This is a genomic window from Halorubrum laminariae, assembly GCF_024494655.1.
GTDB lineage: Archaea > Halobacteriota > Halobacteria > Halobacteriales > Haloferacaceae > Halorubrum > Halorubrum laminariae.
The window spans coordinates 50,315-101,868 of sequence record NZ_JANHDL010000004.1; the positions used below are offsets into that span (position 1 = coordinate 50,315).

Consider the following 51,554-nt stretch of genomic DNA (forward strand, 5'->3'; position numbering starts at 1 on the left):
GTTTCCTGAACCCACCGCCCGTGTACGGACGGCCGTTCTGGTCGTTGATCCGCGCCTCGCCGTATTCGCTTCGGAGGTACGCTTCGATCCGGGGGGTCGCGTATGAGTCACCGTCTGCGATGAGCCAGCCGCCGTCTTCGAGACAGTCCATGGCGACATCGATTAGTTCGCTCACGAAGCGCGTCGTGTCGATCTCGTCGCGCTCGAGCTCGCTTTCGGGGAAGTCGGAGAGCGCATCTTCGGTGATGGGCCAGGTGCGATAATCCACCCCACGTCCACCATATCGAGCTGGGGCCGCCCACGGTGAGTCTAGGTGGACGAGACTGGCTTGGCCAGCAAACTCGTCGGCTATCTCGGTAAAATCGGCGATTCGGTAGTCGATTCTGGTTGTCATTGGGTCGTGGCAGATTCGGTGATTGGTTTGAGGCAGATCCGGATTTGCTTCGTAGCAAAACCGACTCTACAGAGACTGAAGCTCCGCTTTATCGGTGGTGAACACACGAATTGTACTCTCTGAGGGCGGGCTGGAAAAGGAACGCCCTTACGCTGTTTCACTCGGCTCAGGAGAAGAGTCCATCATCTCGCCTCCCGGACTTCGTGGTTCCGTGCTGGTCGATGGCTTCGATGATGTCGTCGACGGCCGGCGTGTCGCCAGCGACACCCACGTAGCCTGCGCCGCCTTGCTCGTTGTTGATGTTCGGGCTGTTCGCCTCGCCAGTGATTGGGTTGTTCGAACAGACGACCATCGCTTCCCCGTTGGCCCACACGAACACGAAGCGATCGCGATAGTCGATATCGACACCCCGGCCCATGTCTCTGAAGACTCGGTAGTAGTCGTCGACGGGATCGAGGTTGCCTGCGTCGAGGACCGCAACGAAGTTCCGAACGCCTTGGCGACCGCTCCCGAACGATGTGAGGTCGTACCCGTACTCGTTCGATTGGTTCTGGTGATGGACCCCGCCGTTCGCGTTCGTGTCTTCGGTGACGAAGTGATCGGTGTCTGGCTGTGGGTAGCGTTCCCCGTACCCCACAGTGTGGCGCTTGATGTTTCGAAGCGCCGTCGTTACTTCTGCGGGATCATCCGCGTGAGTCTCTGAATTCATCCTCTACCAACTTTTCGGGGGCTAAAAACCCACTCGGGGAGGAAGGGCGACTGCTCGATAGGCGTCTGAATCCCTGCGTGTGGCCATTTTGTGTGCTCAGACCATGTGTTATTTTACCCAAGTCCCTTTGAATGGGGGTATGGTTGAAATCTCAGATTCGCTTCGTACTCTTTTCACGGGGGTTGTTGAGGAGCGAGATGGTGACTATGTGGTCTCGATCCCGTCGTCAGAAGTTGAACAGGGCGATCTGGCTGTGAGTGAAGCGTACCGTGTCGGCCTGATCGGGGTTGAAGAGACCACAGATGTGGAGTCTACGCAGACCCAGACCCGAGAGCGAGACAGTCAAGCTAAACAGTCCGCTGGCCCGGATCAGCAGCCTGTCGTTGAGGGTGAGACGTATGAAGTCGAAATTGAGTCGCTTGGTGAGAAAGGCGACGGGATCGCCTACGTGGATGGGTTTGTGCTGATGGTTTCTGATGTAGATATCGGCGAGCGAGTTGTCGTGAGAGTCGAGACGGTGCTGGAATCAGTAGGGTTCGCTGATGTTGTAAAGCGTGTTAACCCAGGCGTCTGAGTAGCGATTCGAGGGTTCAGCTTCAGTAGTGCTTCTAATGCGGCGTGTTGACCGGTATCTCTATCTACCCGACTCAGGAAAGGTAGTGTATATGGCAGACGGATCGAGCCGGTTCACCAGCGATCGGCGTACTCGCGAAGAGGCGTCTTGGGCTGACCAAACTGACTGGGAGGCTGGAGCCCCTGAGAACGTTGATGTAACTGCCGATGGGTTGGTGGGCCGTCCTACTCTACAAGCCGGTGTGGCACCCGACAGCGGGGTCTATAGTTTCGAGGACGATTCTGTTGGCTCATCGCCTGACGGGTGGGAAGTTCGGGATGCGGAGGTCATAGATAGTACCGCAAGCAACGGTTCACATTCTCTACGTAACCACTACTCCCCAAACAATGACGAGTATGTTGCCCGGCGAACCGGATTGTCTGCAACACCTACTGAAGTATCGTGGGCATATAAAGAAACAGCCGATTCGCGTGGGATTTTATACGAGTTATTCAACGAGAATGGAGATTCTATCTTTGAACTCTATACGCTAAACCCACAAGTGGGATATGAGTCTGGATTCGGTCATCGTGAACTGACTCCAGATCCGTCTCCCAATTACGACGAGTGGCGTCGATTCACTGTGACGATCGATTGGGGTCGCAACGAATTTGATGTTCTCTGGGAAGATCTGACAGGGTCTACGCCAGACCTCACCGCGAATGGCGAATCGTTCAAAACTACATCCTCAGAAGTAAGTGAAGTTTTCATCGGTGGTGGACGGCGAGACAAAACGGGTGGGAATGCTAACCCAACCGGATACGAGTGGGTAGACGAGGTATGGGGATGAAGATCCACTCCCGTGTCTAGTTTTCTCGTGTGACTGACCGGAATGGCTAATATCCCGTGTCTTGAGCGTTTGCGTATGACTGATGGATCGAGCCGGTTCACCAGCGATCGCCGCGGCCGCGGGGGAGCATCTTGGACCGGTCAGGCGGATTGGGAAGCTGGTACCGCGGAAAACGTTGATGTGACGGAAGATGGGTTGGTTGGTCGTCTATCCACTCAAAATAATGAGACATCCAACAGCGTAGTCTACCGATGGACCGCTGATGACTTTGCCATCCCATGGACAGATGGTGTTTCATCGGTTGGGATGTCTGCCAATGGCCTCTCTTCCTCAACATTTAGCAATGGGGTCAAGTCCGTAGCCGGGAATGGTTCGGATGATTACGGGCTGGCGAATGGGCCAGAAACTATCCCCGAAAATGAAACGTTCGGGGTGGCCTTCACGGTTGAAACTGCTGATAAAACGGACCTATCTACTTGGTTCGCGTCGACTGATGGCAGTGGGTGTTTTGCGTTGTATCAAGATGATGCTGTAGGCAGGTTGGGTGAACCGAACGTCCTTGTCAGAGATGGTAACGGCAATGAACTCAAAGTGGCGTGTAAGACTGGTATTGTAGACGGAGACGTCCATTTGGTGGTGATAAATAAGAGAGGGAATTCTGCATCGGAAATTGACTTCTATGTTGATGATATGACGAACGAGACTTCGCAAAATAATAGAAGGGATCAAGGATTTGACCACACGAAATATTCAGTCACAGCTGGTATGTCATTTTACGCCGAAAACTCCTTTGGGAGTATTCGTAGGCACATGAACTACCATGCTGGCTTTTTCGAATTCCGAGATGAACCATATGGTGAGTCTGAGAGAAAAGCACTGAGAGCTGTTCGTCCCGAGGTCTGATGCCTGATGCTGGGATCTCCTACATACGTGACCAGAATGGCTAATACTGCGTGCTTGGAGGTTGGTGTATGGTAGATGAATCGAGTCGGTTCACGAGCGATCGGCGTACTCGAGAGGAGGCGTCTTGGGCTGCCCAAGCAGACTGGGATGCTGGCACTGTCGAGAACGTTGATGTTACGGTTAGTGGGTTAGTGGCTGATCCTCCTGTTCAAGCTGGTGAGGTGCCCGACAGCGGGGTCGGGAGGTGGAACTTCGACAGTGAGGGTGATGTCTCTGTCTCGATCGACAGCTGGAATGATAATGACGCAACGAATCACGGGGCAACGTGGTCCTCGGATTCCGCCGTGGGGGATTTCAGCACCTACTACGATGGATCGTCCTACCAGAACCACGGAATCGAGATTCCCTCTGAGATTGAGTTCACACTCACCTCGTGGTTTAAAGCAGACAATCTGGAGGGACAGCAGTTCATAAACAACCTGAAAGGATACGGACAGCCCGCCCTCAGAAAGGCCTCTGAAGAGTTCGGTGTCCAGTATCACGATTCCGTTGACGGGTGGAAAAATAACGTAATGACTGGTACAGCTGGTCAGTGGCTGTTTGTAGCAGGGGCGTGGAACGAAGCGGAGGGGTATTGCCGTGTTTGGTTCTACGATGAGAACGGGAACAGGAGAACACAGGATACGATTTTTAACGGGTTTTCAAACGACAAACACGCAGAGGGCGACATCGGCGCGAGTTATTCGCGCGCTGGGATTCAGTTCTGGGAGGGTCACATAGACGACCCGCGGGTCTACTTTAAAGAACTCTCCAGCACGGAAGTTGATAACCTCTACAACACGGGGAGAATCGACGGATGACTCTGTGCTACTCGATGGGTGGGTTTTCGGTAGTGAGTTGGTCGGAGCATCTAACGCCGCTCTCTGGGGTGTGGGCTGTATGGTAGATGAATCGAGTCGGTTCACGAGCGATCGGCGTGGTCGCGGGGACGCAACTTGGTCGGATGAAGGGGATTGGGACGCTGGTGTCTGTGAAAATGTTGCTGTAGCTGGTGGGGGCCTTTCTCCACACTTTGCGGAGGGTGATGTACAGTACACTGTCTTCGACGATTTTGATGATGGTGTTTTTGACACCTCTATCTGGCGTAAAGTGATAGTCTCTGGTGGATCCGTCTCGGAACGGAACAACCAAATTGAGCTCAGAGGTGGCGGGCGAGGTGACAATAGGCCATATCTCCGAACAGCGGATGAAGTTCAAGACGGCCAAAATGGGAATCCGTGTTCACTCGACGCTATGATTGAGTTCGCGGGGGACAGACAGCAGATTGTGATTGCGCTGTTTTGGGATGGGACAGCCGTTGGAAAGTATGCCACTGCTGAAAACTCGATTGAGGTCCATTACAGCCAGGATGCCCAGGAGTGGCGCATCCAAATGAGGGAAGGGACCGAGTTCAGACGTGAAGTGCAGGTGCCGTTCAACTTTGGAAGCGGGGCGCGGCAAGTCGAGATAGATTTCAACGGTGACTTTAGCTCGTTTACTATCGACCTCGTCGTCGATGGGAGCTCTGTGCTTTCCCATTCGGATTCGTTTTCTCCAACAGCCCCATGTCCGTTTGTGGGGTTTGCACCTCGCGAATTCAGTGGAGGCATAAATATAGATTCGATAGGATTTGACCGGTGACCTGTCGTGGCTTACTATCGGATCTGGTCGGGATGGGTACTGTCGCGCCTGGTTGGAGCTTACCCGGTGTTGGCCGGAATGTATAACTCACAGTGGAAGGTACCTCGAGTATGACTGGGGAGAGCCGATTTATTAGCGATCGGCGCGGTCGCGAGGAAGCATCTTGGGCGGATGAGGAGGACTGGAATGCGGGGACTCCCGAGAACGTTGGCGTGACTGCTGATGGGTTGGTGGGCCGTGCTCCTACACAGGACGGTGAAGCACCCGATAGCGGTGTCTCGCGATGGACGTTTGACAACGAAGACACGAGCGGTTCGGTCGCGATTGATAGTTGGGGAGGTAATGATGGTTCTATCTCTACAGGGGTTTCGACTGGTACCAGCGGCGCGAATCAGACATACGGTACAAACGAGGCGTATTATTTCAACGGTGACGGGGAAGTGAACTGTGGAACTATTACCGAAGTTCAAGGTTTGAACAGCATGACTCTCGCTGCGTGGGTAAAATACGATTCAATACGGTCGTTTAATTCATCCATCGCCATGCACACGCAGAATGATGATGGATGGGGGTTCACGCACAGTGACAATTCTAGCATCCGCTTCCGGTGTGAAACTAATGGTTCACATGCTAGCTCAAGGACTGTATCAATAAATCTTGGTCAATGGTATCACGCGGTTGGTGTATTCGATGACAACGAAGGTAGGATGTATCTCAATGGCACTCTCGCGGCTGGACCGGATGTGTCAAATGATATCACAGTGACGAGCGTCAACGACCCGTTCTGTATCGGGAATCAGAAGTACAACTCGTCTCGTGACATACCGATGGATGCTGATGACGTTCGTATCTACAGCAAGGCTCTCAGCGACACGGAAATTTTCAACCTTTACAACACAGGGAGAATCGATTGATACCGTTACACGTCAAGGCGTCTGGGTCGTTCATGCTGCGGGCTGTCGTCGACCCAAGGGATTATGGTCGGTTGTTGTGTACCCGTATTTACTGATATTCGCCTCCACTACCTACAATGGCAACTAAATTCACTGGCCCACGCGATTACTGGGCAGACATCTTTCCGTTCGATAGTCCGTATCAGAAGCAGACGGTGGGGATCAACGAGGCCGTTGATACCCTACAAGATAATGGCGTCTACCTTCTTGAGGGAGAGTGTGGAACGGGAAAGACGTTGATTGCGCTCACCGCCGGCCTCTCGCTCGTCCGCGATCGCAACACACGGTTCAAGCGGGTGTTCGTGGTGACCTCGAAGAAACAGCAATTGCGGGCGTTCGAGGATGACTTAGCGGCCATCAACAGCGGGAACTCGTATTTTCGGGGGCTGACCCTCGTTGGGAAGGCCGACGTCTGTCCGTATGTCGATGCTGGCGAGATCGACCGGTCGGATCTGTACCATCGGTGTGACGAGCTGCGGGATAACACCGACCGGATGATGTCTGAGGTGGTGAACGACGGTGGGGCTGAGCGAAAAGCCGACGTCGGTGCGGGCTTGGCGTCTCGGGCCGAGGCAGATGATCCGCGGACTGACTCGCTTGAGGCCGCTGGCGTCGAATCACCATATCAGCGTGAGGTTCCCGAGTTCCTCGGTGAGGCGTACTGTCCGTTCTTCGCGAGGCACTTCGTCAACGACTTCACGGATCAGAAAGCGTTCGACGCTGGTGATGGGGTCACGCCGGAAGAGACGCTACGAAATGGCGTTCAAGCGGGGACCTGCCCCCATGCGGCTATGAAACACGTCGTCGAGGAGTGTGAGGTCCTCATCGGCAACTACCAGCATATCTTAGACACGCTAACCGTCCAGGGGTTCACGGGCAAGCTGTTCACCAAGGACACGCTTGTCGTGATCGACGAGGCACACGAACTGGTCAGTCAGGCCCGCGATCAACTGTCGTACTCGGTGTCGATGGAGACGCTTGATTACGCTATACAGGACGTCGATATGGTTCTCAACTGGCTCGATGGAAAGGGCCACGGTGGGAAGGCTGCTCTCGTTCGGAGTACGGTCGAGAACGCAGAGTATACTCAGGAGGACATCAAGAGGCTGCGCTGGTTCCTCGAAAAAACGCGGAAGCTCTTCACGAGACGGACGGTCTCGTATCTGAAAGACGAGTTCGGAGAGGGGTGGCAGCGGTCCCTCTCTAATCGTACCCTGTCTGAAGTGTCCATCTCGGCTCATGAGGAGGTCCGCCCTGGAGAAGAGAGCGACATCCTCCGCGAGTGGATGGGTGAACACGGCGCGGAGGATGACTGGCACCGGATACTGTACCTCGGATTCTCTGTCGCGTATCTCCGCGAGAAGGTCCAGAAAAAGATCGACAAGGAGACGCCGAAGGGTGACTTCGCCATCGAGCAGGTCCGTGAGATGCTCCACCGCTGGCTGCTCGGGAACCACACCGAATACTACCGCGAAGTGAACCTCCACCCGAAGGACACTCGCGACACCTCACACTCGGGCGACCGGCCGTGGGAAGCGGAGTATGAGACGGAAATTCGCGTGAATAACTGCATCCCACAGGACGAGATTGCGGCGACTCTCGACGCCTTCGGTGGCGCGATCGTGATGTCGGCCACACTGGAACCGATTGATGTCTACCAGCAGGTGACTGGCATCTCGAAAATCGAACACGGCATCCAGCCCTTTGACTCACTCGTCACTAAAGCGGCGTCCCGGTTCAAGAACGTTCAGCGTAATCAGGGAAGCGCACGCGACGTCGACGCCGGTCTCGACGAGGACGATGACGAAGAGGAGGGTGATGACGGAGACAGCGAGGACGATGAGAAAGATGAGTCGTCAGATTGGGATCCGGAACGACGGAAACGTCGGGTGACGACCGCGGTGTTCGACATGAACTTCCCAGCTGAGAACCGAGCGAGCTACGCGGTTGAACTCCCGAAATTCACGTATTCGAACCGGTGGCCGCCTGAGCAGAACGAACAACTTCGGGCGCAGTATCGAGACACGATCTCGGCGGTGGTGAACACGACGCCGGGGAACGTTCTCGTGTTCATGCCCTCGTACGCTGAGGGTGAGTGGGCGGCCGAGGTACTCCGCGACATGGACTCGGTCACGAAACCGATCCTCGTCGACGAGAGCAGTTCGGACGCGGAAACGGAAGCCCTCAAGCGGGAGTTCGTTGCTGGCGAGCCGAAGGTGCTGACCACCAGCCTCCGGGGGACGCTCACGGAGGGCGTCGACTTCTCGGGCGATCAGCTCCACGGAGCGGTCATCTGTGGAGTACCGATTACGAATACGGGGAGCGAGGTGGCGACGGCGATCCAAGACGCATACGCCGAACGCTTCGGAAACTGGAACGGCTTCAACTATGCGTTCACCGTGCCTGCGGTCCGGAAGACGCGGCAGGCGTTGGGGCGAGTGATCCGAGGGACGGAAGACGTCGGAGTTCGCGTCCTCGCAGATGGCCGCTATACTGAGTCGGCTGGCCGATCGAGTGTACTGCGGCACTTCCCGGAACACGCCCGCGATGAGTTCGAGTCGGTCTCTGGTGGAGAGTTGGGTGATCGTCTGGCCGAGTTCTGGAGGAGCCGACGCGAGTAGATCGGCATACTACCACTGAGGGATGATGGGTAGAATCTCTGGATTGGGGCCACCTTGGCGATAGATATATGATATACTGCCGTGTTCGTTGATCCATGTCAAAAAATCCATCCCATTTCATTAGCGATCGGCGTGGGGCTAGGGAAGCTTCGTGGGGGGGTGAAGCTGATTGGGCCACTGGCACTGCTGAGAATGTTGCTGTTGTTGATGGTGTACTGGTCGGTCAAGCTCCAACTCAATCTCGACAAATATCTGGGGATGTGGAATTGTACAACGAAGGTGCGAATGAGGATAATTGGAGGTATGGCGGTACAGAGGGAGATCCAAATACGCCTCTTGGCGGGACACTGACGAAAGAAACAGACCACCTGTTCGCGGATGCGGATCCGAACCCAGATGGTTTTAATGCTGTCTCGTGGGTCTATGACGACATAATCGACTTCGGAGGCTACCGCGAAATTGTCGTCGAGTCAGCCTCTCAAGAAAACGAGGGATTTGTGGCGGTTGTTCTCTCCACAAAAAAGTACGTTGACATTGAGGAATTCTATAGAACTGGTGGCTCAGATGATCACTCCGGGCCGTACCCCCGTAAAACAGAAACCCTCGATGTCTCAGGTGTTTCTAATGAATACTACGTCCATTTGATGGCTAGAGATAACGTGATTAGTAGTGATGGGTACGATGATTCACGTCGGTCTGAGGGTGAGTTCTATTACGTCGGGTTGAATATTTGAATCGGTTGTCCTGCCCTGAGAAACCTCTTAGAAAGAACTATTTGTAGAGGAAGTCGGCACCTGCTCCGACCCTTTCCTCAGCAGCATCAAGCCACATCTGGTATTGGTGGGAGCCCATCGATCCACGTGTCTCATCCCACGCAGCGATGAACTTCTGGGCGACGTCGTCTGGATCATCTGGATCGGCATTCAGCCGCTCAGGATTTTCAAGCGCCGAAACGGTGTATTCCATGTTACGCCGCGCCATCAACTCGCGGAGGACGTGGGTCCGTTCTCCATGCTCGACGATCGCTTTAATGATCGGGTCGCTTGGTGAGGCTGGGGTGAGGTCACCGAACTCGTGCCAGTATTCTGCCAACGGGTTGTCCTCCCAGTGGGCATCGGTAAAGCGAGATAACAAGCTCTTGTAGCTGGCTGCCACAGCGTCACTGTCTTGCGTTCCGAGTTCGACTTCACCATCCTGAATGCCCTGAAGACATAACAGAGTGCCAAAGAGAATCTCATCCATTTCTCGGGGCGTGTTGATCGACAAGGTCCCCCCACCCACTTCCGTAAGCCGGAGCTCTGTAACACGACTGATGAGGTCGTTTAAAACGGACACCGTGTCGTGAATGTCGTTCTCTCTGTAATCTTGGTTCGGGTCGCCTCGGGCATTCTGCCAACTGTCTCTGTTGCTTTTGAGTACCCATTCTAACATTCCGAGTTCGCTGTTGCTCAGATTGACTTCTGGGTACTCGAATTCCACCGGTGATGGTGTAGTGTGTATCATTGTTGGTTGCGGGTGATTGAGGTTTTCACTGAGGTCCAGTGATCATTTCGATTTCAGTGTAATGCTCTGAAGCGGCCTTTCCAGTTTCTTTGTGGATGTGGCCCGCTACTTCAGGCAGACTGTCTAGTCCGATGGTGTCTACGACTCGCCAGGTTCCAATCTCGGGGTTAAAATTGGTGAAGATGACGGAATGTTCTCCATCAGGCGATAGCTCCATGACAGCAACCGCTACAATTCCCGCCTCCGGGTTTCCCCAGATCGCCGTCGCGTCCCCAAGTTGCGGCCAAGCCTTGAGAGAGTCGTAATCCTCAGGTGAGAGTGCTCGGTGCCGGATGCAGAGTTTCGTTTGGAACCCTGGAGGCGCTTGGAACTGGACTTGGTGACCGAACATGGAGTGGGGATTCGGAACTTGCCTTTCCGCCTCGGCTGCCATGTCGTCGGTGAACTGTTCCATCACCTGATCGTTGTGGAAGTATTGATCGATGTCTTCACAGTGGGGGGTGAGGGGGGCCCAAGATGCTCCATCAAATGCCGCTGCGCTCATCTGCCCTTCATGCTCAAAGTAGATGCTGGTGCAGCGGCCTGCCTCATCCTGATGTAATGGAGCAACGAATCCACATTGGCGAGGTGGGCGCATCAGGTCAAATGTTTCTTCAACGGTGATCGCCCTGTCTGGCAGGGCGTTTGTTACTTTTTCCACAATTGTGATTTTCGGAGAGGTGTATTAGTTCTTCCTGCCATTTCGTAGGGGGAGCACCGGCGTGAACGCCGGGGAGGATGTCACTAGATTGTCGACGATAGCGTCTCGAGGAGGCTTTTGCGAGTTGCTTCACACCTCTTGTCGATCTGATCACCGTATCGCTCGCCGAACAGTTGGATCTCCTCGTCGTCGGTGATACGGATATCGACGAAATGCGCCGCAGAGCCGTTCGTAAGGCGGAGGTAGCTGTCGTACAGGTACGTGGACATGTACTGATTGTATTCGTCGTCGAGCCATGCTTTGACGTCGGTGATGTCGGGTGTTGAATCGCTCATGGGTTATTTTACTCAGTCGCGCCGCATCCACTTCGGCGGCTAAAAACCACCATCAGATCGCCCCCTGTGAATACAGCCTCGCTGCTTCTTCGCTGGTGATCTCCTTCGCGTAGATCTGGATGTTCTTCATGAAGCCGTGTAGTGGGGCTCGGTGGTCGGTGCGTGTCTCTCCCCAGGAACTGCCAATAGTCACGTTAGGGCGTGACGAGTCGCTGAACCCGGTCTGCGAAGTCGTGATACTCCCTTCGTATTCGCCGTCCAGATAGAGTGTGTAGGTGGATCCGGATCTGGATAGCGTCACGAGATACCACCGCTGGGTCTCGATCGGATTGGAGAGCGTGAAGAACTCGATTCCATCATACCACCGTATCCGCCCGCTGCCCTCGCGATCGTATGTGATCCCAGCTCCTCGGTCTTCAGTGTCGTAATTGCCGAAGAACCAGGTCTCCTGTTGGCTCTCGAAGCGGATCAACTGCGAGACGGTGTACGCCGAATCGAGCTGGAGAGACTCGACTGACCCGAGTACCACATGACCGGTTGACCCATCGAATTGGTACGCCGGTCCCACATCCGTCTCGACGTCTGGTTGAACGCCGCCGTAGATCGCACCGTCGTTGTCTCCCCATGTGTCGAGGGCGGTCGTTCCATCGGTGTCCTCTGGTGAGAGTGTCCACCGCGCTACGCCGGCTTTCGGCTTCATCGACGGATCAACGACGATCCCCCCATCTCGGATCACGACCCCCGACTTGGAGTGGGCCTCGTCACTCCAGTTGCTGTTATCCCACTGAGGGGGTGGCGTCCCGGATCCGACCCGCTTCCGTTTGGTCCGGAAGAAGGGCGTCTTCGAGCTCATCAATTGCTGTATGAGACTCTCTTCGTAGTGATAATACTTCTGCCTACAGCGTAACCGGGAGGAGCGCCGCGACGTGAATCGTGTTTATCACGGTGACAAGCGACCACGTCGCTGCGAGGCCGAGCGGGACGGCGGGCCGCTTTTCAGCTGATAGCTTGGCGGCAAACAGGAGCGCCCCGGCGAGGATAGCGATCTTGAACAGGGTGAATCCCGCCCAGCCCGCGGCCTCGAGGAGCAACACGATCAGGTGGTTGCCTTCTTCGAGCCCTAACTGGAGGCCGATACGGGTGGTCACAAGGTCGCCGAGGCCCGTTAGGACGGCGAGCCCCCACCAGAGATCCATCTTCGGCTTGTCCATCTCTCCCGCCCGGCTGACTTCTACGACAGTGCTCATTTCTATCTCACTCACCTCACTCGTGAGCTACAAACCCACCTCTCCAGACAGACTCTCTCTTCTCCCTTGACTCTACTGGCCGTCTTGTCAATCGTTACAACGCAATCCTTGGAATGGTTGACAAGACGACTACTCGAATGTCTGCTGTCTGTGGGTTCGGTCCGCTGACTCGTTGCTGGCGATCGCGGGCGATGAGGCGTAATCGTCGGTGGTTCCGGGTAGCGTTTGCTGAGTAGGGGTGGCTCGGGCGGCTCGTTCTTTGGCTTCCTCGACGTTGGCTTGGACTGCTGGCGAAAGCGTGTAGCACGGGTCGCCACACGATTCACAGAGGGTCTGCTGGGATGCGTCAGCACTCGCAGTCAGATCGCGGAGTTCTTTCGACGAGAGCCCACCGTGGCCGATGTACGATGTGGGCTCCGTCTGCCCTTTGAGGATCGCCGTCTCGGCGTCGACGTCGACGATTTCCCGAAAGACGGTCGGGAAGTGTTCTTTGAGTACCGACAAGCGCATGGGGTACGGGCGGGTCTCCTCCCGGAGTGACTCGACTTGCTTGGCTATCTCCGGGTGCGTCTCTTCGAGAATCATCACACGGCCGCGATACTCCTGAACGCGCTTCTCGACCGACAGTAGCCATGCCGCGAAATCGGGGTACTCCGATTCGATCATGATCAGCTCTTCCTGGCGGTTCCCGTAGGCGAGACACTGACAATCCCCACTCCGGTGGATCTTCGCCGATACCGGGTTCTGGGGAAGGCTGTGTTCTTCGCGATACCGGGTTATCCAGTCGTCTGACTTCTCGATCAGCGGCGAGACCCACCATCCGGTGAAGTTCCCAGAATGGGATGTCGACTCGTATTGGACCTCTGCTTCGATGTTTTCCATCCGCCGATCCGATTCGAGCTTCCGTACACCGGATAGGTACTTCACGTTGCCGTGCTTCTTGCGGTAGAAATGCCCGAGCTGCCTTCCTTTGAAATAATTATACGCCATCGTGTGAGAGGGAGCGCCAGCAAAGCCATAGCGATACGCGAACGTATCTAACGGCATCGGAGACGAGATTATGAGAAGCGGCCAACAGAAGGTCTCACAGACCTCACGAACGTAATCGAGATTCTCCGGGATAGAGGAGTTCGTTTCGAGGTGGATAACGAAGTCAGCCCACCCCTCCTCCATCGCGAGGTGGGTAAGCGCAAGCGAATCGTCGCCGCCGCTGAAGAGGACCGCATCTGTCTTTTCACCCCGTCCGTTCGGGACTTCGAGGATCCGGTCCGATTCGAGGATGTCGAGCGGCTCTGACTGTGGCTGTGGCTTCGCGATCGTTTCTGAGTGGATTGCTTCGGGAGGTGGTGCAATCCCGTATTCTTCCATTTCAATCATCAGTCTTCTACTCCAAGCGAGCCGTACAAACCTACTTTTGGCGGGGGTGGTTTATATACTAAAATTGCTAATTTGGCGTTTCTTTATATAGGGGTATATATGTGAAGACGGGGAAGGTATTTAACCCTATGATGATACGATCAGAGTATGTCTGATGACGACATGCTAAACGAGGTGACGGTCTGCTTCACAAATGGTGATGAACTCAACGTTGACGCTGTAGTTCGGCTGGTTGGTGCGGAGTGGCTTACAGCAGAAATCGTCCAGCCGTCGGATGATGGAGAAGACGGTTCGATGGATTTTGAGTACGTCGCTCTTCGAGCGGACGATGTGCGATACATCAGAAGCGATCGGGTCACCCCTGCTGGCCAAAACGGAACGAACTTCCGAGTTCATCACACTCACGGGTATGAGGGTGAAGAGCCGGACATCATGTTTGAGGCTTGGATCGGGCAGCACCAACTTCACCCCGACGACGATCCAAGCGCCTACCAAGGCTCTGAGCAAAAATGGCCCCCGGATGGTGCCGATCCACGGCACCCAGGTGAGGCACAACCCTAATAATAGGGTCTGCCTGGATAACTTGAACTGCGGTAAGGGCGTTTCACGCCGCCGCTTGAGCGAGCTCTTCTTCGAAGTCGTCGAAGCCAGTATCCGAGAGTGCTTCCTTGTTATCGGTGATCGTCAGCAGTTCGGTATGGGAGAAGTAGTGGTGACTCAGTCCGCAGCTGTTGCTGAGAAGCTTCACGCCGAACTCGTCGTGGTTGTGGAGTTTTTCGAAGAGGTCGACCCAGAGCCCCTTTATTCGGTCTGACCGGTGGTAGCCGAGGCCGCTGGCTTTCAGTTGCGCTTCGCCGATGTCGTGGAAGTCAGGGACTCCGCGTTCCTCTTTGGCGAGTTCGTGCTGTCGATCTGCCTCGCACCAGAAGTGGATCTGTCCCCGTCCGATCTCGATGAGTTCCTGCTGCTCTGGTTGCTCTTTGAGCCACTCGTTGGCTTCTTCGGCTTGCGATTCGTCGATCAGTTTGAAGTTGATGTATGCTCCCATGGTTGTGGTGGGGTGGTGGTTGTGTGGGTGTCTCTGCTGGTGGTTGCTAGTCGTCGAGGTCGTACGATTCGATGATCTCTCCTTGTGAGTTCACGGCGTAATCAAGGTAGACGTCCCCCTCCGAGTTCTCGGCGGGTGTGTGAGTGAGGGTGACGTAACAGAGGATGGCGTCGACGCAGCGGGCGTTGCCGGAGAAGACGTAGTCGCGGATCTTCCAATCGACGGTGTAGCCGAGGACGGTCTTCGTCGTCTGAATCATTGGAGCGATGGTGTCTCCGATGCCGTGATCGATGTCTTCTGGCTCAACCGTTGCTGAGTAGGTGGTTCCACGGTAGTCGTAAGTGTGCTCACCGACGACCGATGAGGCGGGTCCTGCTTCGAGTATTGGGCCACCTCGGGGGTAGAACTCGCGTCCACATGTGGTGTGGAATATGTGCTTTCCCCGGTCACGGTTGAACTGGTACTCGCTGACTTCGTAGTCGGTGTAGGTTTCGAGAGCGTCGAGAACCGCCTCAGTCTTCTCGAGAGCGGTTTCGTTCTCTTCGGGCATGGAGAACCCTCGGACGTTCTGATACACGTCTGCTGGCGGTTCCTCGTCCGTCCTGTCGCCTTTGATTCCCCAGAGGTCCTTGATGAACGCACCGCGGGGGCCGGTGACGAGGACGGTATCGTTCTCACAGAGGATGACGTGGGTCTTGTCGTGGTCAATTCGCCCGGAACCGTTGGCAAGTCGGACGAGTCCCCGGAGCATGTTCTGCTCGATTCCGTACCCAATCCCGGTCGCCGTCGTTGTCCAGGTGTTGATGACGGGCTCGAAGTCCGAGAACCGGCTGTAGTAGTCGGGGATCTCGATCTCTTCGATGCCGTAAGACTCGATGTAGGCACCGACGCCTTCCACTACTGCGTTCGCGGGGAGCTCTCCGTGTGGTGGTTGTTCCGTATCGACGCCGGCTGGCGAGGTTAGCGTATCGCCTTTGACGTATCGCGTCTCGCCGTCAGTGTCGAACAGTCCCCAGACGATGCCGGGAATGTCGGGGAGATCCGCCTTCTTCGGAAGTGCGTACTGTTCGGAGTTCTCGATCGTTGGCGGCCTCGGCTGGTCTGGTTGCTCCACGTCGTCAGTTCCCGGTAGTTTTGCTTGCATGATTACGCGCTGGCGGTGTCGGTGTTGTTGACGGGTTCGATGACGGTTTCGCCGTAGGAGATGCTTCCACGAGTACGCATCCCGTTGAGGTGAAGCTGGACATCGTGGGTGGTCCTGCCCGGCCCCCGCATGTGGTTCGTCCGTTCTGTGTCCTTCTTCACGGAGATGGAGAGCTCGTACGTCCCGGCGATTTGATCGTGGGTGGGCCTTCCTGCGACGGTCACCGACGGGCCGAAGAATCGGTAGATGGCCGTGTCGTAGTCTTTCGTCACATGGAACGCGAGGCCGCCGCACTTGTCTTCGACCGGGAAGTCCTCGGGGATGCCCGGCCCCCGAGACGACTCATACAGCGGGTGGCCGTGATAGCACGCTATCGAGTGATCGAAGTGGGAAACAACTGCGGGGTCGTCGTTCGGCTCCATGTCAGATTTGTAGACGGGCCACCCGTTGAACGCGAGCTTGTTGACCTCGGCAGGGAGTTTCTCGAGGACCTGCTTGGCCCTCGCCTCGCTACCTGCTTCGATCTCCACGATCGTCGAGATGGTAGTCGTGTTCGGGGTGAACGATTCAACATCTGGCCTCGGCTGATCGATGAGGCGTCTCTGCGTACCTTCTGAATCCATACTCTACCCCAGATGGTAGCTACAAACTCCACTCGATGGGCCTGGTTGCTGTGCCCGTCACTACAGAGGATCCGGGCCGGGGTTACGGAGAATCGAGGAGAAAGCCTCGCCCTTTCAGCGCGAGGAGGATGTCAAGGGTGTTCGATCGACTTGTCCAACTTGTTGAGTTCCTCCTCGAGGAGGGTTTCAACGTTTATGACGGTCTCTACGCTGCTTGGGTTGATGTAGCCTTCACTCGGGCCATCGAAGTAAAACACATATTCATCAGGCTCGAACCCGCTGATGTTGGCGATTCGCTCTGGGATGTCTGTTAGCTCCCGGAGAATCGTGGCTCCGATCGTGCCTTCGGTAGGATATGCGCGACCCCCAACCACGTAACTTCCGTCTTCTTTGGGGACGATGATGTAGTTTGGTGTGGCCATGACGCTCAGTTGGTGTCGCCTCGGCAAAAATTAATGGGGTGTTAAACTCGTCACCGTATTGGTGGTTCTATGGGGAATTCTCTGTGGTTGGGCTGGCTCACTTGGTGATCCGTGTCCCGTTTTTCGTATCGATGAGGTACGTGTGGCGGTGCGTGTCGATATCCGGGTTGTCGTGACATGACTTGCAGTACCAAAATTCTTCCTGGGGCCGGTGAGTGAACGAAGAGTGCCCGTTCGGACAGCGCGTTCGCCACAGTTCTGTGAGACTCTTCATCCGCTGGGCGGTGTCCTGTGACGGGGTGGGTTCGCGTTTGCTCACGCTGGTTGTTTGAGGGAGTCCACGCCGGTTTCGTAATCGGCCTGTTCAAGCAGTAGCTCAGGCGTTTGGATTTGGAACTCCCAGTGGCTCACCTGCTCGACGTGCCAAGCGAGCGCGTCGTGTTCGTAGCCATCTGGGATCCGAGCGAACTGGTCGTCTTCGCCGAGCTTGCTTTCGATGATGTGTTCCGGGGGGTTGAGGTGGTATTTGACTCGGGATTCGATGGAGTTCCGCCAGCTGGGGGCGTTCGAGGGGATGTCGTCATCGCGAGGGACGAGATTCGTGTAGACCGGCTTGTCCTGGTGGGTGTCGACGATCGCGCAGATCATCGGGTGATCGACTTCTCGGGCGTTCTGCGAATGCGTCCCGCTAGTCAGGCTGTGGGTCCTCCGGATCTGATTCCCGATTGCGTTTCTGTTTCCAATTCCGCCGTATCGGCCGAAGATGTAGAGTTTCGCCTCTCTGAGCGTCTGGAAGGCTTTTCGCCCTTCTTGGTGGCCGCCCGCTGAGTGGTAGGTGTCGATGACGGGGAGGCTGATCTCTGCTTGGAGGGCGTCGAGTCGTTCATCGAGGTCGAACGAGAGGGCGACGTCATGGTCGACTTGGTACTCTGTTAGCACACGGAACCGGCAGTCGTCCCGTGGGCAGTGATCAGCGACGTAATAATCGAGGACGGGGTGGTCGGTATGCTCTCGGGTCTCGAGAGTAACGCTGTCTCCGTGCCTCTTGTGGGTGAACTTATCTCTCGACATCTATCATCACTCTATCCACAGTCGGTGTCTAAAAACACACCTCTCGGCGCGTGAGTTGGACATCGGGCTACTCGTCAGGTCGTGAAACGCTGATACCGGATTCCTCTGGTGACCATGTCTTCCCCCAGTAGTTACTCGAACTCACGTAGAACGTGAACTCGCCGTCTTCGTTTTCAGTAACCCGGTAGCGCCCGTAGCGGTTCTCAGCGATCACCTTGTAGACGCGACCATCCCAGTCGGGGGTGGGTTCTGCCTTCTGGACCTCCATGCTGGTCTTCCGGCAGGAGACCTCGATCATATCTCCCGTCGAAAACTGCGAGAGATATGGATCAGACATTAGTTCTCGTCCGGGAGTGCGCGTTTTGCGTTCTGTAACTCGCTGATGGCGTGTTCAATAGCGCCATGCTGAACCTCGAGTGATTCGTCTTCGAAGTCCGAGAGGAACGCTCGTGCGTTCCCCACGGCGGCTTCTGCTTCCGCGGTGTCGTTGGTGTCGGACATGGTTAGATCTGGGATGTGATGTCTTCGGAGAGCGTTGTTAGGTCCGCGTTGGCTATTTGTTCGGTAGCGACGAGCCGGAGTCGTGGGCGGCCGACGTCGATGGGGACCTTCTCTGTCGTGATCAAGCCGGCCTCTTCAAGCGCCGACTTCGTCCGTGAGAAGGTGGCCTTCGAGGCGACGCCGATGTCTTCGCCCCACCGGGAGATGTCGTACAAGAGGACTTCGTTCCGGGCAGCGAGCAGAAGTGCGACCTCGACGATATCGAGGTACTCGTTCGTGTTGGAGATTTCTTCGGCGTGGGCGAGCACTTCTTCGAACTCGTCGGCAGTGTCGTCACCGATCTCTTCGCGAAGGGTAGCCTTCACCTCCGAAAGTGCTGGTGTCCGGAGGTGGTAGGATTCGGCGGCTTCGAAGGTGGTCTCGAATTCTGTATACAGCGAGGTTGCGGTGTCTTCGTCTGATCCCGTGACGGTGTGGCCGCTCATGAGCGGTACAACGACCTCGGATTCGGTTGTGAGGATGGCATTTTGGACGGGTTCGTCAAGTATCCGAATGTCGAGCCGCCCCTGATCGACCAGTTCGGCGATTTTCGAGGCCGTGATGAAGTCAAAGAGCGCATCCTTGATTTGACTCTCATCAGCCAGAAGGTGAACCACCTGCTCATCCCCATCGGCGATCATGTCTTCGGCGAGCGTGGCGATCTGCTCTGAATGGAGGTTGACACACAACACTGGGGTATCGCCTTTCGGGAGTGCCTGTGAGATGATCTGATGTTGGCTCATATTTCTGTATTCTTGCTGAGGGGGCACTTAATGGATTTGGTGCCTGCCTTGTATTGAGAAAATGGGCTGTTATCGGTTCCCGTTGCTCCAGATCTCGACGCTTGGTTCCGAGTGAAGTAACTCGAAGGGGGTCGCGTGGATGTCCAGCGAATCGCATTCTGCGGGGGTACGTTCTGGATCTTCTTCAGACTCGATTCGTTCGGTTAGATCGGAGAGTTCGGTTGATGAGACGTAGCCAGCTGTGACGATACGGATGTCGAGGTCGCTTTCGTCGGGAGTGGCGACACCGCGTGCGAATGAGCCGGTGACGTGTATCGAGTCGACACTGGTCGAGAGTTCGTCTTGGGTCACATGGACGAGGCGATGGCAAAGGCGGTCGAGTTCCCGTTCGTCAAGGCTGTCGACACCAACTCCGCTGTTGTGGTCTTCCATTCCGGTGGTAGTTATGAGAGTGGTGGGCCGCCCTGACATCAGGACGGTTTCTGTTAGGTTATCCTCGTGTATTCGCTTGCGGAGGCCAGTATCGACACTAGCGACATCTGGTGCGATCGCGATGCCCGGTTGGCTGTGGTTTTGAAGAAAGTCACTCGTCCGAATCTGCGAGCCTGTCGCAGACCGTCATAAACCGGAACTTGGCATCAGTGTACGCTTCGCTTGAGATGTGCTCGTCGTCGTCTCCGTCTAGCGAGTTGTCGTAGGTCCCGGCTTTGATGAGCGAGTCGAGTGCCCTCGTGATCGAATCGTACTGAGTGGTGAGCATGTCGGGCTCGGGCGTCTGGTTCATACCCCGTCAGTTGATGTGGGGAGTATTGATGTTTTCGAATGTGTTTCTGAGCTATCAATAGTTCCGATACTGGTGTCGGCCTCTTGGTAGCTCTATACCGTCGGGTTGTCTTTCATGTATTCCTTCGCGTAGTCGAGCGCGGCGTCCTCGTCATCGAAGAAGTGGGTGTTCAGCCCCTCTTCGTCGAGCGGATGTTGGACGGCGAACTCGCCTTCGGCGGTGGCCTCGACGTCGGTCCCTTCCGTGCGGTAGACGAGGACTTCGTTGTTGAGGCGCGCTTCTGTGTTCTTCCAGCCGCGGATGATGTTTCGGTAGCCGTTGCCCGTCAGGTGCTCGCTCGGCATTTCAGTCCAGTTTTCCATGATGTGTGGTCTTGGGGGCAGAGTTCACGAAGAGAGTGGACTAACACGCTGGTTTCTCTGACCCTTCACCCCCACAGGGGATAGAAACTAATAGCTGATCTTCAGCCCCACCTTCTACGGGGTCAGGCCCGGCTGATTTCGCTGTCTGGAACGCGATCTGGGTCGAGCTCTCTCACCAGTTCGTCCTGGTCGTCCCACGTGTCGTAGCAGTCTGTACAGATCCAGCAGTTACCGTCCTCGACGGTTTCGTAGAGGGATAGATCGGTCGTTCGCTCGCTGAAGCCACACCACCAGCAGCGTGTGAGCGACGTAAATGCGTCCTGTTCGGCGGCGTCGTCCCACACGGTCTTGGTGGCGGGCTTCCAGCGGTAGGCCTTACTGACCGGGAGTAACTGGACGGGGTGATGTTTGAACAGGGTGATCGCTTGGTCTTCGTCCAGCGTGGTGGCGTGGATTCGGTCGATCTCCCCGTAGCCGGCGAGCTGGTACGCACCGTCGCGGTATCTGACCCACGGCCTATGGTATCCCTGTGCGCTTACGTCAGCGCAGACTGACGGGTGCTCTCGAAGATACTCGAGGAGGTCATCTGCGATTTGTTTTTCTGAGGTGGTCATCTTCCTTATTTGCTGGTTCTCAGGCTATCTACTTGACTCCGTTGGGCAGGTATTCTTGGCCGACGTCGTATTCCCGCTCTGTCGCGATGTCGATGAACGTCGCTAAACAGAGTTCGTGCATTCGGGTGGGCGAACCCTCTGCCATGTCTGCGAGACTGTCCAGAGTGGGGTCGTCCATCGGGGCACCGACCGTCTCGAACCCGCTTTTCCCGATCTGTTTGAGGCTCGGTTGGTCCCACTCGGGGATGTGGGTAACGGTGAGCTGGTCGCGAAGGTTGGGGTTCGCTTCGTACACGGCGTCCTTGTTGTCGTCGCTGACGATCGTGGCGGTGCCGATCTCGGTGTCGACGTAGTCCTCGATCCAGTCGGCGACGTATTCTTGGATTCCGCTGGGCATCTCCCCAAAGTCGTCGAAAACGAGCGTGTAGTGGCCAGTCTCGATCCGGTCTTTGACTGCCCCTCGGACGAGTTTTTCAGATCTCGTGATTGACTGGAGGTCGGGCTCGGTTATTTCGTGCCTTGGCGGAACGGGCTTGCTGATCAGGTTGTTGAGGAAGTGACTGAACATGTCTCCAACAGTCGTCACTTCGACGCCGTCGACGACGAGAGGATGACTGCCTGAGAGGTGGTGTTGAACAATAGCTGACCGTCCGGAATCGGAGGGGCCAACGATGTGGGTGTTCCCATCCGGGAGGGTTTCATCGAGCTTACTGTGGTCGATTTTCTCATCCCGTTCGATGTAGTTGCCGCGGGGGTACCGATTAGGCGCAAAGATATCATTAATGTCCATCTGAGAAATTTTGGGTGGTTGACGTTCTTATATTATTCGTTTATCAACACGTTTTATACTAACGACTGTACAGCGGATGTCTGTTCGGCCATGGGGCCGGTTGGTGTGTCCGGTGTTGCCGGTCCAGTGGGGCCGGTGAGGGCGTTTCCATCTCGGTGTGACGAACAGGTCTGCTTCGTGGCGTTGCCGCCGTTGTCGTCGCTGTGGCCTCCGAAGATGGTCCCGTACGGGGTGAAGTCGACGGTGAACTCAGCGTAGTGGGTGACGAGTGGGTTGTTCTGGCGGGCTGTTTCGGGGTATCCATCGATGGGAGCCCGCTCGGTGTGGAAGGTGAATTCGGCTGCGCGATACCGCTTGACGAACATCGCTAAGGTGGCGTGGGTCGCCTTGAGGCGGATCTGGAAGTCTTCCTCCGGCTCGAGCTTTTCGGTGAAGCTAACGGTGGACTTGCCGTTGATGATGCCGTGGCCGATGTTCTGTTTGATCTCTTCGAAAAACTGGAGCGAATCATGGTACGCTTCACGTGCGGTCAGAGTCTTCGTGTGGCTCATTATCTATATCCTCTACCCCCATCGGGTCTCAAAAACTCACGCGGTGTGCCGGTTATTGGACTAGAGCTTCCAATACCGCCAGCCGACAAGTCCGGCGCAGCCTGCGAGGAGGTATGCGAGCCCGTGTATCCAGAGAGTAACTGTCGTTCCGGTTACGAGTTCTGCGATATTGAGGACGAACAGGAGAGTAGATAGAGAGGCAACGAAAAGGATGCTACTGTAGAAGAGCGATGCTCCGTGGGCGGTTTGCTCTTCGAGTGTTGCTCTGGCTTTACTCCATACGGCGAGGTAGCTGGTGAGCAGCGAATCGTCCATACTACCCGCTCTCACCCCTATTATTAAACAATTTCTCAGGCGACGCTTCGCTTCGGAGCGGCACTTGAGATGGTGGCTTGGGCCGGAGATTGGTCCGTTTCGTCGGGGAACGAACGGAACTGGCAGTTGGCACATTCGTAGAGTCGGGCTTCAGAACTGGTGTTGACCTCGCTTTGAGAGACGGGATACAGATCGGTGTGGCCACACTGTGGACAGCACTGATCGGTCGTCGCGGGGTCGACGATATCGAGATCGAAGCTGTCGGGGTCGTGTCCGTGAATCTGGGTAAGCTCGTAGTGTCGGTGGGCGCGGGTGGATTCCTCGAGAGTAGACGGAGATGGAGTGAACTCACGTTGGGTGAGGGTTGCCGAGAGATGTCGCGCTGTGTGGACGGAGTCGTGGACGGTGTAGAGAGAGGCCCAACTGACGTTCGGCGTTCCGACTGACCAGCGATCGGTGTCTTGTCTCGGTACGAGGCGGTCGAGGGTGACAGGGCCGTCGGCGGTCGGCGTCCAATACGCATTGAAGAGTATCCTCCCGCCGGGCTCGGTGATTCGGATCAACTCGTCGAAGAGGCGAGCCCTCCGGGCAGTATTCAACTTGAGCCAGGGGGGGTCACAGATGACGAAAGCGAATGTGTCGTCGTCGAACGGGAGCGTATCGCTTAGCACGTCTGCTCGGACGGTGTTGTTCGTCAGGATGTACTCTGCTGCCGGGTGTTCTGAAGGATTGTCGGCTGTATACAGTGATCCGACGACGTCGATCGGCGGGTTCCCGACGATGAGATCGGCGAGATACTCGCGAGCATCTTGGAGTGTAGTGCTGGACTCGGCTTGGAGGTTCTCGATGAGTTCGACTGGCGTCTTCATGTCGATCCGGACGGTCCCGAGGGGGGAGAGCCCAGCCGCGATGTTGGCTATCGGTCCGTCGACGTCGGCAATGAGCGATTCGACCCACGCTTCGAACGGCGCGGGCCACCGCCAGGTGCCTTTGAACTCGTGATCGGCGTCGTGGGTGTCTGGCATGGTGTTAGTCGGTGGCCGCGATTCGGGGGAGGAGCGATCCGAGGTTGTACTCGCCGGAGTAGCCACCCACAGCGGCTTTCGCGTGGATAAGGTTGGCTGCCCGGCGGTAGGCTTCGTTGCTCGTTGGAGCTACTACGTGGTACCCGATGTCGAAAACGCGAGGTCGAGACTGCTCGACGGTGTGTGCGTCGTCGAATTCGTCGATGAATCCGCCTCGTTGAGCAGCGTCGTCGCTTATTTCGATGATACCGTGTACGTAGTACACGTCTTGTTCTGCCTGCTGGTAGGTAGTTCCGTTCATAGGGTCTTGCTACGGGGAGGAGAGACGCGATCTAGTGTTACTGCTCGGTGTCGTGGGGAACGACAGGTTCGGGGAAGTGAGCGGGGCACGCGCCGTCGCGGATGAGTCCTTCGAACTCGCCAGTTTCTGCGTTGGCGTACGCCCAGACATTATCGCGGTGTTCGCCGAGGAACTTCATGTCGATCAGCTCGTATCGTGGGTCGTCGTCGTTGAACGAGAAGACGTCTCCAACGTCGAGCGTGGAGAGGGGGACTTCGTTTGGTTCGAGCTCTCGCTGCGGGCTGCTGTCGTGGTGAGTATCTTCAGTGGACATGGTGGTGGTTTCTCAGAGTCGCCTTTCTCTACTAACTCTTCTCCCCACCCCCGAGAGGTAAAAACACCCCTGTCGTTGTGGACCTATGTTGGGGTTATGCGGTGTCGCTGATGCTGATATCGTCGACGTAGAAGTTGCCGGTCCCTTTGCCGTAGTGGGAGGCATGGATACAGAACTGCCCCACTTCCGAAGCGACTAATGGGTCGAACGTTGCTTCAGCTGAGTCGTATACATGACCATCCTCGCGGTCGATTTTCCAGTTGTAGGTTCCACTACCGAAATCCACATTGGAGACGGTGATTCGCACCCAAGTGTTAGACGGGAATCTCCACCCTCTGTTCGTGTGGTTCACGTGGACGTTCTGTGTGGTCTCCCGGTTGAAGTTCAGTCTGAACAGTGTCTCCTCAGCGGCGGACTTCCAGTAGAGTTTCACATCGTCGTAGGGGTCAGCTGTCTGCTGGATCCAAGCAACGTAGGGGCCAGATGCCGTTGTTTCCGGAACTGGCCTTCGCACGGAGCCTTTGCCATCAGTATGGAGACGCCCGGCGAAGTTTCCTGAGTGGGTGGGCTCAGAAGCGAGCTGCCAGCTAAAACCGCTTGACCTTTGCTCAACGTCCCAATCATCTAGGTCACCAGACTCGAAATCTTCTGAGAACGTATGATCTCCTCTGGCTTCCGAGGGAAGGATCTGCCCACCCTGTAGTTTGATGCCCTCTTGTTGGTCCAGTTCTGGTTCCCACCCGGCGGTGCCACCCCATCGCAACTCGCCATTCCGCAGGGTCTGTTTTGCTTGTGATGTGTAACGGTGCGTTTTATCTGCCATATCGGTTACCTGACTGCGCTGTAGAGGCTCTCGACGTCTGCTCTGGGTAACGCCCGGTTGTATATCCGAACATCGTCGATCCCTCCGTTCCATGGGCGCGATCCGTTGGTTGCCCAGTTTCCAATCGTATGTCGTGTGTTCGAGTCAATACCATCTGTATGAGTGACCGAGTCGAGGAGCGTTCCATCGATGTATACTCGGAGATATTCGTTTACCGCATCGTACACGGCAGTGTAGTGGTAGTACGTACCGAAAGAAAATCCGGGGCGCTCGTGGTGGATGCGTGTGGCTTTGGAGGGCGTTTCCTCGTTAACGCGAAAGCCGGTGAGGCCTGTCGATTTGTTGTTATTGTCAGCGACGTAGAGTTCAACAGTTCGGTCATCCTTCCCCCGCCCCTTCTGATAGATCCGCTGCCACCCTTCGAGGGCACTTCCGTCCATCCGGGCGTATGCGGCGATCGTGAATGAGCCTTGGATGTCTAACTCACTGCTGGTGAACGTGACCGACCCTCGACTTCCGGGATCGACCAGCAGTGAGTTCGCACCGACTCGCCCAGCTCCCGCGTACGTCGCCCCGTCGATCGCTCCGTCGTTGGTCCCGACAGTGTCGATTGCGTCGGGGGTGGTCGGGTCTTCGAACGTCCACTGTGCGACGAGCCCCTCTGTCGGGCCTCGAATACGATCCGCAGTGATAGTTCCGTTCGCGACGGTGACGTACTGAGCATCAACAACCTCACCTTCCCACCCACTCTCGCCTCCCCAAGAGGTGGAGTTATCTCTGGGAGCTCGCCGATCGCTCGTGATACGGGGGGTATTGGTCATAGGGGCGATCTGTGGGCCATAGCTTGGGTCCTGTTGGTTACGGGGGCGGTGTCAATCCCTCAGGCGAGTGATCTGTGGCCGTGCTGTGGTTGACTCTACCCAGTAGATTGTATAAACAGTACCGGTGAGCACATGGTCGATGTGTCGGTAGGGAGATTATTGGTAAAGCGGTCCGAACTCTGCTGTGTATTCTGCCCAAGACATGTCTTTGACCTCATCGTGGCAGTCGGTACAAGTGTAGAAGTCGGTGTGAGAGGCGTGTTCTGGCTCTCCGGGAGGGATTTCCTTTTTACAGTGTTGGCATTTCCCGCGTGTCAGGATGTTTATGAAGTCGAAAGGCTGGCCTAAGTCATCGATTAATACCTCCCGCTCAAGACCACAAATGGCACAGCGGACTGATTCATCGTCTCGTTCGTGAGGTGTGGTTGGGTCTGCGAAGAATACATGCTCAGCTGGGTGGCAGGCCTTGTCCAGTGTAGGGCGTCGCCGCTCAACTTCGCGTGAGGCTGGCATATACACCATCTGATCTGAGAGGTAGTTCGGGTAGGTTGGGCCACCGAGTTCAACAATATCGCCGTCTTCGTACTGGAATAACCAGCCGATGCCGTTGTGCCCAAGCACAACGGCGTTCTGCTCGTGTTGGGTATCGTAGAATAGCTGTCCGGGCTTGAGACTGCTTAGGGGTGCTGGGCACATTGTTGGGGCGTTCTATGTACGCTGAGTGATTACGGAGGTTAGTTGATGTGCCGGCGCAGGTTTGTGAGGTTCTTCTGCCCAACTCCTGGGAGGTCCAAGAGGAACTCGTCGCTGGCCGCGTGGACATCGAGTTCGGTCGTGACACCAGCCTCGCGGAGGTTCTTGGCTGTTCGGTCCCCGATCCCGTCGATCTCGGTCAGAGGGATGGGGTCTGTCGTGTTCTTCGAGATGAGGTTGATGGCGTCGGTGATCGTGTCCGCACGAGTGTCCGTTGGATCCAGCTCTTCGCTCGCCTTGTAGGACTGACGGAGAACGGCTAACGAGGAGATGAACGGCTCTGGGGTCGTGACCGCGGGCGAGTCGTTGTCAGCTTGAGCGTCTTCCGCGAACTTCCAACGATCGCCTCGGGCGGTGTCGAACTGGTCTCGGCTTTCGAAGCGACGGTGTCCGCCGCTGTCTTCGAGAACGACGGTCTGGTGATCGGCGAAGATGATGGTGTATGTCTCGGCCGGTTCTGGTGTCTCGCTTTCACGGCTGTCGGTGTAGACTTGTCCTTCAGACAGCGGGGTCTGTGCTTCGGCTGTTACAGTGTCGGCTTCGGTGGTGGCTGACATCGTGGATTGTGTGTACTGCCTCAGTCTGGGGATAATAGCCTTTGGGGGTCACGCGAACGACGTGATAGTTGTCTCTTCGGTTTCTGGTGGCTGTTCGTGAGACGGGCGAGTATGCGATGCTGTAGCGGTGGGGTTCGTCTTCCCGAGGGTGCCTTCTAGAGAGACGGTCATCAGAGCGGCGAGGGCGGGCGTCTCGTGGTGTTTCCAGTTGAGTGCGTATATCGTGTCGATGTCAACCGCCTCGCTGTGTGCGAGGCTCCTGGGGGCTTTGTAGACGATCGTCCCGTTCGGGCGGGTGACGGCCGATGCTTGGTACAGCGGTTGGTGTCGCTTGAACGGGCTGCGGGAGGGATTGACCTGAACAGTCACATCGAACGTGTCGACGTCAAAGGGGAGCTCTTCTTGCGCTCCTGCGTAGGTCTCGGCGTGGGCGATTGGGGTCCCTAACTCGGTCACGATGTCGCTGTGAAGCCGGCGAACTTCCGACTCGTCTTCGGCCAAGATCAGGACATCGTCGGTGGCGGCGTCGATCTGCCCGGCCGCCAGCGCCGCGAAAGACCCCTCCCAGAGGTGGGTGTCTTCGTGTTCGTGGAGGTGCATGAGAGTGGCTACTGGTGGTCGGTGGGTTCCTCAGAGAGGGCCACATCGACGAGGTGATCGATTTCGTCTCTCGTGATATACTCGTTTTCGGCTGCGTTGCGAATTGCCTCGAATATGCCTTCTGCGAGGTCGTTGGTGTTGTATCGCAGATTGCTGTTGTAGAGGCGGAGCCACTCAGTGAGCCACGTAAGCGCCAACTCTGACCAGTCGGTCGTCCCTTCTGTGTACATGTGCCCGACGTTTTCTGCGACCACGTCGTCGGCGCGTGCGTTTTTCACCCGCGGGTCGTGCGTGTTGATAGCTGATTCAAGTGCCTTCTGGCACTTGAGGTGAAAGACGTCGTACCCGTCGTAGTCGTTCTCGAACGTCTTGTCGGCACGGAGTTCTTCGAGTCTGAGCATGTACTTCGAAGTGAGCTCTTCGACGGGGATGTTGAACAGGATCGATAGCTCGTCGATTCGACGCCCATTCAGAATTGGGAACGTCTCGCTTCCATCGTAGCCCTGCGGTTCGAGCGTGACGTGGTCTCTATCTGCTAGCATGGTTAACTCCCGTGGGTGCTGATGTCGGCGTTCGGGCCGGCGTAGAACCGTATCTTACGCTTCGCGGCTTGGATTTCCGCGTGGTGGTTGGGGTGGCCGTCGATCCCGAAGTCTTCGAGGAAGTTGCGGGCGTTCTCCTCGGGGTCGTATCCGTAGAGTTTATAGCCCGAACTGGTCGCTCCCGCAGACCGAACCAGGAGGAATCGTTGAACGGTGCTGCCGTCTCTGGCAACGAACTTCATCTGATCTCCGTAATTCACAATTGATGACCTCTCACCCCCCACCGGAGGGCAGAAACCCTCTACTGTTCGATGAGCTTCAGGTCCTCATGTGTGAACGAGATGTCGAAGTCGGACGGTTTCTCGCTGATGGTGGTGCCTGAGTCGGTTAAAGCATCGACAGTGGGTGGGAGTATGGTGCTGATCTGGCCAAACAACTCTGATCGGATCTCCCACGTCAGTTCCTGAGAGCTAAGAGCAGACCATGCGGCGATTTCGGTGTCGTTGAAGAAGATGAAGTGCATCACGAAATCACGGTGTTGTTCTTCGCCTGTGCCAGGGCTGACTATCGTCACGGCCACAGTGTTCATCTCCTCCGTCTCTTCAAACTCAACGCCTCTTTCTTCAACATCTTCTGCTTCCAAGACGAAACAAACGACCTCAACATCGTCCCGCTTCGTGGTCCCGTCGTCTGGATCGACACGGAAAAATTTCTGAGCCCGTGTCAGAGGAAGCGTCTCGTTGACCGGTATGTTGCCAGCAGAGATGTCGGCTTTTAGGTCTGCTTTGAGAGATTTGACTGCGCCCTCGAATTGTTCGTCAACCTCGGTTTCAGGTGGCTGAATACCGAATATTTGGTATAGTGCGGATATCTGTTCTGATGAGAGACTACAATTAGTGCGGATCGCGTCCAAGAAGGACTCCACCTCTTCGCTGGTCAGATCGGTCGAATCGATTTGGTCGGGGTCTGGTTGGAACTTCTCGTCGTCGGGGTGGATAACCCCAGTATCGTCGGTGTACACCACACCGACAGATTTGAGCGCGTTAATCTGCTGCCAAGAGATGCTGCCGTCAGTTGGGAGGCTATCCCAGTCGTTGATGATATCCCAGCCTTGAGGCTTGAGCTGGTAGTTGATGTTCCCCAGCTCGGAGGTCCAAGCCCGGATGTAGTAACCAGGGTCGTTTTTGTATGAGTTGATTGTTGGCATGGGTGCTAAAAACTCAGAAGATAATCTACTCCCTAAGTGTGTCGCTTGATATCTTAGTGCCCCTGAGACATACCGCCATCCTCGAGAAGGTTGTCCATCGCGAAGGCGTAGATCGTTGTCGGAATCTCTTGGAATCGCTCTTGGTTGAGCGGCCCCGAGTCGTCGGGGAACTCACAGTCGAACTCGATGTGGGGGCCGTCGGGTGCGTAGCGGATCGCGCTCACGGTGAGCTGTGTTCCCTCCGGGATTTCCAACTGCCGGTTATCGTAGTCCATCGTGTATTCCCCACCGAGGGAGACGACGTGGCCATGTTCGAGCGTGTGCGAGCTGGTGAACTCGTCGATGTCTCGAACATCGTCTTTGTCGACGTAGACATCGCCGTTGTTCGTGTGGAGCTTCATCGTGGCTGTTCCGTCGTCGTCGAACTCCTGCCAGTCCCAGACAGCGATGCGGAACACGCCATCTTCGCGGCCGTCGGCCGTGTCGACTTCTGCGTTGTCCAGATAGACGATTGCGATTGGGTTGATCATGGTGTTTTGGTGAGGCCGGTGGTCACTGCGCGACGGAGACGTCGGCTCGCTCGCGGAACTGCTCGTAGGTCTCGAAGAGGTGATCGCCGTTGAACGCGACGATGGAGGTGAGAACGTTGAGCAGGTACGGGCCATCCTCTCCATTGTTGTAGTCAGACTGCATCGCGATCGCGAAGTGGTCGTGCTCGACGAGGATCTCCCAGACGAGACTGACTGCGTCGGCGGGGATTACGTGGTCTTCGTGAACCGAGTCACGGGCGTCTCTGAGCGTTTCAGCGTTGTCGTCCTCGTCGATGTCGTGGTAGTGGTCGATGTGGACGTTGATCGCGTGCTGGACAGCTGAGGCTTCTTCGTCGCTGACGATTGGAACTGGTCTCATGGTGTGCTTTCGGGGGTGTTCAGAACGCTGTGTCCGGTGTCGGACTCCTCAAGGGTCCCCCTCACTTCTCTGGGGGGTAAAAACAGTCGGCTGGGGGTGTGTTCGTGTGCTCACACCCCACGTTTCTGAGTGCGAATTTCATCTCGCACACGGGGGGTGAGTCAGAGCGGGTAGCCCCTGTGTTGGACACAAGGAGGGTTCAGGAGGTCGCCGTCTTGAACGTAGGTGAACCAACCATTTGGGGTGACCCCGCAGTCGTGACAGCGCGTTTCGTTCCATCCGCAGTCGTCGACGCCGCGGTTGGCCCAGCATCGAACGCGATCGCCGCCGTGGCTAACGAGGACGCCCCCGCCGCATTCCGGGCAGTTCTCCGGAAACTGCTTGTACACGCCTTCGCGGATGAGGCTTCCAATCCGGGAGAACGCGAAACGGAGGTCGGTGTCTGCGAGTGCGTCGGCGTATGGGCCAGTGGGCGGCGGTGGTGTCATGGGTGACTACTGTAGGTCCGCTTCGAGGGCCTGGCGTATGGTAGTAACTGTCGAGAGTTCACGTTCGCGGAAGGGATTCGACTGGCCGATGATAAACTGCCGGACCATCACGTCGGAGTTGAGTCCCGTGATCAGTCTCACCGCGGCGAATTCGGCTTCGGGCCGGCTCTCGTAGCCTCTAGAGAGCGTCGGGAGGAACGCTCGGCCTCGTGGGTCGACCTCGATCGTGGCGTCGAGTAGCCACGTCCCGTCCTGGGGTGTCGAAACGTGGATCGAGACTCGGACGCCGTCCAGTCGCTTGTGGTAGCGGTACGTCGTCCGGAGCGAACTCTGCCGAGTAACGCTCCAACGTTTGGAGACGCTGTCCGCTTTCGGCGCTGGGCCTTCGTTCGGGCGGTCGTTCGTAGTGAGTGTTTCTTGCATTTGCTTAGGTGCTTGCCGGGGGCTTCGATGAGCTGGCGTGGGTGGGTTCTGCTGGTGCTTCGAACTCCAACTCGGTGAACCCGATCGCGTCGACGAGATGGAACTCACGGCGATCGGATGGGTAGACGATTTCGATGATGTCTCCGACAGAGGCTGACCGGACCATGTGTCGGGCATCCTGAACGGTGTTGACGATCTCGCCTTGCGCGTGGTGGTACGCTCGGTCTCGGTCAGTCACGTCGAGAATGGTCTCTGCTGGGCGATACGCTGTCTCGAAGGTCTCCTCGTCGGGGTCGCGATCACCGTATCCGACTTGGTGTCGGAGTTCCCGGTTTTCGAACGGGAGGTGGTGGATGGTGCTGTATCCGCGAGATGGGTTAGTAGACATCTATGAACTCCTCTGTCCCACTTCCGGGAGACAAAAAATCTCAGTCGGTCCGGGGGTGTTCGTCGACGTAGCGGGTGGCGCTCGACCAGACCTCCTGTTCTGGATCGACGCGAGGCCGCACCTGCTTCACTCGTCTGCGGGCTTCGTCGACGTCGACGCCCGAATGAACCGCGAGGACCGCGGCACAGACTGAACAGCTGCGCGAGACGCCGGCCTGACAGTGAACGAAGGTCACCTCCCCGCTCTCGACGGCGTCGAGCACGTAGTCAGCGGCCGCCTCGAACGTTTCGTACTCGTGGGGGCCGTCCGGGAACACGAACTCATCGCCCGTTGTAGATTCGCGTGGGCATTCCCTCCCAAGGACCCGAGCGTAACCGACTGTGACCACCTCGTCGAATGGGTTGTCGATTTCAGACAGTGCGCGTGCCGTTCGGGCATCGCCGATGTGGAGGTGGGGGATGATTTCGTTCATGGTTTTTCTGCTCGCTTGACGGTCAAAAACGTCGCGGCGGGCTACTCTGCTGCGAACTGGGTTGCGATCGCGAGGTCGCGGACGGTGTCGACGTGAGAAATGCCGTTGAAGTCGTGTCCACGTCCGACGGTGGCGGCGTATGTGGATATCTCACTCGAAGCGAACTCGAAGAGGATCTGGTTTGCGTTCTCGATCACCGCCGGGTCGACAATGGACATCGCTCCAGTGTGGAGGTCCATATCGACGGTCTCGGCGTCGGTGGTGAATTCCTCGCCCTGGTCATCAAACGTGACGGTCCCATCGGGGAGTCCCTCGGTATCGAAGTCGGCGTCGATGGACGTGGCGGTGAGGATGGTGTCGGTATCGTCAATATACAGGCGGTCGCCTTCGCTGAGGTCTTCTAGTGAGGTCATGGTGGGTTGTGAGAGCGGATCTGCGTGGTGGTTCTCTGGGTGCGATTCAGTCGTTGGGGCAATCCGGACAGATGGGATCGCCGTTACGGTCGGTGTCGGTGCCGGGCTCTTCTCCACACTGCTTACAGGGTGGGGCGACGCCGGTCAACTCGCTGATGCTGGCGTCGTCGGGATCGCCGACGTGACGCGCCTCTTCACGATGAATGTGACTGAAGGTCATTGGTGGGTGGAGTCTCAGAGCCGGGTGTATCACTCAACACTCACCTCCTTTCGGTGAGCAAAAACACTCTGCTGCCTGTGGGAGTATTGAGTGTGTCAGTTCTAGTGTGGACTGTGGTCATGGGTCCGTTTACGTTTCGAAGCGCGTTTATTGGCACTATCGCGTTGATTCTCCGCCGTCGTTAGGGATCTCCGGTTCCGGGAAGGTATCACCGACCTGTTCTTCGAGGTTGTATGGACTCCCCGTATCGTGCTCACTCAGGTTGTGCCAGCGGTTCTTTTCCGAGCTGTAATAGAGCGTGTTGAGCGCCATATCCGTTGCGAACCAGTTGTCGTCGGTGTCCATCACGAAGTCGAGTGACCAAGAGGCGTCGTCGAACTCTTGGGCGGCTCGGGACGCCCACTCGTACAACTGGTCAATGTTATCGTCGATGGCGTCGATCACGCGCTCGTAGTGTGCGGCCCCATCAGTTGCTCTCGCGAACGTCTCCTTGTCGACGCGGGGAAAATGATACAGCACTTCGCCATCAGCGATGAAGAACCGGACTTCGGGGTGGAGGGTGTAGCGGCCGTCTGGGTAAAAGTCTAAATCGAGGTGTTCGCGGATGGGAAGTGGGGTGAATGGTGGCATCTCAGCCATGAGCCGATCCTGGAGCTGGTGCATGACCGTCCTCACGATTTCGGCCCGTGAGTTGACCTCGATGTGGTTCCCGTCTCCGAGGTTTGTTGCGGATTTGTAGTCACTTCGGAGGAATGCCTGCTTGTTGTCGGTATTCTCCACGAAGGAGGTAATCACGCTGAAGTCTGGCTGACCGAAGAATTTGAAGACCGGCTCGGGGTCTTCAGTCATGATGATGCCGATCGGGTCGATCTCTTCCTCCTCGAGGAACTCTCCCCCACCCCCACCCTCCAATTCGAGGATCTGGGTGTCGATGGTTGGGATATTGAGCGGCTCTAAGCGGGGGAACCAATGGGAAAGGCGGTTCCGGGTATCGAAGAACTCCACGACTTCCGGTCTGAAATCACTGGGGAGTCCGTCAGCGAACCGGTCTTGATACCGGGAGAGCTCTGAAGGGGGGCTGACGGAGAACTTCGCTATCTCCTCTAATGCCTCTCGTTTTTCGGCTTCCATCTCCTCCTCCATCGCTGTGAGTTCTGCGAATCCCTCGGCGTCCTGCTGTTCAGCATCGCTTGATTCTCCGTTGTTAGATGTATTAGTTGTCATTTTCACTACAGTCTGGACAGTAGTCTTCGCTCCCACGGTTTGTCCATCCGTCTTCGCGGGCCTTCTCTCGCTCTCTGGTGGCGGTCCAACATGCGTAGCCCGTTGTTTTCGGGCATCCTTCACCGTCGCATCGGAGGATCACCGATTTCATGTAGGTCATCGGCTAGCAACCCCGTTCGTCTTTGGATTGTCCAACCATATCTCTCACTCTCCCCGGAGAGCAAAAACCACCTCACGCAGTGGCGTCAGCAAGCTGCTCGAGTTCGTCTTTGAGATACGTCCGGTGACAGATCTTGTCGTCGGTATTCTCGTAGCACACGAGGTAGACGGCGGTTTCGGGGAGCATCGAGAGGATATCTCGCATCGCCCGACGCTGGGTGTCGCCCTCGAGGTGAGCGCGGTATCGCTGCTCGAAGTCGCAGGCGTCGATCGCGTCGTTGTGGCCAATCTCGTCGGCGAGTTCCTTGAACTCGGTGAGGAGGTCACGCGGTGGGGCGAGGGCGGTGATGTTGGTGTCGAGGTGGGCCTGGATGCCGTACATCGGCTCGCGGACGACACCGACGACGTAGTCATCGTCGTCAGGGACGACGTGACCGTGCTGGAGAGCGGCGTGATAGGTGTCGTGGAGTCCTTCCATGCTCAGAGATCAGGTGGCGAGGGTAATGAAGGTGTCCGAATCGCTGCTTTACGCGGGTTGGGAAGCCCGATAGTAAACCTGGATTGGGATCAGAAGTAGGAGAAGTACGGGAAGAACGAATCCGAGACCGGGGAGAAACCAAAGCGAGGCTGCCCCAACGAATGCGAGACCCAGCGACCCTGTCTCTGTAAGGAGTAAACCACCCCACGCCAGCGGGACGATGGTCCAACCGAGCGCAAGAGTGTGGGCTTTCAGGCGGTCAAACTCAGCAAGGGTAGCTGCGCCTGCCATGAGGGCGAAGATCGAAAACGCCTCGACGCCCGGTTGAGAGAGCGATTCGGCGATGAGGTCGAACAGGGGCATGTTACGCGGTGAACTCAGGGTCGTCGCCGATGCGAGATGGCTCGGGGCCGGACTGGCCCTGATATTTCGACCCGCGCTCTGAGCCGTACGGCCTCTCGGCAGGCGACGTCATCTGAGTAAACGTGATCTGCGAGATCCGCATACCCGGCGTCAGTGCGACTGGCGCAGCGCCGAGGTTTGAGAGTTCGAGGGTGATCTGCCCCGAGTACCCGGCATCCGCGAGGCCTGCCGTGGCGTGGATGATTATCGCAAGCCGCCCGAGCGAGGACCGCCCCTCGACGTGCCCGACGAGATCGTCGGGGACAGTGACCGATTCGATGGTTGTTGCGAGGGCGAACTCACCGGGATGAAGGATGAACTCACTGTCGTTGTCGACGTGGGTTTCGGAGACGTACTGGTTCACTTCATCGACGTTGTTTGGGTGGATACAGGGGATCTGGGTTCGGTTAAACTCCAGAAACGTACTGCCCAGCCGGAGGTCGACGCTACATGGTTGGACTTGCTGGTCGATGTCGGTTAGCGGGTCGATCACGAGGTCGCCCTGTTCTAACCGATGTAGGATGTCGGTGTCTGAGAGGATCATGGATGTGACTGGTCGGTGGGGCTGGCTGCTCGCTGCGTTATCCGTGCTTTTCGGGAGTCTGGTCCATGTCGACCTTGACGGCTTCATGTTCATCGACCCACTCACATGTGAAGCGTCGGGCCTTCTCGTAGTTCAGGTCGAGTCGCTCGTACAGGGCGCGAGCGTTGAAGCCATCTTGGGGGTCATTGCTGATGCTCTTCTTCGAGGAATCGTCTTCGTCGTACTCGTTGAGGGGGACGATCCAGAGTGTGTTCTCGTCATCGTCGAAAATGTACGTGACAGCCTCGTACCCCTCGAATAAGTCGACTGCGCTGCTGGTTGGAGCGATCGCCGCAGACGCTCGGAACGAAAGCTTGGGCGGCTTCTTGATCGGGTCCTTCCCAGTGAGCTTGGAGAGATTCGCGAGCTTCTCGTCATCAGACAGCTGTGGGCTGTCGGTCTCTGCTTCGGTGGTGTCCGGACTCTCTGGAGTGTCCTCTGCGCTACTGGCCGCATGTTCTGGTTCGCTCATTTGCCTCTACAGGAGAGTCCCAGAGAACCGATAAAAGTGTACCGTCCGATTATCTCTCTGTAACGGCCATCACGCCGAAAGATTCAGATAGAGGTGTGTCAATGTACGATATGAACGAATCATGCGCCGACGGGTATTTCTAGCATCTAGTATCGGGTTTGCTGCTTCTCTGTCCGGCTGTTTGGGCATCGGGGGGAGCGATGTGCTTCCAGGGAGCGGTTCAGATAATCAGCCAGAGCGCGATGAGGCCCCCGATCAGGGTGGTCAAAGTGGTGAAACCAGCGAAGAAAACGACAGTGACGTGGGGGAACAAGCGACTGATCCGTCACCCGAAGAAGCGGATGACGAGGCGAAGGTGACGTTAGAGAGTAACGACCCCGTCACGGTTGTAGAGACGTTCTACGATGCTCTCTACGCGCCAGACCTTGAGATGGCAAATGGGCTGCTCCATCCTGAGAGCCCCGCGCCAATGTACACTGACGAAGTGGTGTCGTCATTCGAAGCGTATACGCACGAACTCGAAGATGTTGAGCTGGTCGAGGAGGGTGATTCGAGTGCCGTGGTTGCGTTCTTCCTCGTTCTCACGGGAGAGGAGGGTGTTGTCCGGCGGAGCGAAGTTACACTTGAGGTCCGGACGGACGGCGACGACTGGAAGGTCTGGCAGATGAGGCGGTAGGCAGCATCGAGTGGTTACTTGACCGGAACTGCTTTTTAAGACGCCTTTGTATCGGCGTGTATGGGTATCGACCGAGGAACATACACCAGTAGGCGCGTTGTCCCTGAGAATGCCTCATGGGCCACCGCCGCTGATTGGGAGTCTGGTGATTTGTCCTCGGTCGATCTCGAAGGCGACGGGATCCGGTTCAGGGGGACAAAATACGGTGGGCCTCCAGCAAGCGGTGTCGCACGGTGGCCGCTTGAAGAGACCGTTGAGGACGTGTGGGGCGAGCATGATGGGGTGAACAGGGGTGCTTCGTTCACGTCTGACTCTGAACTCCGTGACGGCGCGTGGTTTAACGCTGGCAGCGAGGACTATATCGCTCTCCCCCAGGTACAGCTTGCCGGTCCTGAAATGTCGGTATCTGCCTGGGTGAAGCCAACGCATCACGGCGAATCGTCGTATGATAGAGTCCTATCGGCAGGGACGTATCAGCCGTTCAATTTGGTGATCTACGGTCACGGGTCGGGCTCTTGGGAGCCGTATTTCGATATCACGACAGAGCACGATCGAGGGACGGCCGGCCAACCGTGGGAATACCCTGATCAGACGTTTGCGTGGGATACACGACACCACCTCCTCGGCGTCTACGGTGATGGGTACGTTCGAATGTACGTAGATGGATCTGAGATTGCGTCTCAGCAACTCACCGGAGAGTTGGATACGTCCAAATACGGTTATACGACATACTCGTACATCGGTACGAGAGAAAAGGACGCATCTGGAGGCCCGATACAAGAGTTTCTGAGTGGCTTTCTGAAAGATGTCCGAGTCTACGACAAGGTGTTGTCCCCGAGTGAGGCAGTGGGGCTATACGAGACTGGGACGATCGACGGATGAGCGGTTAGACGAGTCGGATCGCTCCGGGTTCGTCGCCGTCTGGATCAATCTGTTCGAGAGCCGGACCCCGAGAGCCGAGCGATGGATTGTCGAGACGGCCACGGAGATCGCTTCGAGCGGAGCGCACGTTGTCGCTCACCGTCTGCTGTGTCTTGCCTCTCGCTTCGGCCCAGGTCTTCTGCCATGCTGTCTCTCGGAGCTCTCGCGAACCCGGCGGTCGCCGTCCGCTCGGTGGGATGTCCGTTTTGGTCGCGATGAAGTCGAAAGCGGTTGCCGCGCTATCGACAGTCGTCGCGTAGCCTGTCCGCACGCTATTCTCTAGTTCGCGGATGAGGTGGGTAGCAACCCGGCTGCTTGTGTGACGGTCGATATGGTCAACCTCGAACCCGTCACCTGCGTCGTCGACGACATCGGTGTGACCCACTCGCCCCCAGCGGAACGCGCCGTTCTGGACGAAGAGGTCGGCATAGACGAGGACGCCACCGCCGCAATCGACGCTCGTCCGGATACCGTAGCCGAATTCGTGGAGGCGATCGGTGACGACGCTGACGTCCCACTCGGGGTTGATCATGAAGATGGCGTCATGGAGCATCGATTCGGGGTCGATGTGGATGACTTCTTGGCCGTCTTCGGTGTCCAGCTCGTGTTCCGCCCTGTACTCCGGTTCGTCATCGTCAGCATCGAAGCCTTGGCGATCGTCGATTCGGGTGATGTCCATGACGAGAGACTGTAACCCGTGAATTGACTGCTCGAAGAGGCGTGGGTCGAATTGCGCGTCTTCGTCTGCCGGGATCTGCTTTCCGGCTTCGTCGACGCGGTGAATTGTGTATTCTCGCATGGAACACACTACGAAAGAGTCGTACTAAAAACTGTGGGGTCTCATATCTGTTTTCATCAATAACTGTCTCGGTGTTCAATATAGAGACACTTATTACGGAAGGGAAAAACTCCCGAATGTGTCCGTAGAAGCAACATCTGTCGGCAGCAGCCCGGATCTGAACGAGACCGAGCGCCAGTTGGAGGAGTATCTGTTGGACGAAGCCGACGGCGTCGCGTATTTCAAATCGCGACTGATTGCGAAGGACCTCGACCTGTCATCGAAGAGTGTCGGGCATAACATGCGTACCTTGGCTGACGCTTCCGGTGTGTTGTGTATCGAGAAGTGGGGGTATTCGGGCGCAACGACGTGGATGGTCCAGATTCAGGAGTGACGCGGCCGTTGGCTGGTGACTGGCTATTTCTCCCACTCTTGTTTGATGAGCATCCGTTCTGTGGGTGAGCGGATAGGGATCCAATCGGCTAGTTCCCAGTCGTGTTCCGTGAGGTTGACATCGACGGTGTGTGAGGCCTGCCGTAAGGTAATGAACGGGTGCGATCGCTTGGTAACGCGGCCGGCGTGCTGGACGATTTTGTCTGCTTCATTCCGCCGGACGAGGACAGCCCTTCCGCACTCGACTTGAGACATCGGCGCTTGGAGGAGCTGCGTGGTGTTCGCGATGTCTGTGCTCTTGAGGCTGGTGTCGGTCTTAGGGGCCATCGGGGTTATCTTTGGATAGCTCGGTTGTCTTCCTGCTTGAACTCACGTTGAGGCGGTACTTACGGATACGTTCCTCCGATTCGTGCTTATACGTATCGGCAAATTTTCATCGGGCGGTGTGGGGACGTAGCATCTACACCACGGCGTTAGTCTGGTCGAACGGTTTCTGGCGGTTCTGGGGGATGTTGTTGTAGCCACTCTACGATCGCCTCGTCGGAGTGGCCGACTCTGAATGGGGTACGGTCGGCTGGGAGGTGGCGGCGGTCCAGAGGTTTGGCTCTGGTAAGCCCGATGCCTCCGGCGCAGCGCGTTACAGTCGTCCAAGAGGATTCGGACACTGTGACAGACGGCCTCCCAAACTGGTATTCGATCATCTGAACTGAGCCATCAGAAACGGTGAACCACCAGAAGGCATACTGAGTATGCCGCTCTCCGAACAGCTGGAGTACGGTATCTCCCTCGCGGAGTGGCTTGCCCCAGTCGGCGTATGCGTCTCGTACCTGGTACCACGGTTTTTCTTCGAGCCGTGACTGGGAAGCGACGCCGAATGAGCCGAGTGTCGCATCTCCCCAGATCTCGCGAGGGCCGATTTCGCCTTCATAATCCGGGTGGACAACGTAGCGTGTGTTCGACGGTTTGGGTGGTTCTGGGTAGTAGTTGATGCTCCCTCGGTATTTGTCGTCGAGAGACTTCTCCTCGAGGTCGTCCAGCGTCTGCCGGATGTAGCCGATCGCCTCGCTGCGGGTCTCGAACTTTCGACCAGACCGGCCCCAACTTTTCCCCTCAACCCGGACCCGGCAGTAGGTGGTATCGCTAGCAGTCGGCGGGGAGATGCCGATCGCGTAGTGGTCGTTTCCGGATGGGTGAGCTGGGTCAGCAGTGATCTCCTTCCGGTACTTCGTCCGGGGCATGGGGCTAGTCGTCGGCTCGGGCGTGGCCCGTCGGCGACGGACGGGTCTCTTCGTGAGTGGTCAGGTCGGTGGAGACACCGTGCTGGGTGGATTCGACGTCGATGGTTTTCTCGCCTTCCTGTTGTTCGAGCGTGTACATCCATGCTTCCCCGAGGCCCGTGAGAACCTCGTCTTTCAGCGACTGGCTCATATTGGAGCGCCTGTCGATGTCGTTGATCAGGATGGCGAACAGAGTGTGTATGGATCGGTCGTTCGGCGTGGAGGTGATCCCCAGTTCATCATCGAGCGTGTCCGTACTGTACGTCCGCGGCAGGAATGGGCGTGAGCGTCTCATGGTATTAGTCCTCTTGATCGGCAACTCTCAGAGTCACCGACCTTCACCTACCTTCGGGGGATACAAATTCTCTATCTGAGGGGTGGGTTCATTACCGGGGGGTCCATATCCTCTCCCAACTGTGAGCTCTAGTGCGGCCCCGACAACTCCAGAAGATCGGATCATCAGTCTCGACGTTCTCCGAGGCGTGGCCATCCTCGGGATACTCGTCATCAATATTCAGTCGATCTCGATGCCGTCGATCGCGAGGATCAACCCCGCTACGTACGGTGGGTTTGAAGGCGCGAACTACATCGTGTGGTTGCTAAGCCACGTCTTCGTCGAGCAGAAGTTTATCGTACTGTTCTCGATGCTTTTCGGCGCTGGTGTGCTCCTGTTCGTCTCTTCCAAGCAATCGAAGGGAGAGCCGGCGCTGAAGCTCCACTACAAGCGAACGTTCTGGCTCTTAGTCATCGGGCTGGCTCATGCGTATCTTCTCTGGGATGGTGACATCTTGGTCACGTACGCACTGTGCTCGTTGGTGGTCGTTTTAGCGTATAACTGGCCTGCGGAGCGGCTTGTGGTTGCGGCGGTGGTTCTCCTCTCGGTTCCGTTCATCCAGCAGGTAGAGACGGTGATGATGCTGGATCACGGGATGGAATTGGGGTATTGGACTACAACGCCCGAAGAACTCCAACAGGAGATTGCTGTCCATCAGGGTAGTTGGTCGGCGCTGGCTGCTGATCGGTTCGGTTCGAACGTGTACTCACAGACGATTGCGGTTGTGGACCGGGCGGGATGGCGGTATTCTGGTGCGATGCTGTTGGGGATGGCCCTGTTCCGTTGGGGTGTACTCTCGAATGAGCGGAGCTCGGAAGAGTACATCAAATTGGTTGCTGGGTGTTTCACTGCGGGCATCACGATCACGGTCGCGGGTGTCGCGTACCTCCACTATCACGACTGGGGGAGCGTGGCTGGGTTTTCCTGGGGGCTGTTCAACTACTGGGGAAGCATCCTCGTCTCTATCTCGTATGTGGGCGTCGTTATGCTGTTCTGTCGGCGGTGGGCTGGTGGGCGTGTCGAGAAGGCTTTGTCGTCTGTTGGCCGAACCGCACTGAGCAACTATCTGCTTCAGACGGTCGTCGCGACGACGATCTTCTACGGACATGGGCTTGCCTTATTCGGACAGGTGAGCCGCGTGGAGCAGATGGGCATCGTTCTCTTGATTTGGGTGGTCCAAGTGGTGTTATCCGTTCTGTGGCTCCAGAGATTCCGGTACGGGCCTGCTGAGTGGGTGTGGCGATCGCTGACCTACGGTCGGGCGTGAAACGGCATTAGGCTGTTCCAAAAGAACCAGCAGGGGAGACTACTTCTCGATGTGGCGTCGGTCGATGGACGTGACATCGAACGGGAGCCGAGCTGGGACTTCACCTGTGTCGGCGTCGAGAGCGTCGATCTCGACATGGTAGGTGTCGTGGGTGTTGAACGAGAGCGTCGTGGTGAATTCTTCGCTGACGCCGCTCGAGAGGGCGATCGGTTCATCAGTGATCACACTGGTGAGCGCCGAGCCGTCGGCGGTTGCGGTTCCATCCGTGAGAGTGATGTCGCCCTCTTGGATGCCCCCGTCTCGGGTGACGCGGAAGAGGAGGTCGACGTTCCGCTCGTGGTTGTTTAGCGCGTTATCGAGCGTGATCTTGTATTGGACTACAGTCTCTGCCTCGACAGTGGTTGGGCCGGTACTCTCGACGCGGACTGCGGGCTCGATGATGACGTCGTGGCCGCCGATTGCTGCCGGTGGGCCAGATGATCCGCCCTTGCGGATGAGAACGTCGAGGAAGTCTGGGACGCTGTCCTCATGGAGACGCTCATGGTAACAGCACCAGCCGTCCATGCCGTTTTGGGTGAGACCGAGATGCTTGCCTGCGTCCGTGACAGTGATACTGTCGAAACTGTCCTGACTGGCGCTGATGTTTGCGAGCGGGCTGATGTACTCCCACGATTCACTGTCAGAGAAGCCGTGCTGAGTCTTGCCCAGGAGTGCGCCGCCTTCGTTCACGAACATGGCGATGTCGAATTGGCGATCGATGAGTGCGCGGTTCTCTGAACTCGTTAGGGCGGTACCTCCATTGATTTGGTTATTGCTGCTCGGGATACCGATCATCGCGTAGTCGGTGAAGTCGACATTTCGGATGTTGTCGGCCCCAGAGATGAAGGTGACCTCTTCGTCGACCTGTGGGTCATTGCCCACGTCGCCGCGCCAGTATTTGACGACGTCGTCGCCGTTGTCAGCAGCTCCGAGAACGATGATCCCGTCGTTGCCGTTGGTGACGTTTTCAAGCATCGACGCGACCATCGAAGCGTGTTCCTCCGGTGGGCCGTGGTTGCTGTTGTTTGGTTCCTGCTCTGAGTCGAGCCCCATGAGAATTATCGGGCCGCCTTCCTGTTGACCGACGACGTCGAGAGTCTCGGTCTTCGTCTTGACAGGAGGGCCGATCGTCGTTGCGATTTGGTCGAAGAAGAAGAGGGATCTCGATTCCTCGATAGAGGCGTCCCATTCTTCCTGTTCTTCTCGGAAGAGCACCTCTTCGTCGCCGGTTACGGCCTTCGGGTTGCTCCTCATCCACGGTAGATCTTCCGCCATACGAATTCCGACTCAACACTCTGTTAAAGCCGTTTCTCTCGGGTGTGGTGTGTACTGAATTTGACAGAGGTGGGGCAGGTGATATCGCGTGGGAGGTCACGCGGTGGTGACGGTTGGGCCGTCGTTGGTGACTGAGAGCTTGAGATTCTTCCCGTCACCGACACCGTCTACTGTGAAGCTCGCGGTGGCGATGTCCTGAGACGCGGTTGGTTCTACGTCGACGTAGAGAGTCACCGCTTCGCCGCTGCTGAGGGTGGTTGTGGCTGTGGATCCATCGGGTGAAACGCTGGTCGCGAGCGTAGAGCGGAATGAGACGCTCTCAGCCACAGCTGGGTCGAGGGTAATGGTGTAGTCACCGGCCGTGGATTGGTGATTCGAGATCGTGGCGAACTCTTGGTTGGTCGTGTTCTCCTGGATCGAAGTCTGTGGAGAGATGCCGATGATGGCGTCTTGGCTGTCAGTTTGGACTAGGTTTACCTCCGACTGGCGAGTGATATCAGACGTTGTCATCGCTTCAGCCCCGATGAGCCCAAAGAGGAGAGCGCCGGTCAGGAGTGCGAATACGCTGATGTAGATGTGTGGGCTAGTCTTCGAGTCGGCCTGTCTCCGGTTCATTTCTTAATCCAGATCTCGTCGATGGCGTCCGCTGTGGGGTTCTTGGACTTTCCCGCTGGGATGACTGACGGGTCATCATGGCCGTTTGTGGGCGGGACTGCTTCCTCTTGAGGCACCTCGGCTGTGTCGGTGCTGCTGTCCTCCCAAATGAACACCCCGTCTTCCTCCCCGTTGTGAGCTTGGCTTCGGGACGTGGTAGATTCTAGTTCGGTGATATCGATGTTCTCTGCGACGAGAGGTGGTTCGGGGGGGCTGTAGATATACTCAGTGTCTCCGTCGACGAAGACGAACAGTTGCTGATCGTAGCAGTACACGGCACGGTCTCCCTTGTCGATCGCGAGGTTGATGATGTCTTTGAGAGACCCGACCGCGGATGTCGATCTGGCGTCCGAACTGTCGAACTTGTCGACGACCGTGATCCAGTTTTGGTTTTGGACTTCCTCGAGTCTCATTTCGAGTATCTCGGCGTCGTAATCGTCTCTGTGACGGTAGCAGTAGCCGGCACTCGCTCCGCTGATGAGAAAGAGGAAGGCCGATGTGATGTTCGTGAGACCGCCCTCAGAGTCTGTTGACTGGGAGAGCCCGCCGGTAGTGGTTGAGGTAGTGTCTGTGGAGGTCGGGATCGTGAAGACGGTATTTCCGAATACGATCTCCTGTTTGTGTTTCGCGGTGGCGGTGGCGATGACGGGCTCGTCGTCGCTGATCCGGGACTCTGAGCTCTCGTAGGAGTAGTCCGTTTCGATGATAGTGTAGACACTCAGGGACGCATCCTGCCCGAGTTCGTTGTCGTACTCCTGGATCTGTTCGTGGACATCATCGATATCGATCAGCGAGCGAATGGAGGCGGTCTCGCCTTCTTCGTAGTCATCGATGGTGGTCTCTTCAAGAGTCGAGGTCTCGGTCCAGAAGGCGGCTTCTTCGCCGTTGACCGTGGCTTCGTATTGGAGTAGCACCCGGTGTTTGGTGAGGGTCGTTTCGGTCCCAACAGCGGACGCTGTAAACCGTATGTCTCCGGCTGCGTCTATCGGATACGTGTTCGTATTGGTGAGTCGTTCTCCCTCGGTGTATGCGGAGGTGGACGTGTCGACCGTCGTCGAAACCTCCTGAGTTTGATCGACCAAGTGGTCGATTTCCGGGGGCTCTGGTTCTTCTTCAGCAAGGAGTGTTGCTGGGCTGTATGCACTGGCCGGGGTCACAAAGCCGGTGAGGACGATGAGACTTGTGAGGACGCAGATAAGGATGCTCACTGCGATGATGGCTCGTGCGTGGGCTGCGATCGCCCATTTACATTTGAGGTGATATGGATGCTCGCTCATGTCTCTAGTCGACTATCAAAGTGGTCACAGGAGCGGGTCATAAACCTGCTTGTCAGTTCTGTAGTGTCAGCGTCTGTTTTCATAGATAGTGGCCTTCTTCTGCCGGGTGATCCGGTGTGGATTGATGAATATGAAGGCGGACGCTGAGAGGATGAAAGCAATCACGCCGCTGCTTGCTAACGCTGCGAGAACTGGGTGGGTGTTCGCGAGCGTCTGTAAGGTCGATTGTGGGAGTGTGCTCGGGTACGCATAGAGGGTGATCTGAGCGATGTCCGCTGTTGGGCTTTTCCGGGGTGGGTTGCTGACGAAGACTGTTGTCTCCGGTCGTATTGGTGAGCTTTGGACTTCCTCTAGACGGAGATCGCCTTCTAAGTGAGCAGATTGGGTCATCCCGACGAGGGAGTCGCTGGTGAGAATCACCTCCTGGGTCGTTGAGTGGCCGATAGCAGCTGTTCGTTGAGTATCGTCTTCTGGGTTGACCGATTCGGATGAGATGATGGTTGCACCCTCGGTAACGGGAGTCCCCAGTATTGCGACCGGGAGTAGAAGCATCGTACAGATGGCGACGCCGATGACGATCTTCCGGTCTGATGAGCCCCGTTCAACGGGGACAGATAGGGAAGTCCGTTGGTTATCTCCGAAGATGGTGGGCGCGAAGCCGATGAGCGAAATTACAACCCACATCGAGATGACCGTGGTGGGGTTCGAGAGGATCGCACCGATGATTGGTACTGATACAGTTGTTGACCCTCCAAGCGTCATGACCGAACCGTAGATGTCGTCGTCACTAACCGGTTCGAACCCATCTTGCTGATCCGTGAGATCGTTAGCGTCGCCTTGGGTGATGTACTGACCGTCCTCGGTAGTGTCGACGATCCGGTGGAGGACGTTGCGGTTATGCTGTGACGTTTCGAACAGGATCGCATCACCGACTTCGACATCCCCGGCAGTCACAACGAGGAAGTCGTCTTGGGTGATTGTCGGGGTCATGCTGTCGCTGATGGGCGACGTGAAGACGACGGGCATGGTCCCAGCTGGGGCTACGAGGCTAAGTGTGGTTATGAGTAGGAATAGGAGCGCGAAACCGGTCAGCACCGATTCTACACGTCCCATTGTAAGACCGTCTAGCTGAAGTCTTCGTTCGCCGATGACGAGATCTCGACGATGCCGGAGATATCCGTATCATCGGTTGACGTCTCGATGGCTAGGATCGCGTATGCGACCTGGCCGGGGTCAAGAACAACGACCTCACCAGTGTTGTCGACAGACTGGATTTCATCGCCTCCGTCGTTGCGAAGGGTTACTTCGCTGAGGGAGGGGTCTTCTTCGATGGTGTCGTCGGTTGTGAACTCTGCTTCGAACCAGAGTTCGTTTCCGTCGTCGAAGTCGATGTTTTGGAGCTCGTAGGTGTTGGTACCGTCATCAAGCGCAACAAGTTCTTCGTTGACCGGGGCGGCGTCATCGTTTGGGTCGGTATCTTCATAGACGGTGATGTCGATTCCGGTATTCCCCGGAAGGGACGCCGTGGTCTCCATGACGATCAGGTCCGAGCTGACTGCGGTGATCGCTCCAGCAGAAGACCCGAGTTCGTTCCCGTTGATGTCGAAGAGGCTCACGCCTACTCCGGCGGTCTCGGGCTCGACGTAGGACGTGAGGGCGTACTCACGCTGTTCTGTGAGGTTGTTCGTCATCCGGAATGCGTACACGTTAGTTGGGTCGGTCCCATCACCGAAGACGAACGATCCGTCCGGTGTTGTGTACTTATCGTCTGCTTCACCGGTCACAACTAATTGCGACCCGCGAATGTCGGTGCCTCCTGCTGGACCCGGCTCAAGTCGCAGGGCTGCGCTTGCGCTGTCGTCCGCTTCGACACGAACATCGACAGTGCGCGCCGCCGTTGCAGACGTATACGCGACGGACCCGACGGTAACGGTTCCGAGAGCGCCTGCTGAGCCGAGTAAGAAGTTTCGTCGGTTCATTTCATCCTATATTTTGTGAGGGTGTGGCGGGTGATTAGTAGTGACTCTAGACCAGTTTCGAGTTGGATTACGCGGAGGCCGAGATCGTCACGTCGCCAGTGACGTTGGAGTCGTCGGGTCCGGTGTGGATCTCGATGACACCGTAGACAGTCTGGCCTGAGGTAAGGGCCATGCCCGTGAGGTCGGTCTCGCCGTTGACCTGACCGAGTTCCGCTCCCGTGTCGTCGAACAGCTTGATGACGAAGTCGACGTCGGTCGTCGCGAGGTTCGCGATCGAGATGTCGAAGGTGCGCTCGGAGGTGAGCTGGTTGGTCATCGTGAAGGCGTTGTTCGTCGAGGGGCTCGCGACGTCGCCGAAGGTGAACTCACCGTTCGGGGTGAGGTAGGCGTCGCCGCCGCCGTTGTGCTCCGAGATTCCGTTGATTGCGATCTGTCCGTCGTCCGTGATCGTCGTACCGTCGTTGGACTGGAACCGCAGGGCCGCGTCGGCCGAGTCGTCCGTGACAACCTGAACATCCAGATTGCGCTCGACGGTCGCCTGCGTGAACGCAAGCGAGCCGACTGTTCCCGCGGTGATAGCGCCGCCAGCACCGATAACGAAGTTGCGTCGGTTCATAGTTGGTTTCTCGTGGTTCTAGACCACGTACTACCACCTCCACAGACAGGGGATATAAGCATTTTCCTCGGTTACTGGGATTTTTCCACCCATGTCAAATGATTGTACGAAAGAATGGCGTATAATCAGACGGTTGTACATAATTGTTCAAAAGGGACAGTACCGGTGAAACAAGGTAACCGCGTTTCGTCTCGGGGGTTAGGGGATTATCGATCCGGTGTGGTATAGGCGGTCTACTTCGTCTTGGGTGATTGCCTTATTGTAGAAGCGTAGGTCCGAAATGCGGCCGTGAAAGCCTCGGTCATAGGACCGGGGATCTCGACCAATGCTTGCTCTCTCGTTCGTTAAATCGAGGGGGAGAGCGTTTGTAATCGTGGTTTCATCGACTTGTTCGTTTTCGATGTAGAGCGTTAGAGAGTCAGTTTCGATGCTAAACACGAGGATAATGTCGACCCACCGATCCGTGTATGTAGCCCAAGGGGTGTCCAATTCTAATTGGTTGCTGAGCCGGAAGTTTGGATAGTCAGATCTCTGTCTGAGGAGGATGTAGTCGTCGTGGTTGTCGGAGATGAACCCGATTATTGCCCCAGGCCCTGTACGGTAGACACGGATGGCAATTGAGAAACTGGTTTGAGATAATTCGGAGAGGATATCGCGATCGAACTCTATGAATCCTGAGCCATCGAACGAATATGCGTCAGAGGACCGCCCCTCGACGCTGGTTGTAACTGAGTGTAATGTGCCGTTGTGGTCGCCCCAGACATCGGATATAGTGGTGTCCTGGATTTCTGAATCGTTGAATGTCCAGTGGGTGATCCCGCTCGGGGGGCGGGTGTGTACTTGGGGCTTGATCCGGCCCTGGGAGATGGTGATATTTGAATGGTCGTCGAGATCGTCTTCCCAACCTGCACTTCCCCATGCGACTACCTCAGCAGGTGTCTTCCGGTTGGTGGTGAATTTCCCTTGGTTGCTCATTTGTTGGTTGCTGTGTAGAGTGACTCTATTTCGGTACTCGAAAGCGCCCGCGAATAGTACCGAACTTCACTGAGGTAGCCCACGTAGTAGCGGTCCTGGTGGCCCCCTGTGTCGCGGCCGAAGTACGTCGTGATCGTGGCTTCCTCTCGCGGAATCTGGAGTGTTGTGGCTCCCTGTTTCGCGCCATCAAAATATGATATTGCGACCCCGGACTCGTGGTCATATGTAATCGCGTACTGGTGCCACACATCAATGTTCGAGATGGGGTGGTCATCAGCAATCTGGTGGTGCGAGTTGTCGGTTGTGTCTAGAACGTACCCACCCCATTCGCGGCTTCCATCTCGCGGATGGATGATGAACCCGTTCGCGTCTCGAGCGGAAAGCAGCACTCCAGATCCAGACCACCCACTGGATGGTCCGGACTTAGCCCAGATGGATGTCGTGAAGCTCTGAGTGAAAGGAAGTTCGACACTGGCGTGGTCGTTCCCGTCAAAGTAGACTGCTGTCCCCCGGCTGGTATTCACGAAGTTGCCTCCGTGGAGTGTGGCGTGGTGGCCGCCAACCGAGTCGGTGAGCGTAGATGGGGAGTTGCTCTCGGTGAGCTTCCACCATGATTGGAGGCCGTTAGTAGGCCCTTCGGCAATGCGGTGACCGTGAACGGCTGTGCTTTCAACGTAGGTTGCTGACTGCTCGGAGATGTCTGTTTTCCAGTTGTCCGCCCCCCACGCTACCGGCTGGCGATCGCATCCTTTCCGTATAGTGGTGATTGATGGGCGGTCTTCCGACATGTGAAAAGATACCCAAGTCGGATAGATAAAACGGTCGGTCGTGTAGGTAACGCGGCTACTGATCGACGTATTGATCGACCCATTTCTGGCGGGCCTCAATTTCTCGCTGGCCTCTCCGGGTGAGCGAATACATGTTGGTCCGTCTGTCCTTCTCAGATTTTTCGACAAGCCCTTTCTCGACGAGTGTGTCCAAATTGGGGTACAGTCGGCCGTGGTGGATCTCCTTTTCGTAGTAGTCTTCGAGTTCTTCCTTGAGGGCGAGGCCATGCGGTTCCTCGAGGCCAGCAGTCACGTACAACAGGTCACGTTGAAAGCCAGTAAGGTCATACATAGTGTACGATTCCAAACTTAGTCGGATAGCTGATAAAATTTTGGAAACAGTAAGGGCGATATTCAATCCCTGAGGCAATCCGAGGGTAGTGGGGCTGTTGTCGGGTAGTTGAGGGCACCGGGTAGTTGAGGGCACCGGGCAGTTGAGGGCACCGGGCAACGGGGGGCACCGGGCAACGAGGGGCACCGGGCAACGAGGGGCACCGGGCAACGAGGGGCACCGGGCAACGAGGGGCACCGGGCAACGAGGGGCACCGGGCAACGAGGGGCACCGGGCAACGAGGGGCACCAGAATTCTGATAGTACCGGCTGTTGGGGGCACCCGAGCTTGGACCGTCCGGGCAGTAGGGGGCACCGGGCAGTTGAGGGCACCTAAACAGAGATGGTCTAAAAATCCAAACCCGGTCGCACTGCGCTCTCTTGGTTGGTATTCCCCGCCGCTTGGTCGTGTGGCCTGAGCGAAGACCGGTTACAGGGTCGCTGGGACTTGAACCCAGAACCGCTCGGGGCGCGGCGCACGTCCGTACGCACGAGCCAAGTGGAGCACGAGCCGTACTGCCCCCCGAGTGCTCTGCCGTTTGAGCTACGACCCCGCGGCGTGGCTTGCTTACAGGCACATCTTCTCTGCCATCTATGAAAAGAGTTTCCGCTTCTGTTATTCAGATATCTTGATGGGGCTTAGACGCTTTCTCGTCCCCATCGGCGAACGGAGCTACTCGAGGTTATGCTGTGAAATGTCCTGATGGAACGCTAGTTCGGTGACGAACTGGGCCTCTCGCGGGGGAGATTCCGCATCCAGGTAACCAGTCGCTTCGAGACCGATTTCGACAGCATCGAACATGTCGTCTGGGGTGTCGTACTCCAGAGTCTCGAAGAGTTCGGGACAATTGAAGCAGGTAGCGAAGATGAGTTCGCGGTGACTTCGGATCTGTGCCCAATTCGGAGATGGACTAAGCGGATGTCGCTCTTCGAACTGTGCGTTCGTGAGACAGACTATTGCGTAGATGCCCGTGGTCACTTTCGTAGCCTGTTCGGCCTGTTCAGTTGGAGAGGTTGGCTCGGTCCATACCTGAAAGCCGAGACAGTACAGCACTGCGTCGATCGCGCCTTCTGGGTATTGTTGTGATTGCGTCTCCAGAACTTCTGGAGTCGGTAAGTCGGCCCGACGCCGATCCGTGTCGTTGGTGTCGATGATCTCGCCGCTATCAGTGGTTGTCATGCTTTGTCACCCGGATTGGGTGTAGAATTCAGGGGCGGTTCGCTCGACGTCGCGGGTGGCGCTATTTCCGGTCTTCACCGCAGGGACCGCAGGCGAGTTTGAGCGGGTGGTCTTTCCGGACGGTCTTGATGAACGACTTGGCCGCGGCCGTCGCCGGCTTCAGCCGCTTCTGGTTCGCCTCCGAAGCGTGAGTCGACAACTGAAGATCCGCTTGGACGCCGCCGCGGTGGGCGTACTCGATTTCGATGAGTCGAGTGTTTCGAGTCATCCGCCAGATCTCAAGCAGGATTTCCTCTCCCTGCTGGGGTGTGAGATCGATGTCTTGGGTTCGGAAGGTATCCAGCCGGAGAG

75 protein-coding genes and 1 tRNA gene (2 of these 76 running past the window's edge) are annotated in these 51,554 nt (G+C 56.7%); 13 read left to right on the top strand and 63 right to left on the bottom strand.

The window, feature by feature from the left end; genetic code table 11:
* Together NO887_RS08750 and NO887_RS08755 are read right to left on the bottom strand one after the other, a co-directional pair.
* Positions 1 to 394, bottom strand: the beginning of a protein-coding gene (locus NO887_RS08750) for a class I SAM-dependent methyltransferase (protein ID WP_256418040.1). It extends 440 nt beyond the left edge of the window; 394 of the gene's 834 nt are visible here — the first part of the coding sequence; its start codon is at positions 392 to 394; the stop codon falls past the left edge of the window.
* Between the two features lie 166 nt (positions 395 to 560).
* Positions 561 to 1,103, bottom strand: coding sequence for a hypothetical protein (locus NO887_RS08755; protein WP_256397043.1), 543 nt, complete (start codon positions 1,101 to 1,103; stop codon positions 561 to 563).
* 139 nt (positions 1,104 to 1,242) lie between these two features.
* Between NO887_RS08755 and NO887_RS08760 the strand changes: the two genes are divergently transcribed.
* From NO887_RS08760 to NO887_RS08795, 8 genes are all read left to right on the top strand, one after another.
* Positions 1,243 to 1,677: a TRAM domain-containing protein gene (locus NO887_RS08760; RefSeq protein WP_256397042.1), complete on the top strand. Its 435-nt coding sequence runs from the start codon at positions 1,243 to 1,245 to the stop codon at positions 1,675 to 1,677.
* Positions 1,678 to 1,768: 91 nt separating this feature from the next.
* Entirely contained in the window at positions 1,769 to 2,506 is a 738-nt protein-coding gene (locus NO887_RS08765; RefSeq protein WP_256397041.1) for a hypothetical protein, read from the top strand.
* Between the two features lie 75 nt (positions 2,507 to 2,581).
* Entirely contained in the window at positions 2,582 to 3,409 is an 828-nt protein-coding gene (locus tag NO887_RS08770) for a hypothetical protein (protein ID WP_256418041.1), read from the top strand.
* 68 nt (positions 3,410 to 3,477) lie between these two features.
* Complete coding sequence (locus NO887_RS08775) at positions 3,478 to 4,269, top strand: LamG domain-containing protein (protein WP_256418042.1); 792 nt, start codon at positions 3,478 to 3,480, stop codon at positions 4,267 to 4,269.
* 79 nt (positions 4,270 to 4,348) lie between these two features.
* Positions 4,349 to 5,089, top strand: coding sequence for a hypothetical protein (locus NO887_RS08780; RefSeq protein WP_256397038.1), 741 nt, complete (start codon positions 4,349 to 4,351; stop codon positions 5,087 to 5,089).
* A gap of 110 nt (positions 5,090 to 5,199) precedes the next feature.
* Positions 5,200 to 6,003: a LamG domain-containing protein gene (locus NO887_RS08785; RefSeq protein ID WP_256418043.1), complete on the top strand. Its 804-nt coding sequence runs from the start codon at positions 5,200 to 5,202 to the stop codon at positions 6,001 to 6,003.
* Positions 6,004 to 6,119: 116 nt separating this feature from the next.
* Positions 6,120 to 8,663, top strand: a complete 2,544-nt coding sequence (locus NO887_RS08790) for an ATP-dependent DNA helicase (protein WP_256397036.1) — start codon at positions 6,120 to 6,122, stop codon at positions 8,661 to 8,663.
* Positions 8,664 to 8,758: 95 nt separating this feature from the next.
* Positions 8,759 to 9,397, top strand: a complete 639-nt coding sequence (locus NO887_RS08795; protein ID WP_256397035.1) for a hypothetical protein — start codon at positions 8,759 to 8,761, stop codon at positions 9,395 to 9,397.
* Between the two features lie 37 nt (positions 9,398 to 9,434).
* Here NO887_RS08795 and NO887_RS08800 read toward each other — a convergent pair whose 3' ends face one another.
* From NO887_RS08800 to NO887_RS08825, 6 genes are all read right to left on the bottom strand, one after another.
* Complete coding sequence (locus tag NO887_RS08800) at positions 9,435 to 10,166, bottom strand: hypothetical protein (protein ID WP_256397034.1); 732 nt, start codon at positions 10,164 to 10,166, stop codon at positions 9,435 to 9,437.
* Between the two features lie 25 nt (positions 10,167 to 10,191).
* On the bottom strand, positions 10,192 to 10,866 hold the full coding sequence (locus NO887_RS08805) for a hypothetical protein (RefSeq protein ID WP_256397033.1): 675 nt from the start codon (positions 10,864 to 10,866) through the stop codon (positions 10,192 to 10,194).
* A gap of 83 nt (positions 10,867 to 10,949) precedes the next feature.
* Entirely contained in the window at positions 10,950 to 11,201 is a 252-nt protein-coding gene (locus NO887_RS08810; protein ID WP_256397032.1) for a hypothetical protein, read from the bottom strand.
* A gap of 52 nt (positions 11,202 to 11,253) precedes the next feature.
* A complete protein-coding gene (locus NO887_RS08815) occupies positions 11,254 to 12,054 on the bottom strand; it encodes a LamG domain-containing protein (RefSeq protein ID WP_256397031.1) in 801 nt (266 codons plus the stop codon).
* Between the two features lie 43 nt (positions 12,055 to 12,097).
* On the bottom strand, positions 12,098 to 12,448 hold the full coding sequence (locus NO887_RS08820; RefSeq protein WP_052334883.1) for a DUF5658 family protein: 351 nt from the start codon (positions 12,446 to 12,448) through the stop codon (positions 12,098 to 12,100).
* A gap of 129 nt (positions 12,449 to 12,577) precedes the next feature.
* The gene (locus NO887_RS08825) at positions 12,578 to 13,825 is read right to left on the bottom strand and encodes a phosphoadenosine phosphosulfate reductase domain-containing protein (protein ID WP_256397030.1); all 1,248 of its coding nucleotides are present in this window, start codon (positions 13,823 to 13,825) and stop codon (positions 12,578 to 12,580) included.
* 147 nt (positions 13,826 to 13,972) lie between these two features.
* On the opposite strand from NO887_RS08825, the gene NO887_RS08830 reads away from it, so the two are divergent.
* The gene (locus NO887_RS08830; protein WP_256397029.1) at positions 13,973 to 14,386 is read left to right on the top strand and encodes a hypothetical protein; all 414 of its coding nucleotides are present in this window, start codon (positions 13,973 to 13,975) and stop codon (positions 14,384 to 14,386) included.
* 43 nt (positions 14,387 to 14,429) lie between these two features.
* Here NO887_RS08830 and NO887_RS08835 read toward each other — a convergent pair whose 3' ends face one another.
* The 39 genes from NO887_RS08835 to NO887_RS09025 form a co-directional block, all read right to left on the bottom strand.
* Positions 14,430 to 14,873 (bottom strand): hypothetical protein, encoded by a 444-nt coding sequence (locus tag NO887_RS08835; RefSeq protein WP_256397028.1) that lies wholly within the window; start codon positions 14,871 to 14,873, stop codon positions 14,430 to 14,432.
* A 46-nt stretch (positions 14,874 to 14,919) separates the two neighbouring features.
* Positions 14,920 to 16,017 (bottom strand): hypothetical protein, encoded by a 1,098-nt coding sequence (locus NO887_RS08840; protein ID WP_256397027.1) that lies wholly within the window; start codon positions 16,015 to 16,017, stop codon positions 14,920 to 14,922.
* 2 nt (positions 16,018 to 16,019) lie between these two features.
* Positions 16,020 to 16,640, bottom strand: a complete 621-nt coding sequence (locus tag NO887_RS08845) for a hypothetical protein (RefSeq protein WP_256397026.1) — start codon at positions 16,638 to 16,640, stop codon at positions 16,020 to 16,022.
* Between the two features lie 131 nt (positions 16,641 to 16,771).
* Complete coding sequence (locus NO887_RS08850) at positions 16,772 to 17,062, bottom strand: hypothetical protein (protein ID WP_256397025.1); 291 nt, start codon at positions 17,060 to 17,062, stop codon at positions 16,772 to 16,774.
* 315 nt (positions 17,063 to 17,377) lie between these two features.
* The gene (locus NO887_RS08855; RefSeq protein ID WP_256397024.1) at positions 17,378 to 18,001 is read right to left on the bottom strand and encodes a hypothetical protein; all 624 of its coding nucleotides are present in this window, start codon (positions 17,999 to 18,001) and stop codon (positions 17,378 to 17,380) included.
* 199 nt (positions 18,002 to 18,200) lie between these two features.
* A complete protein-coding gene (locus tag NO887_RS08860; RefSeq protein ID WP_256397023.1) occupies positions 18,201 to 18,470 on the bottom strand; it encodes a hypothetical protein in 270 nt (89 codons plus the stop codon).
* Positions 18,470 to 18,634, bottom strand: coding sequence for a hypothetical protein (locus tag NO887_RS08865; RefSeq protein ID WP_256397022.1), 165 nt, complete (start codon positions 18,632 to 18,634; stop codon positions 18,470 to 18,472). The genes NO887_RS08860 and NO887_RS08865 overlap by 1 nt, the downstream gene beginning before the upstream one ends.
* 2 nt (positions 18,635 to 18,636) lie before the next feature.
* Positions 18,637 to 19,416, bottom strand: coding sequence for a transcriptional regulator TbsP domain-containing protein (locus NO887_RS08870; RefSeq protein ID WP_256397021.1), 780 nt, complete (start codon positions 19,414 to 19,416; stop codon positions 18,637 to 18,639).
* A gap of 69 nt (positions 19,417 to 19,485) precedes the next feature.
* Positions 19,486 to 19,887 carry a nucleotidyltransferase domain-containing protein gene (locus NO887_RS08875; protein WP_256418045.1) on the bottom strand — a complete coding sequence of 134 codons (402 nt, stop codon included), beginning with the start codon at positions 19,885 to 19,887 and terminating at the stop codon, positions 19,486 to 19,488.
* Between the two features lie 112 nt (positions 19,888 to 19,999).
* Positions 20,000 to 20,200, bottom strand: coding sequence for a hypothetical protein (locus NO887_RS08880; RefSeq protein WP_256397019.1), 201 nt, complete (start codon positions 20,198 to 20,200; stop codon positions 20,000 to 20,002).
* A 92-nt stretch (positions 20,201 to 20,292) separates the two neighbouring features.
* Positions 20,293 to 20,562 (bottom strand): hypothetical protein, encoded by a 270-nt coding sequence (locus tag NO887_RS08885; protein ID WP_256397018.1) that lies wholly within the window; start codon positions 20,560 to 20,562, stop codon positions 20,293 to 20,295.
* A 122-nt stretch (positions 20,563 to 20,684) separates the two neighbouring features.
* On the bottom strand, positions 20,685 to 21,176 hold the full coding sequence (locus NO887_RS08890; protein WP_256397017.1) for a hypothetical protein: 492 nt from the start codon (positions 21,174 to 21,176) through the stop codon (positions 20,685 to 20,687).
* 28 nt (positions 21,177 to 21,204) lie between these two features.
* The gene (locus NO887_RS08895; protein WP_256397016.1) at positions 21,205 to 21,966 is read right to left on the bottom strand and encodes a hypothetical protein; all 762 of its coding nucleotides are present in this window, start codon (positions 21,964 to 21,966) and stop codon (positions 21,205 to 21,207) included.
* A 53-nt stretch (positions 21,967 to 22,019) separates the two neighbouring features.
* Positions 22,020 to 22,517, bottom strand: coding sequence for a hypothetical protein (locus tag NO887_RS08900; RefSeq protein ID WP_256397015.1), 498 nt, complete (start codon positions 22,515 to 22,517; stop codon positions 22,020 to 22,022).
* A gap of 60 nt (positions 22,518 to 22,577) precedes the next feature.
* A complete protein-coding gene (locus NO887_RS08905; RefSeq protein ID WP_256418046.1) occupies positions 22,578 to 22,832 on the bottom strand; it encodes a hypothetical protein in 255 nt (84 codons plus the stop codon).
* Positions 22,833 to 22,867: 35 nt separating this feature from the next.
* Positions 22,868 to 23,857 carry a hypothetical protein gene (locus NO887_RS08910; protein ID WP_256418047.1) on the bottom strand — a complete coding sequence of 330 codons (990 nt, stop codon included), beginning with the start codon at positions 23,855 to 23,857 and terminating at the stop codon, positions 22,868 to 22,870.
* Between the two features lie 4 nt (positions 23,858 to 23,861).
* A complete protein-coding gene (locus tag NO887_RS08915) occupies positions 23,862 to 24,158 on the bottom strand; it encodes a hypothetical protein (RefSeq protein WP_048076009.1) in 297 nt (98 codons plus the stop codon).
* Between the two features lie 37 nt (positions 24,159 to 24,195).
* On the bottom strand, positions 24,196 to 24,471 hold the full coding sequence (locus tag NO887_RS08920; RefSeq protein WP_048076010.1) for a hypothetical protein: 276 nt from the start codon (positions 24,469 to 24,471) through the stop codon (positions 24,196 to 24,198).
* A gap of 94 nt (positions 24,472 to 24,565) precedes the next feature.
* Complete coding sequence (locus tag NO887_RS08925; RefSeq protein ID WP_256397012.1) at positions 24,566 to 25,294, bottom strand: hypothetical protein; 729 nt, start codon at positions 25,292 to 25,294, stop codon at positions 24,566 to 24,568.
* A gap of 5 nt (positions 25,295 to 25,299) precedes the next feature.
* Positions 25,300 to 26,115 carry a LamG domain-containing protein gene (locus NO887_RS08930; RefSeq protein WP_256397011.1) on the bottom strand — a complete coding sequence of 272 codons (816 nt, stop codon included), beginning with the start codon at positions 26,113 to 26,115 and terminating at the stop codon, positions 25,300 to 25,302.
* Positions 26,116 to 26,271: 156 nt separating this feature from the next.
* The gene (locus tag NO887_RS08935) at positions 26,272 to 26,811 is read right to left on the bottom strand and encodes a hypothetical protein (protein WP_256397010.1); all 540 of its coding nucleotides are present in this window, start codon (positions 26,809 to 26,811) and stop codon (positions 26,272 to 26,274) included.
* 38 nt (positions 26,812 to 26,849) lie between these two features.
* Entirely contained in the window at positions 26,850 to 27,425 is a 576-nt protein-coding gene (locus NO887_RS08940; protein ID WP_256397009.1) for a helix-hairpin-helix domain-containing protein, read from the bottom strand.
* A 48-nt stretch (positions 27,426 to 27,473) separates the two neighbouring features.
* Positions 27,474 to 28,025, bottom strand: coding sequence for a hypothetical protein (locus tag NO887_RS08945; protein ID WP_256397008.1), 552 nt, complete (start codon positions 28,023 to 28,025; stop codon positions 27,474 to 27,476).
* 8 nt (positions 28,026 to 28,033) lie between these two features.
* A complete protein-coding gene (locus NO887_RS08950; RefSeq protein ID WP_256397007.1) occupies positions 28,034 to 28,567 on the bottom strand; it encodes a hypothetical protein in 534 nt (177 codons plus the stop codon).
* A 2-nt stretch (positions 28,568 to 28,569) separates the two neighbouring features.
* Positions 28,570 to 28,809, bottom strand: coding sequence for a hypothetical protein (locus NO887_RS08955; RefSeq protein WP_256397006.1), 240 nt, complete (start codon positions 28,807 to 28,809; stop codon positions 28,570 to 28,572).
* Positions 28,810 to 28,868: 59 nt separating this feature from the next.
* Positions 28,869 to 29,774, bottom strand: coding sequence for a hypothetical protein (locus tag NO887_RS08960; protein ID WP_256418048.1), 906 nt, complete (start codon positions 29,772 to 29,774; stop codon positions 28,869 to 28,871).
* A gap of 53 nt (positions 29,775 to 29,827) precedes the next feature.
* On the bottom strand, positions 29,828 to 30,304 hold the full coding sequence (locus NO887_RS08965) for a hypothetical protein (protein ID WP_048076018.1): 477 nt from the start codon (positions 30,302 to 30,304) through the stop codon (positions 29,828 to 29,830).
* A 22-nt stretch (positions 30,305 to 30,326) separates the two neighbouring features.
* Entirely contained in the window at positions 30,327 to 30,683 is a 357-nt protein-coding gene (locus NO887_RS08970; protein ID WP_256397004.1) for a hypothetical protein, read from the bottom strand.
* A gap of 161 nt (positions 30,684 to 30,844) precedes the next feature.
* Complete coding sequence (locus NO887_RS08975) at positions 30,845 to 31,171, bottom strand: hypothetical protein (protein WP_256418049.1); 327 nt, start codon at positions 31,169 to 31,171, stop codon at positions 30,845 to 30,847.
* 6 nt (positions 31,172 to 31,177) lie between these two features.
* On the bottom strand, positions 31,178 to 31,594 hold the full coding sequence (locus NO887_RS08980) for a hypothetical protein (RefSeq protein WP_256397002.1): 417 nt from the start codon (positions 31,592 to 31,594) through the stop codon (positions 31,178 to 31,180).
* A gap of 4 nt (positions 31,595 to 31,598) precedes the next feature.
* A complete protein-coding gene (locus NO887_RS08985; RefSeq protein ID WP_256397001.1) occupies positions 31,599 to 31,982 on the bottom strand; it encodes a YodL domain-containing protein in 384 nt (127 codons plus the stop codon).
* 40 nt (positions 31,983 to 32,022) lie between these two features.
* A complete protein-coding gene (locus tag NO887_RS08990) occupies positions 32,023 to 32,454 on the bottom strand; it encodes a dual specificity protein phosphatase family protein (protein WP_052334886.1) in 432 nt (143 codons plus the stop codon).
* A gap of 41 nt (positions 32,455 to 32,495) precedes the next feature.
* Positions 32,496 to 32,867 (bottom strand): hypothetical protein, encoded by a 372-nt coding sequence (locus NO887_RS08995; RefSeq protein ID WP_256396999.1) that lies wholly within the window; start codon positions 32,865 to 32,867, stop codon positions 32,496 to 32,498.
* 46 nt (positions 32,868 to 32,913) lie between these two features.
* Positions 32,914 to 33,087, bottom strand: a complete 174-nt coding sequence (locus NO887_RS09000) for a hypothetical protein (RefSeq protein WP_256396998.1) — start codon at positions 33,085 to 33,087, stop codon at positions 32,914 to 32,916.
* Positions 33,088 to 33,243: 156 nt separating this feature from the next.
* Entirely contained in the window at positions 33,244 to 34,311 is a 1,068-nt protein-coding gene (locus NO887_RS09005) for a hypothetical protein (RefSeq protein ID WP_256418050.1), read from the bottom strand.
* Between the two features lie 232 nt (positions 34,312 to 34,543).
* A complete protein-coding gene (locus NO887_RS09010) occupies positions 34,544 to 34,948 on the bottom strand; it encodes a DUF488 family protein, N3 subclade (protein ID WP_256396996.1) in 405 nt (134 codons plus the stop codon).
* Positions 34,949 to 34,996: 48 nt separating this feature from the next.
* A complete protein-coding gene (locus tag NO887_RS09015) occupies positions 34,997 to 35,311 on the bottom strand; it encodes a hypothetical protein (RefSeq protein WP_256396995.1) in 315 nt (104 codons plus the stop codon).
* 1 nt (position 35,312) lies between these two features.
* Positions 35,313 to 35,894 carry a dCTP deaminase gene (gene dcd / locus NO887_RS09020; protein WP_256396994.1) on the bottom strand — a complete coding sequence of 194 codons (582 nt, stop codon included), beginning with the start codon at positions 35,892 to 35,894 and terminating at the stop codon, positions 35,313 to 35,315.
* 37 nt (positions 35,895 to 35,931) lie between these two features.
* Positions 35,932 to 36,405, bottom strand: a complete 474-nt coding sequence (locus NO887_RS09025) for a hypothetical protein (protein ID WP_048076027.1) — start codon at positions 36,403 to 36,405, stop codon at positions 35,932 to 35,934.
* A 301-nt stretch (positions 36,406 to 36,706) separates the two neighbouring features.
* Between NO887_RS09025 and NO887_RS09030 the strand changes: the two genes are divergently transcribed.
* Together NO887_RS09030 and NO887_RS09035 are read left to right on the top strand one after the other, a co-directional pair.
* On the top strand, positions 36,707 to 37,081 hold the full coding sequence (locus NO887_RS09030; RefSeq protein WP_256418051.1) for a hypothetical protein: 375 nt from the start codon (positions 36,707 to 36,709) through the stop codon (positions 37,079 to 37,081).
* Positions 37,082 to 37,141: 60 nt separating this feature from the next.
* Entirely contained in the window at positions 37,142 to 37,963 is an 822-nt protein-coding gene (locus NO887_RS09035) for a LamG domain-containing protein (protein ID WP_256396992.1), read from the top strand.
* Between the two features lie 4 nt (positions 37,964 to 37,967).
* Here the strand turns inward: NO887_RS09035 and NO887_RS09040 are convergent, their stop codons facing one another.
* Positions 37,968 to 38,801 (bottom strand): hypothetical protein, encoded by an 834-nt coding sequence (locus tag NO887_RS09040; RefSeq protein WP_256418052.1) that lies wholly within the window; start codon positions 38,799 to 38,801, stop codon positions 37,968 to 37,970.
* 118 nt (positions 38,802 to 38,919) lie between these two features.
* Between NO887_RS09040 and NO887_RS09045 the strand changes: the two genes are divergently transcribed.
* Positions 38,920 to 39,174, top strand: a complete 255-nt coding sequence (locus NO887_RS09045; protein ID WP_345780160.1) for a DUF7123 family protein — start codon at positions 38,920 to 38,922, stop codon at positions 39,172 to 39,174.
* Between the two features lie 23 nt (positions 39,175 to 39,197).
* Here NO887_RS09045 and NO887_RS09050 read toward each other — a convergent pair whose 3' ends face one another.
* The 3 genes from NO887_RS09050 to NO887_RS09060 form a co-directional block, all read right to left on the bottom strand.
* Positions 39,198 to 39,500, bottom strand: a complete 303-nt coding sequence (locus NO887_RS09050; protein ID WP_048076031.1) for a hypothetical protein — start codon at positions 39,498 to 39,500, stop codon at positions 39,198 to 39,200.
* Between the two features lie 146 nt (positions 39,501 to 39,646).
* Complete coding sequence (locus NO887_RS09055; RefSeq protein WP_048076032.1) at positions 39,647 to 40,411, bottom strand: hypothetical protein; 765 nt, start codon at positions 40,409 to 40,411, stop codon at positions 39,647 to 39,649.
* Positions 40,412 to 40,415: 4 nt separating this feature from the next.
* Positions 40,416 to 40,745: a hypothetical protein gene (locus NO887_RS09060; RefSeq protein ID WP_048076033.1), complete on the bottom strand. Its 330-nt coding sequence runs from the start codon at positions 40,743 to 40,745 to the stop codon at positions 40,416 to 40,418.
* 187 nt (positions 40,746 to 40,932) lie between these two features.
* Between NO887_RS09060 and NO887_RS09065 the strand changes: the two genes are divergently transcribed.
* A complete protein-coding gene (locus NO887_RS09065; RefSeq protein ID WP_321169354.1) occupies positions 40,933 to 42,051 on the top strand; it encodes a DUF418 domain-containing protein in 1,119 nt (372 codons plus the stop codon).
* A gap of 39 nt (positions 42,052 to 42,090) precedes the next feature.
* Here NO887_RS09065 and NO887_RS09070 read toward each other — a convergent pair whose 3' ends face one another.
* From NO887_RS09070 to NO887_RS09125, 12 genes are all read right to left on the bottom strand, one after another.
* Positions 42,091 to 43,365 (bottom strand): hypothetical protein, encoded by a 1,275-nt coding sequence (locus NO887_RS09070; RefSeq protein WP_256396988.1) that lies wholly within the window; start codon positions 43,363 to 43,365, stop codon positions 42,091 to 42,093.
* Between the two features lie 96 nt (positions 43,366 to 43,461).
* On the bottom strand, positions 43,462 to 43,980 hold the full coding sequence (locus NO887_RS09075) for a hypothetical protein (protein WP_048076036.1): 519 nt from the start codon (positions 43,978 to 43,980) through the stop codon (positions 43,462 to 43,464).
* A complete protein-coding gene (locus NO887_RS09080) occupies positions 43,977 to 45,296 on the bottom strand; it encodes a DUF5305 family protein (RefSeq protein ID WP_154017986.1) in 1,320 nt (439 codons plus the stop codon). The genes NO887_RS09075 and NO887_RS09080 overlap by 4 nt, the downstream gene beginning before the upstream one ends.
* A gap of 66 nt (positions 45,297 to 45,362) precedes the next feature.
* Entirely contained in the window at positions 45,363 to 46,391 is a 1,029-nt protein-coding gene (locus NO887_RS09085; protein ID WP_256418053.1) for a signal peptidase I, read from the bottom strand.
* Between the two features lie 29 nt (positions 46,392 to 46,420).
* Positions 46,421 to 47,080, bottom strand: coding sequence for a hypothetical protein (locus NO887_RS09090; protein ID WP_256396986.1), 660 nt, complete (start codon positions 47,078 to 47,080; stop codon positions 46,421 to 46,423).
* Between the two features lie 262 nt (positions 47,081 to 47,342).
* A complete protein-coding gene (locus NO887_RS09095; RefSeq protein ID WP_256396985.1) occupies positions 47,343 to 47,891 on the bottom strand; it encodes a hypothetical protein in 549 nt (182 codons plus the stop codon).
* A 198-nt stretch (positions 47,892 to 48,089) separates the two neighbouring features.
* Positions 48,090 to 48,866 carry a LamG-like jellyroll fold domain-containing protein gene (locus NO887_RS09100; protein ID WP_256418054.1) on the bottom strand — a complete coding sequence of 259 codons (777 nt, stop codon included), beginning with the start codon at positions 48,864 to 48,866 and terminating at the stop codon, positions 48,090 to 48,092.
* Positions 48,863 to 49,654, bottom strand: a complete 792-nt coding sequence (locus NO887_RS09105) for a LamG domain-containing protein (protein ID WP_256418055.1) — start codon at positions 49,652 to 49,654, stop codon at positions 48,863 to 48,865. The genes NO887_RS09100 and NO887_RS09105 overlap by 4 nt, the downstream gene beginning before the upstream one ends.
* 55 nt (positions 49,655 to 49,709) lie before the next feature.
* A complete protein-coding gene (locus NO887_RS09110; RefSeq protein WP_256396982.1) occupies positions 49,710 to 49,985 on the bottom strand; it encodes a PadR family transcriptional regulator in 276 nt (91 codons plus the stop codon).
* Between the two features lie 471 nt (positions 49,986 to 50,456).
* Positions 50,457 to 50,577, bottom strand: a tRNA-OTHER gene (locus tag NO887_RS09115).
* Between the two features lie 119 nt (positions 50,578 to 50,696).
* Complete coding sequence (locus tag NO887_RS09120) at positions 50,697 to 51,203, bottom strand: hypothetical protein (RefSeq protein WP_256396981.1); 507 nt, start codon at positions 51,201 to 51,203, stop codon at positions 50,697 to 50,699.
* A gap of 61 nt (positions 51,204 to 51,264) precedes the next feature.
* Positions 51,265 to 51,554, bottom strand: the 3' portion of a protein-coding gene (locus tag NO887_RS09125) for a hypothetical protein (RefSeq protein ID WP_154017988.1). The gene runs 61 nt beyond the window's last position; only the last 290 of its 351 coding nucleotides appear in the window; the start codon falls outside the window, past its right edge; the stop codon is at positions 51,265 to 51,267.

Coding starts and splice junctions, on each gene's coding strand:
- NO887_RS09105 (WP_256418055.1), bottom strand. CDS start 49,654: ATGTCGGAAGACCGCCCATCAATCACCACTATACGGAAAGGATGCGAT.
- NO887_RS08925 (WP_256397012.1), bottom strand. CDS start 25,294: ATGGCAGATAAAACGCACCGTTACACATCACAAGCAAAACAGACCCTG.
- NO887_RS08950 (WP_256397007.1), bottom strand. CDS start 28,567: ATGCTAGCAGATAGAGACCACGTCACGCTCGAACCGCAGGGCTACGAT.
- NO887_RS08960 (WP_256418048.1), bottom strand. CDS start 29,774: ATGCCAACAATCAACTCATACAAAAACGACCCTGGTTACTACATCCGG.
- NO887_RS08785 (WP_256418043.1), top strand. CDS start 5,200: ATGACTGGGGAGAGCCGATTTATTAGCGATCGGCGCGGTCGCGAGGAA.
- NO887_RS08895 (WP_256397016.1), bottom strand. CDS start 21,966: ATGGACATTAATGATATCTTTGCGCCTAATCGGTACCCCCGCGGCAAC.
- NO887_RS08775 (WP_256418042.1), top strand. CDS start 3,478: ATGGTAGATGAATCGAGTCGGTTCACGAGCGATCGGCGTACTCGAGAG.
- NO887_RS09055 (WP_048076032.1), bottom strand. CDS start 40,411: ATGCCCCGGACGAAGTACCGGAAGGAGATCACTGCTGACCCAGCTCAC.
- NO887_RS08825 (WP_256397030.1), bottom strand. CDS start 13,825: ATGATTGAAATGGAAGAATACGGGATTGCACCACCTCCCGAAGCAATC.
- NO887_RS08935 (WP_256397010.1), bottom strand. CDS start 26,811: ATGTGCCCAGCACCCCTAAGCAGTCTCAAGCCCGGACAGCTATTCTAC.
- NO887_RS08985 (WP_256397001.1), bottom strand. CDS start 31,982: ATGTCTACTAACCCATCTCGCGGATACAGCACCATCCACCACCTCCCG.
- NO887_RS09070 (WP_256396988.1), bottom strand. CDS start 43,365: ATGGCGGAAGATCTACCGTGGATGAGGAGCAACCCGAAGGCCGTAACC.
- NO887_RS08790 (WP_256397036.1), top strand. CDS start 6,120: ATGGCAACTAAATTCACTGGCCCACGCGATTACTGGGCAGACATCTTT.
- NO887_RS08780 (WP_256397038.1), top strand. CDS start 4,349: ATGGTAGATGAATCGAGTCGGTTCACGAGCGATCGGCGTGGTCGCGGG.
- NO887_RS09075 (WP_048076036.1), bottom strand. CDS start 43,980: ATGAACCGGAGACAGGCCGACTCGAAGACTAGCCCACACATCTACATC.
- NO887_RS08885 (WP_256397018.1), bottom strand. CDS start 20,562: ATGGAAAACTGGACTGAAATGCCGAGCGAGCACCTGACGGGCAACGGC.
- NO887_RS09080 (WP_154017986.1), bottom strand. CDS start 45,296: ATGAGCGAGCATCCATATCACCTCAAATGTAAATGGGCGATCGCAGCC.
- NO887_RS08900 (WP_256397015.1), bottom strand. CDS start 22,517: ATGAGCCACACGAAGACTCTGACCGCACGTGAAGCGTACCATGATTCG.
- NO887_RS08880 (WP_256397019.1), bottom strand. CDS start 20,200: ATGAACCAGACGCCCGAGCCCGACATGCTCACCACTCAGTACGATTCG.
- NO887_RS08845 (WP_256397026.1), bottom strand. CDS start 16,640: ATGGATTCAGAAGGTACGCAGAGACGCCTCATCGATCAGCCGAGGCCA.
- NO887_RS08765 (WP_256397041.1), top strand. CDS start 1,769: ATGGCAGACGGATCGAGCCGGTTCACCAGCGATCGGCGTACTCGCGAA.
- NO887_RS08800 (WP_256397034.1), bottom strand. CDS start 10,166: ATGATACACACTACACCATCACCGGTGGAATTCGAGTACCCAGAAGTC.
- NO887_RS08795 (WP_256397035.1), top strand. CDS start 8,759: ATGTCAAAAAATCCATCCCATTTCATTAGCGATCGGCGTGGGGCTAGG.
- NO887_RS08890 (WP_256397017.1), bottom strand. CDS start 21,176: ATGACCACCTCAGAAAAACAAATCGCAGATGACCTCCTCGAGTATCTT.
- NO887_RS08995 (WP_256396999.1), bottom strand. CDS start 32,867: ATGACCTCACTAGAAGACCTCAGCGAAGGCGACCGCCTGTATATTGAC.
- dcd (WP_256396994.1), bottom strand. CDS start 35,894: ATGATCCTCTCAGACACCGACATCCTACATCGGTTAGAACAGGGCGAC.
- NO887_RS08865 (WP_256397022.1), bottom strand. CDS start 18,634: ATGTCCGACACCAACGACACCGCGGAAGCAGAAGCCGCCGTGGGGAAC.
- NO887_RS09015 (WP_256396995.1), bottom strand. CDS start 35,311: ATGCCCCTGTTCGACCTCATCGCCGAATCGCTCTCTCAACCGGGCGTC.
- NO887_RS08760 (WP_256397042.1), top strand. CDS start 1,243: ATGGTTGAAATCTCAGATTCGCTTCGTACTCTTTTCACGGGGGTTGTT.
- NO887_RS08980 (WP_256397002.1), bottom strand. CDS start 31,594: ATGCAAGAAACACTCACTACGAACGACCGCCCGAACGAAGGCCCAGCG.
- NO887_RS09095 (WP_256396985.1), bottom strand. CDS start 47,891: ATGAACCGACGCAACTTCGTTATCGGTGCTGGCGGCGCTATCACCGCG.
- NO887_RS09035 (WP_256396992.1), top strand. CDS start 37,142: ATGGGTATCGACCGAGGAACATACACCAGTAGGCGCGTTGTCCCTGAG.
- NO887_RS08905 (WP_256418046.1), bottom strand. CDS start 22,832: ATGGACGATTCGCTGCTCACCAGCTACCTCGCCGTATGGAGTAAAGCC.
- NO887_RS09050 (WP_048076031.1), bottom strand. CDS start 39,500: ATGGCCCCTAAGACCGACACCAGCCTCAAGAGCACAGACATCGCGAAC.
- NO887_RS08835 (WP_256397028.1), bottom strand. CDS start 14,873: ATGGGAGCATACATCAACTTCAAACTGATCGACGAATCGCAAGCCGAA.
- NO887_RS08945 (WP_256397008.1), bottom strand. CDS start 28,025: ATGCACCTCCACGAACACGAAGACACCCACCTCTGGGAGGGGTCTTTC.
- NO887_RS08920 (WP_048076010.1), bottom strand. CDS start 24,471: ATGTCCACTGAAGATACTCACCACGACAGCAGCCCGCAGCGAGAGCTC.
- NO887_RS08875 (WP_256418045.1), bottom strand. CDS start 19,887: ATGTCAGGGCGGCCCACCACTCTCATAACTACCACCGGAATGGAAGAC.
- NO887_RS08930 (WP_256397011.1), bottom strand. CDS start 26,115: ATGACCAATACCCCCCGTATCACGAGCGATCGGCGAGCTCCCAGAGAT.
- NO887_RS09010 (WP_256396996.1), bottom strand. CDS start 34,948: ATGGAAGGACTCCACGACACCTATCACGCCGCTCTCCAGCACGGTCAC.
- NO887_RS08940 (WP_256397009.1), bottom strand. CDS start 27,425: ATGTCAGCCACCACCGAAGCCGACACTGTAACAGCCGAAGCACAGACC.
- NO887_RS08965 (WP_048076018.1), bottom strand. CDS start 30,304: ATGATCAACCCAATCGCAATCGTCTATCTGGACAACGCAGAAGTCGAC.
- NO887_RS08840 (WP_256397027.1), bottom strand. CDS start 16,017: ATGCAAGCAAAACTACCGGGAACTGACGACGTGGAGCAACCAGACCAG.
- NO887_RS08770 (WP_256418041.1), top strand. CDS start 2,582: ATGACTGATGGATCGAGCCGGTTCACCAGCGATCGCCGCGGCCGCGGG.
- NO887_RS08915 (WP_048076009.1), bottom strand. CDS start 24,158: ATGAACGGAACTACCTACCAGCAGGCAGAACAAGACGTGTACTACGTA.
- NO887_RS08860 (WP_256397023.1), bottom strand. CDS start 18,470: ATGTCTGATCCATATCTCTCGCAGTTTTCGACGGGAGATATGATCGAG.
- NO887_RS08830 (WP_256397029.1), top strand. CDS start 13,973: ATGTCTGATGACGACATGCTAAACGAGGTGACGGTCTGCTTCACAAAT.
- NO887_RS08810 (WP_256397032.1), bottom strand. CDS start 11,201: ATGAGCGATTCAACACCCGACATCACCGACGTCAAAGCATGGCTCGAC.
- NO887_RS09005 (WP_256418050.1), bottom strand. CDS start 34,311: ATGACAACTAATACATCTAACAACGGAGAATCAAGCGATGCTGAACAG.
- NO887_RS08975 (WP_256418049.1), bottom strand. CDS start 31,171: ATGACACCACCGCCGCCCACTGGCCCATACGCCGACGCACTCGCAGAC.
- NO887_RS09100 (WP_256418054.1), bottom strand. CDS start 48,866: ATGAGCAACCAAGGGAAATTCACCACCAACCGGAAGACACCTGCTGAG.
- NO887_RS08970 (WP_256397004.1), bottom strand. CDS start 30,683: ATGAGACCAGTTCCAATCGTCAGCGACGAAGAAGCCTCAGCTGTCCAG.
- NO887_RS08815 (WP_256397031.1), bottom strand. CDS start 12,054: ATGAGCTCGAAGACGCCCTTCTTCCGGACCAAACGGAAGCGGGTCGGA.
- NO887_RS08910 (WP_256418047.1), bottom strand. CDS start 23,857: ATGCCAGACACCCACGACGCCGATCACGAGTTCAAAGGCACCTGGCGG.
- NO887_RS08820 (WP_052334883.1), bottom strand. CDS start 12,448: ATGAGCACTGTCGTAGAAGTCAGCCGGGCGGGAGAGATGGACAAGCCG.
- NO887_RS08850 (WP_256397025.1), bottom strand. CDS start 17,062: ATGGCCACACCAAACTACATCATCGTCCCCAAAGAAGACGGAAGTTAC.
- NO887_RS09025 (WP_048076027.1), bottom strand. CDS start 36,405: ATGAGCGAACCAGAACATGCGGCCAGTAGCGCAGAGGACACTCCAGAG.
- NO887_RS08990 (WP_052334886.1), bottom strand. CDS start 32,454: ATGAACGAAATCATCCCCCACCTCCACATCGGCGATGCCCGAACGGCA.
- NO887_RS08755 (WP_256397043.1), bottom strand. CDS start 1,103: ATGAATTCAGAGACTCACGCGGATGATCCCGCAGAAGTAACGACGGCG.
- NO887_RS09120 (WP_256396981.1), bottom strand. CDS start 51,203: ATGACAACCACTGATAGCGGCGAGATCATCGACACCAACGACACGGAT.
- NO887_RS09060 (WP_048076033.1), bottom strand. CDS start 40,745: ATGAGACGCTCACGCCCATTCCTGCCGCGGACGTACAGTACGGACACG.
- NO887_RS08955 (WP_256397006.1), bottom strand. CDS start 28,809: ATGAAGTTCGTTGCCAGAGACGGCAGCACCGTTCAACGATTCCTCCTG.
- NO887_RS09110 (WP_256396982.1), bottom strand. CDS start 49,985: ATGTATGACCTTACTGGCTTTCAACGTGACCTGTTGTACGTGACTGCT.
- NO887_RS09040 (WP_256418052.1), bottom strand. CDS start 38,801: ATGCGAGAATACACAATTCACCGCGTCGACGAAGCCGGAAAGCAGATC.
- NO887_RS08870 (WP_256397021.1), bottom strand. CDS start 19,416: ATGAGCCAACATCAGATCATCTCACAGGCACTCCCGAAAGGCGATACC.
- NO887_RS09000 (WP_256396998.1), bottom strand. CDS start 33,087: ATGACCTTCAGTCACATTCATCGTGAAGAGGCGCGTCACGTCGGCGAT.